43 protein-coding genes, 15 tRNA genes and 6 pseudogenes (2 of these 64 only partly in view) are annotated in these 57,671 nt (G+C 41.8%); 22 read left to right on the plus strand and 42 right to left on the minus strand.

The window, feature by feature from the left end; all coding sequences use genetic code 11:
• The 3 genes from mutL to tsaE all read right to left on the minus strand — a co-directional run.
• Window positions 1–443, minus strand: the beginning of a protein-coding gene (gene mutL, locus K08M4_RS13535; RefSeq protein ID WP_086050187.1) for a DNA mismatch repair endonuclease MutL. 1,783 nt of this gene lie to the left of the window's left edge; 443 of the gene's 2,226 nt are visible here — the first part of the coding sequence; the start codon lies at window positions 441–443; its stop codon lies beyond the left edge, outside the window.
• 89 nt (window positions 444–532) lie between these two features.
• Complete coding sequence (locus K08M4_RS13540) at window positions 533–2,248, minus strand: LysM peptidoglycan-binding domain-containing protein (RefSeq protein ID WP_086050188.1); 1,716 nt, start codon at window positions 2,246–2,248, stop codon at window positions 533–535.
• Entirely contained in the window at window positions 2,242–2,706 is a 465-nt protein-coding gene (gene tsaE / locus K08M4_RS13545; RefSeq protein WP_004735870.1) for a tRNA (adenosine(37)-N6)-threonylcarbamoyltransferase complex ATPase subunit type 1 TsaE, read from the minus strand. The genes K08M4_RS13540 and tsaE overlap by 7 nt, the downstream gene beginning before the upstream one ends.
• A gap of 247 nt (window positions 2,707–2,953) precedes the next feature.
• Between tsaE and queG the strand changes: the two genes are divergently transcribed.
• Window positions 2,954–4,132 (plus strand): tRNA epoxyqueuosine(34) reductase QueG, encoded by a 1,179-nt coding sequence (queG, locus tag K08M4_RS13550; protein WP_086050189.1) that lies wholly within the window; start codon window positions 2,954–2,956, stop codon window positions 4,130–4,132.
• 632 nt (window positions 4,133–4,764) lie between these two features.
• On the opposite strand, the gene K08M4_RS13555 is transcribed toward queG, so the two are convergent.
• From K08M4_RS13555 to orn, 16 genes are all read right to left on the minus strand, one after another.
• Window positions 4,765–4,840, minus strand: a tRNA-Gly gene (locus K08M4_RS13555).
• A 56-nt stretch (window positions 4,841–4,896) separates the two neighbouring features.
• Window positions 4,897–4,973 (minus strand) — tRNA-Met (locus tag K08M4_RS13560).
• A 51-nt stretch (window positions 4,974–5,024) separates the two neighbouring features.
• Window positions 5,025–5,100, minus strand: a tRNA-Gly gene (locus K08M4_RS13565).
• Window positions 5,101–5,159: 59 nt separating this feature from the next.
• Window positions 5,160–5,236, minus strand: a tRNA-Met gene (locus K08M4_RS13570).
• A 103-nt stretch (window positions 5,237–5,339) separates the two neighbouring features.
• Window positions 5,340–5,415 (minus strand) — tRNA-Gly (locus tag K08M4_RS13575).
• Window positions 5,416–5,473: 58 nt separating this feature from the next.
• A tRNA-Met gene (locus K08M4_RS13580) sits at window positions 5,474–5,550 on the minus strand.
• 51 nt (window positions 5,551–5,601) lie between these two features.
• Window positions 5,602–5,677, minus strand: a tRNA-Gly gene (locus tag K08M4_RS13585).
• Between the two features lie 59 nt (window positions 5,678–5,736).
• Window positions 5,737–5,813 (minus strand) — tRNA-Met (locus K08M4_RS13590).
• A 51-nt stretch (window positions 5,814–5,864) separates the two neighbouring features.
• Window positions 5,865–5,940 (minus strand) — tRNA-Gly (locus tag K08M4_RS13595).
• A 58-nt stretch (window positions 5,941–5,998) separates the two neighbouring features.
• Window positions 5,999–6,075: transfer RNA gene (locus K08M4_RS13600), tRNA-Met, on the minus strand.
• A 68-nt stretch (window positions 6,076–6,143) separates the two neighbouring features.
• Window positions 6,144–6,219: transfer RNA gene (locus K08M4_RS13605), tRNA-Gly, on the minus strand.
• 56 nt (window positions 6,220–6,275) lie between these two features.
• A tRNA-Met gene (locus tag K08M4_RS13610) sits at window positions 6,276–6,352 on the minus strand.
• Between the two features lie 85 nt (window positions 6,353–6,437).
• Window positions 6,438–6,513 (minus strand) — tRNA-Gly (locus K08M4_RS13615).
• 56 nt (window positions 6,514–6,569) lie between these two features.
• Window positions 6,570–6,646 (minus strand) — tRNA-Met (locus tag K08M4_RS13620).
• Between the two features lie 68 nt (window positions 6,647–6,714).
• Window positions 6,715–6,790, minus strand: a tRNA-Gly gene (locus tag K08M4_RS13625).
• Between the two features lie 179 nt (window positions 6,791–6,969).
• Window positions 6,970–7,515 (minus strand): oligoribonuclease, encoded by a 546-nt coding sequence (gene orn, locus K08M4_RS13630; protein WP_012603103.1) that lies wholly within the window; start codon window positions 7,513–7,515, stop codon window positions 6,970–6,972.
• Between the two features lie 150 nt (window positions 7,516–7,665).
• On the opposite strand from orn, the gene rsgA reads away from it, so the two are divergent.
• Together rsgA and asd are read left to right on the plus strand one after the other, a co-directional pair.
• On the plus strand, window positions 7,666–8,721 hold the full coding sequence (gene rsgA / locus K08M4_RS13635) for a small ribosomal subunit biogenesis GTPase RsgA (protein WP_017107428.1): 1,056 nt from the start codon (window positions 7,666–7,668) through the stop codon (window positions 8,719–8,721).
• 125 nt (window positions 8,722–8,846) lie between these two features.
• Entirely contained in the window at window positions 8,847–9,764 is a 918-nt protein-coding gene (gene asd, locus K08M4_RS13640) for an archaetidylserine decarboxylase (RefSeq protein ID WP_086050190.1), read from the plus strand.
• Window positions 9,765–9,818: 54 nt separating this feature from the next.
• On the opposite strand, the gene K08M4_RS13645 is transcribed toward asd, so the two are convergent.
• Complete coding sequence (locus tag K08M4_RS13645; protein ID WP_198299333.1) at window positions 9,819–10,148, minus strand: hypothetical protein; 330 nt, start codon at window positions 10,146–10,148, stop codon at window positions 9,819–9,821.
• Here K08M4_RS13645 and K08M4_RS13650 point away from each other — a divergent pair.
• From K08M4_RS13650 to K08M4_RS13660, 3 genes are all read left to right on the plus strand, one after another.
• Window positions 10,075–11,490, plus strand: a complete 1,416-nt coding sequence (locus tag K08M4_RS13650; RefSeq protein ID WP_086050192.1) for an SLC13 family permease — start codon at window positions 10,075–10,077, stop codon at window positions 11,488–11,490. The genes K08M4_RS13645 and K08M4_RS13650 overlap by 74 nt on opposite strands.
• A gap of 291 nt (window positions 11,491–11,781) precedes the next feature.
• A complete protein-coding gene (locus K08M4_RS13655) occupies window positions 11,782–13,662 on the plus strand; it encodes a methyl-accepting chemotaxis protein (RefSeq protein ID WP_009847913.1) in 1,881 nt (626 codons plus the stop codon).
• Between the two features lie 161 nt (window positions 13,663–13,823).
• Window positions 13,824–14,711: a DMT family transporter gene (locus K08M4_RS13660; protein WP_086050193.1), complete on the plus strand. Its 888-nt coding sequence runs from the start codon at window positions 13,824–13,826 to the stop codon at window positions 14,709–14,711.
• A gap of 59 nt (window positions 14,712–14,770) precedes the next feature.
• Here K08M4_RS13660 and epmA read toward each other — a convergent pair whose 3' ends face one another.
• Entirely contained in the window at window positions 14,771–15,742 is a 972-nt protein-coding gene (gene epmA, locus K08M4_RS13665; protein WP_086050194.1) for an elongation factor P--(R)-beta-lysine ligase, read from the minus strand.
• Between the two features lie 501 nt (window positions 15,743–16,243).
• Between epmA and frdA the strand changes: the two genes are divergently transcribed.
• Genes frdA through frdD form a run of 4 tightly spaced genes read left to right on the plus strand, consistent with a single transcriptional unit; the run spans window position 16,244 to window position 19,614 of the window.
• Complete coding sequence (frdA, locus tag K08M4_RS13670; RefSeq protein ID WP_012603097.1) at window positions 16,244–18,067, plus strand: fumarate reductase (quinol) flavoprotein subunit; 1,824 nt, start codon at window positions 16,244–16,246, stop codon at window positions 18,065–18,067.
• Window positions 18,067–18,831, plus strand: a complete 765-nt coding sequence (locus K08M4_RS13675; protein ID WP_086050195.1) for a succinate dehydrogenase/fumarate reductase iron-sulfur subunit — start codon at window positions 18,067–18,069, stop codon at window positions 18,829–18,831. The genes frdA and K08M4_RS13675 overlap by 1 nt, the downstream gene beginning before the upstream one ends.
• A gap of 1 nt (window position 18,832) precedes the next feature.
• Window positions 18,833–19,216: a fumarate reductase subunit FrdC gene (gene frdC / locus K08M4_RS13680; protein WP_086050196.1), complete on the plus strand. Its 384-nt coding sequence runs from the start codon at window positions 18,833–18,835 to the stop codon at window positions 19,214–19,216.
• Between the two features lie 11 nt (window positions 19,217–19,227).
• A complete protein-coding gene (gene frdD, locus K08M4_RS13685; protein ID WP_029225230.1) occupies window positions 19,228–19,614 on the plus strand; it encodes a fumarate reductase subunit FrdD in 387 nt (128 codons plus the stop codon).
• Between the two features lie 289 nt (window positions 19,615–19,903).
• Here the strand turns inward: frdD and efp are convergent, their stop codons facing one another.
• Window positions 19,904–20,470 carry an elongation factor P gene (gene efp / locus K08M4_RS13690; protein ID WP_009847919.1) on the minus strand — a complete coding sequence of 189 codons (567 nt, stop codon included), beginning with the start codon at window positions 20,468–20,470 and terminating at the stop codon, window positions 19,904–19,906.
• Between the two features lie 32 nt (window positions 20,471–20,502).
• On the opposite strand from efp, the gene epmB reads away from it, so the two are divergent.
• Window positions 20,503–21,525: an EF-P beta-lysylation protein EpmB gene (epmB, locus tag K08M4_RS13695; protein ID WP_086050197.1), complete on the plus strand. Its 1,023-nt coding sequence runs from the start codon at window positions 20,503–20,505 to the stop codon at window positions 21,523–21,525.
• A gap of 202 nt (window positions 21,526–21,727) precedes the next feature.
• Window positions 21,728–22,216, plus strand: coding sequence for an MgtC/SapB family protein (locus K08M4_RS13700; protein ID WP_086050198.1), 489 nt, complete (start codon window positions 21,728–21,730; stop codon window positions 22,214–22,216).
• Window positions 22,217–22,348: 132 nt separating this feature from the next.
• On the opposite strand, the gene K08M4_RS13705 is transcribed toward K08M4_RS13700, so the two are convergent.
• The 5 genes and pseudogenes from K08M4_RS13705 to K08M4_RS13725 form a co-directional block, all read right to left on the minus strand.
• Window positions 22,349–23,782: a sensor domain-containing diguanylate cyclase gene (locus tag K08M4_RS13705; RefSeq protein ID WP_086050444.1), complete on the minus strand. Its 1,434-nt coding sequence runs from the start codon at window positions 23,780–23,782 to the stop codon at window positions 22,349–22,351.
• A gap of 339 nt (window positions 23,783–24,121) precedes the next feature.
• The gene (locus K08M4_RS13710) at window positions 24,122–24,679 is read right to left on the minus strand and encodes a VC2662 family protein (protein WP_009847923.1); all 558 of its coding nucleotides are present in this window, start codon (window positions 24,677–24,679) and stop codon (window positions 24,122–24,124) included.
• A 340-nt stretch (window positions 24,680–25,019) separates the two neighbouring features.
• The gene (gene groL / locus K08M4_RS13715; protein ID WP_086050199.1) at window positions 25,020–26,666 is read right to left on the minus strand and encodes a chaperonin GroEL; all 1,647 of its coding nucleotides are present in this window, start codon (window positions 26,664–26,666) and stop codon (window positions 25,020–25,022) included.
• A gap of 206 nt (window positions 26,667–26,872) precedes the next feature.
• Window positions 26,873–27,163: a co-chaperone GroES gene (locus tag K08M4_RS13720; protein ID WP_010433998.1), complete on the minus strand. Its 291-nt coding sequence runs from the start codon at window positions 27,161–27,163 to the stop codon at window positions 26,873–26,875.
• 185 nt (window positions 27,164–27,348) lie between these two features.
• Window positions 27,349–28,464: pseudogene (locus tag K08M4_RS13725) on the minus strand (LPS O-antigen chain length determinant protein WzzB).
• A 157-nt stretch (window positions 28,465–28,621) separates the two neighbouring features.
• Between K08M4_RS13725 and K08M4_RS13730 the strand changes: the two are divergent.
• Together K08M4_RS13730 and K08M4_RS13735 are read left to right on the plus strand one after the other, a co-directional pair.
• A complete protein-coding gene (locus K08M4_RS13730) occupies window positions 28,622–29,965 on the plus strand; it encodes an MATE family efflux transporter (protein WP_086050200.1) in 1,344 nt (447 codons plus the stop codon).
• 237 nt (window positions 29,966–30,202) lie between these two features.
• Window positions 30,203–30,682 carry a methylated-DNA--[protein]-cysteine S-methyltransferase gene (locus K08M4_RS13735; protein WP_086050201.1) on the plus strand — a complete coding sequence of 160 codons (480 nt, stop codon included), beginning with the start codon at window positions 30,203–30,205 and terminating at the stop codon, window positions 30,680–30,682.
• Between the two features lie 483 nt (window positions 30,683–31,165).
• Here K08M4_RS13735 and gpmM read toward each other — a convergent pair whose 3' ends face one another.
• The 3 genes from gpmM to K08M4_RS13750 all read right to left on the minus strand — a co-directional run bounded on the left by gpmM (window position 31,166) and on the right by K08M4_RS13750 (window position 34,550).
• Window positions 31,166–32,698, minus strand: coding sequence for a 2,3-bisphosphoglycerate-independent phosphoglycerate mutase (gene gpmM, locus K08M4_RS13740; protein WP_086050202.1), 1,533 nt, complete (start codon window positions 32,696–32,698; stop codon window positions 31,166–31,168).
• A gap of 247 nt (window positions 32,699–32,945) precedes the next feature.
• Complete coding sequence (locus K08M4_RS13745; protein ID WP_086050203.1) at window positions 32,946–33,494, minus strand: sugar transferase; 549 nt, start codon at window positions 33,492–33,494, stop codon at window positions 32,946–32,948.
• Window positions 33,495–33,605: 111 nt separating this feature from the next.
• Window positions 33,606–34,550, minus strand: coding sequence for a UDP-glucose 4-epimerase family protein (locus K08M4_RS13750; protein ID WP_086050204.1), 945 nt, complete (start codon window positions 34,548–34,550; stop codon window positions 33,606–33,608).
• Between the two features lie 169 nt (window positions 34,551–34,719).
• Between K08M4_RS13750 and K08M4_RS13755 the strand changes: the two genes are divergently transcribed.
• Window positions 34,720–36,600, plus strand: a complete 1,881-nt coding sequence (locus K08M4_RS13755; protein WP_086050205.1) for a polysaccharide biosynthesis protein — start codon at window positions 34,720–34,722, stop codon at window positions 36,598–36,600.
• Between the two features lie 306 nt (window positions 36,601–36,906).
• Here the strand turns inward: K08M4_RS13755 and K08M4_RS22315 are convergent.
• Window positions 36,907–37,424: pseudogene (locus K08M4_RS22315) on the minus strand (transposase family protein); the annotation flags it as partial.
• 87 nt (window positions 37,425–37,511) lie between these two features.
• On the opposite strand from K08M4_RS22315, the pseudogene K08M4_RS22320 reads away from it, so the two are divergent.
• A pseudogene (locus tag K08M4_RS22320) lies at window positions 37,512–37,699 on the plus strand (IS5/IS1182 family transposase); the annotation flags it as partial.
• Window positions 37,700–37,738: 39 nt separating this feature from the next.
• Here K08M4_RS22320 and K08M4_RS13770 read toward each other — a convergent pair.
• Window positions 37,739–38,746 (minus strand): annotated as a pseudogene (locus K08M4_RS13770) (IS3 family transposase); the annotation flags it as partial.
• Window positions 38,747–38,813: 67 nt separating this feature from the next.
• Between K08M4_RS13770 and K08M4_RS13775 the strand changes: the two are divergent.
• Window positions 38,814–39,730 (plus strand): annotated as a pseudogene (locus tag K08M4_RS13775) (IS5 family transposase).
• A gap of 87 nt (window positions 39,731–39,817) precedes the next feature.
• Here the strand turns inward: K08M4_RS13775 and K08M4_RS13780 are convergent.
• The 10 genes and pseudogenes from K08M4_RS13780 to K08M4_RS13825 form a co-directional block, all read right to left on the minus strand.
• Window positions 39,818–40,000 (minus strand): annotated as a pseudogene (locus K08M4_RS13780) (transposase); the annotation flags it as partial.
• 137 nt (window positions 40,001–40,137) lie between these two features.
• Complete coding sequence (locus tag K08M4_RS13785; protein WP_198299296.1) at window positions 40,138–41,325, minus strand: hypothetical protein; 1,188 nt, start codon at window positions 41,323–41,325, stop codon at window positions 40,138–40,140.
• A gap of 305 nt (window positions 41,326–41,630) precedes the next feature.
• A complete protein-coding gene (locus K08M4_RS13790; RefSeq protein ID WP_086050209.1) occupies window positions 41,631–43,733 on the minus strand; it encodes a hypothetical protein in 2,103 nt (700 codons plus the stop codon).
• Window positions 43,734–43,887: 154 nt separating this feature from the next.
• Complete coding sequence (locus K08M4_RS13795) at window positions 43,888–44,508, minus strand: PI-PLC domain-containing protein (protein ID WP_086050210.1); 621 nt, start codon at window positions 44,506–44,508, stop codon at window positions 43,888–43,890.
• A 1-nt stretch (window position 44,509) separates the two neighbouring features.
• The gene (locus K08M4_RS13800) at window positions 44,510–45,220 is read right to left on the minus strand and encodes a glycosyltransferase family 2 protein (protein ID WP_086050211.1); all 711 of its coding nucleotides are present in this window, start codon (window positions 45,218–45,220) and stop codon (window positions 44,510–44,512) included.
• A complete protein-coding gene (locus K08M4_RS13805; RefSeq protein ID WP_157665748.1) occupies window positions 45,213–45,602 on the minus strand; it encodes a GtrA family protein in 390 nt (129 codons plus the stop codon). The genes K08M4_RS13800 and K08M4_RS13805 overlap by 8 nt, the downstream gene beginning before the upstream one ends.
• Window positions 45,583–47,226 carry an NTP transferase domain-containing protein gene (locus K08M4_RS13810; RefSeq protein WP_198299297.1) on the minus strand — a complete coding sequence of 548 codons (1,644 nt, stop codon included), beginning with the start codon at window positions 47,224–47,226 and terminating at the stop codon, window positions 45,583–45,585. The genes K08M4_RS13805 and K08M4_RS13810 overlap by 20 nt, the downstream gene beginning before the upstream one ends.
• A gap of 26 nt (window positions 47,227–47,252) precedes the next feature.
• Entirely contained in the window at window positions 47,253–48,305 is a 1,053-nt protein-coding gene (locus K08M4_RS13815) for a class II aldolase/adducin family protein (RefSeq protein ID WP_086050213.1), read from the minus strand.
• Window positions 48,302–48,982 (minus strand): HAD family hydrolase, encoded by a 681-nt coding sequence (locus tag K08M4_RS13820; protein ID WP_086050214.1) that lies wholly within the window; start codon window positions 48,980–48,982, stop codon window positions 48,302–48,304. The genes K08M4_RS13815 and K08M4_RS13820 overlap by 4 nt, the downstream gene beginning before the upstream one ends.
• Entirely contained in the window at window positions 48,979–51,036 is a 2,058-nt protein-coding gene (locus tag K08M4_RS13825; protein WP_086050215.1) for a hypothetical protein, read from the minus strand. The genes K08M4_RS13820 and K08M4_RS13825 overlap by 4 nt, the downstream gene beginning before the upstream one ends.
• 1,043 nt (window positions 51,037–52,079) lie before the next feature.
• On the opposite strand from K08M4_RS13825, the gene K08M4_RS13835 reads away from it, so the two are divergent.
• The 5 genes in view from K08M4_RS13835 to K08M4_RS13855 are tightly spaced (at most 6 nt apart) and all read left to right on the plus strand, a layout consistent with a single transcriptional unit that may run on beyond the window.
• Window positions 52,080–52,859 carry an ABC transporter permease gene (locus K08M4_RS13835; RefSeq protein ID WP_086050217.1) on the plus strand — a complete coding sequence of 260 codons (780 nt, stop codon included), beginning with the start codon at window positions 52,080–52,082 and terminating at the stop codon, window positions 52,857–52,859.
• On the plus strand, window positions 52,849–54,051 hold the full coding sequence (locus tag K08M4_RS13840; RefSeq protein ID WP_086050218.1) for an ABC transporter ATP-binding protein: 1,203 nt from the start codon (window positions 52,849–52,851) through the stop codon (window positions 54,049–54,051). The genes K08M4_RS13835 and K08M4_RS13840 overlap by 11 nt, the downstream gene beginning before the upstream one ends.
• Complete coding sequence (locus tag K08M4_RS13845; RefSeq protein ID WP_086050219.1) at window positions 54,051–54,953, plus strand: class I SAM-dependent methyltransferase; 903 nt, start codon at window positions 54,051–54,053, stop codon at window positions 54,951–54,953. The genes K08M4_RS13840 and K08M4_RS13845 overlap by 1 nt, the downstream gene beginning before the upstream one ends.
• 6 nt (window positions 54,954–54,959) lie before the next feature.
• Window positions 54,960–56,909, plus strand: a complete 1,950-nt coding sequence (locus K08M4_RS13850) for an HAD hydrolase-like protein (protein ID WP_086050220.1) — start codon at window positions 54,960–54,962, stop codon at window positions 56,907–56,909.
• Window positions 56,906–57,671: the 5' portion of a glycosyltransferase gene (locus K08M4_RS13855; protein WP_086050221.1), read on the plus strand. Its footprint extends 449 nt past the window's final position; 766 of the gene's 1,215 nt are visible here — the first part of the coding sequence; it begins with the start codon at window positions 56,906–56,908; its stop codon lies beyond the right edge, outside the window. The genes K08M4_RS13850 and K08M4_RS13855 overlap by 4 nt, the downstream gene beginning before the upstream one ends.

Consider the following 57,671-nt stretch of genomic DNA (forward strand, 5'->3'; position numbering starts at 1 on the left):
AATACCTCAACCGAGGTGCCAATGGGATGCGCTGCTGGCTGCAGTTTTACCTGCATATCACGACCTTCACTGTGCGCTGCCCAAGCTTGATCCTGAGTCGTAGGCCGTGAAGTCATAGTTAGACGCGCAACAGAGCTAATACTCGCCAGTGCTTCACCTCGGAAACCTAGGCTGACGATCGCTTCAAGGTCATCAAGAGTATGAATTTTAGAGGTAGCATGACGGCTTAATGCCAAGGCTAGCTCATCTTTAACAATGCCCTTGCCGTTGTCACGAACGCGGATCATCTTAGCGCCACCTTTCTCGATATCAATATCGATACGTGTCGCACCAGAATCCAAACTGTTCTCAACCAACTCTTTCACAACCGAAGCAGGTCTTTCTACCACTTCGCCCGCTGCAATTTGGTTAGCTAACCGAGCTGGCAGTATTTTGATCGTCATATGTATAGCTACCTTACTGCCATTTATAGAAGCACTTCTCGCGTTTGAGATTGCTTCTATGTTCTAAACATTACTTCAACACTAGCCAACTATTTGTGCGGAATAATCAGCACTTGGCCAATGGCCAACTCATCGGAACGTAGTTTGTTTGCTTGACGAATACTGTTGACGCTCACGCCATATTTCGAAGCAATCTTGCCAAGATAATCGCCTCTTGCAACTTTATGTTTACGTAGAGGTATATCTTTTACTTCAACCGTAATACGTAACTTTTGACCTACTCTCACGGTTTCTGATTTCAAGTGGTTCTCACGTTTAATGCTTGCTACCGACACTTTGTAACGGCTAGCGATTTTGCCTAAGTACTCTCCAGACTTAACCGTGTGTGTCACCGTTTTACGGCTTGTTGTGGTCGCCGCTTGTGAACCCGAGCTTGGGATTTTTAGAGTTTGCCCTACCGCTAAGCTCGTCGACTTCAAACCATTCAACTTCACTATTGCTTGTGTAGACGTGCCGTACTTCTTCGCAATCACAGACAATGATTCACCACGCTGTACTTTGTGCTGACTGGTAGAGTTAGAAGCTGCCGCCGCGTTAGAAATAATAATCCCTTCTGGTGGATTCGCTTTCAAATATTTAACGACCGCTTTGGTCACAGCTCGCGCAAGTTTGTCTTGATGCGAACGTTGGAAAAGAAGCTTCTCTTCGGTCGGGTTCGAAATAAAGCCTGTTTCTACAAGTACCGATGGAATTTGTGGTGAACGTAACACTGCCAAACTGGTGTTAATCGGCTTACTGTTATGCAGTTTTGCGACCTTACCCATTTCAGAGAGAATGGTCGTTGCCAGTTTATAGCCCTCTTTTTGAGAGTGGCTAAACTGCAAATCAAGCAAGGTTTGGTTGACGTTTTTATCGGCGATATTGCCAGTAAACGCAGCACCACTGCCGCCCAGCAATTCTGACTGTTTCTCTTTGTTCTCAATCCAACGGGAAATCTCAGTATTTGCTCGTCGAGTATTCAACACGAACACCGAACCACCTCTTGGTTGAGGCGTCGTAAAGGCATCGGCGTGAATGGAGATCAAGAGGTGTGCTTCGTTCTCACGAGCAATTGCAACACGTCTGTTCAGGTTTACAAAGTAATCAGCATTACGTGTTAAACGCGTTTTGATTCCCGGAACTGCATTCAACTGCGCGGCGATCTTTTTCGAAATACTAAGAGTCGCATTCTTCTCATATTTACGAGATGGGCCAATGGAACCAGGATCTTCACCACCGTGACCAGGGTCAATCACAATCAGAACATCGCGCTGACGCTTAACTTGATTGAGGTTCTTACTCACTGTTGGCTTACTCGGCGTTGATGTTGCTTTGCCTTTACTTGCCGCACCGTGAGGTAAGTCGATCACCAAGCGATGTCCGTACTGACCACCAGGAGTTGGACTGAGTTTAAACAACTCTGCTTTAGAGGACTTCTTTAACTCAAAAACCAAGCGATAGGTGTTTTTGTCTGGCGGTGAGCTCTTACGAATCTTAGATAGAACAGGGCTGTCTTTCACCACGACCGGTAACTTGGTTGCAAGGTTGGTCTTTTTTAAATCAACAACCAAGCGACTCGGGCTACTCAGGGTGAAATAGCTGAAATCCGCTTCTGATTTTAAATCGATTACCACACGAGTTTCTTCTGGAGAAGGCCAGACCCTTAAACTCTTTAGTGAGTTTGCAGAAACAAGTGAAGAAAACAGTATAGAAAAAACAGCAGCCATCATGGCTACTGCTGAAATAAGGCGTCTAGAAATCAACATAACTCCAACTGACTAAGTAAGCGCTGTCCGTATTCACTGTTAGCGGTTAAAGAAACAATGCGGTGATCGTCTTGGTAACGGATATCAATGTCCAAATCTGCTTCTGGTAGCATTCCATAACCTTTCTCAGGCCATTCAACCAAACAGATAGCATCTGGTGTGAAGTAGTCACGAATCCCCATAAACTCTAATTCTTCAGGATCGGCTAGGCGATAAAGATCAAAATGGTACACCTGCCAATCGGCAAGTTGATAAGGTTCAACTAGAGTATACGTTGGGCTCTTTACATTTCCTTGATGGCCAAGTGCTTTTACAAAACCACGACTGAAGGTCGTTTTACCTGCGCCAAGATCACCATGCAGATAAATCGTTGTCTGCTGTGAGCAAAGATTAGAAAGCTCCGTTCCTAATTGAATCGTTGCTTGTTCATCTTTCAAAGTAAATTGTTTAGTGCTCATGAATACGTTCTCTAAAAATCGATCGTTGACTATATAAAAATCAAAAGAACAAGAATAGTAAACCGTGATGCTTTTGGGAGACAAGCACTCAAGTGTAAGTTCTATGAAAAATACTGATCAAAACACGTCTGTTCTGGTCAATACCACTGAGATCCGTTAAGATCCGCCCCCATTTTTGCCGAACCTAATTTTAATTAGCCTTATCTCTAATTGTAAAACAGAGAAAATAAGAATTAAGAATCAAGCCATGAATCTAGACCATCTTGCTGAAAAAATTAAAATCTGGGGAAAAGAGCTAGGCTTTCAAAAAGTTGGCATCTGCGATGTTGACTTAAGTGAACACGAAGCCCCTCTTCAAGCATGGCTAGATGCTGGCAACCACGGCGAAATGGATTGGATGGCTCGACATGGGATGATGCGTGCACGTCCTGATGAACTTCACCCAGGCACCATTCGAGTGATCAGCGCTCGAATGAATTACCTACCACCAGAAGCTCAGTTCGCCTCTAACCTAAGCGATACCACTCAAGGCTACATCAGCCGTTATTCTTTAGGCCGCGACTATCACAAATTGTTCCGTAACCAGTTGAAAAAGCTGGGACAAAGAATTGAAAAAGAAGTCGAAGGTTTAGATTCACGCCCTTTCGTCGATTCAGCGCCGATTTTGGAACGACCGCTCGCTCAAAAAGCAGGGTTGGGCTGGACAGGTAAACACTCATTAATTCTTGATAAAGACGCTGGCTCTTGGTTCTTCCTAGGAGAATTGTTAGTTAACATTCCTCTTCCAACAGATGAACCCAGTGTCGATGAGTGCGGCAAATGCACCGCATGTATCACCTCTTGTCCAACTGGCGCCATTATTGCTGATGGCGTAGTGGATGCTCGAAAATGTATCTCGTACTTAACCATTGAATATGATGGTGTGATCCCGGAAGAGTTTAGAGACGCAATTGGTAATCGTATTTACGGTTGCGATGACTGTCAGTTAGTTTGCCCGTGGAACCGCCATGCCGAAATCACTGAGCAAACAGACTTCCACCGCAGAGAAGACTTCCGAGAGGCAGACCTAGTTTCACTTTCAAGTTGGGATGAAGCTACCTTCCTAAAGAAGATGGAAGGCTCAGCGATAAGACGTATCGGACACACCCAGTGGTTACGCAATATATTTGTTGCTATGGGCAACGCGCCATTTCAACAACGCATTGTTGAAACACTGGAATCTCATCGTGGCAACAACGAAATGCTGGATGTGCATATTGAGTGGGCTTTAAATAAACAACTACAACAGTTACCCAATGCTAGCAGCATGCAAGAAGATAGCTCTACGCAGAAAAATAGCTGTGTGCAAAAAAATAGCAGCAAAATCCTCACCAAAAAGCACAGGCTAATACGCATCGTTGAGAAAGGGCTACCAAGAGACGCCTAGCCCCTTATCCATCAACGATTGGTAGGCTAATCCACACCAACAACCCACCATACAACACAACTCGTTGCACATAATTCTCGAACAATGTTTGACCTTGTTCTCAATTCTGACAATGTGGAAAAAATTCAGAACTCTCGTAAACTTCCGACACCCTCGCAAAGTTAAACACAGTACCGATAAATGATTAAGATCAAAAAACAACAAGTTAACGATCTTTTATCAAATTCAGGATAATCATTCAACTTGATAAAAAACAACAAGTTACGATCGCCACAATTCAGCTAATATATTGAAAACAAGAAAGATCTTTTAGGGATATGTAAAGAATTGAGACTGAAATAACTTTATCAACCAAGTTGTCCACATCTAGTATTTTGTGGATAAGTCTGTTTATAGATATGAAAAACCTCAAGTATCTGCTTCAGAGACCTGATGTTTACTAGCATTCCAGTTGCTAAGAAATATTTAAGACAAAAAAATATCCACCATGATGGAGGATTATTTGCTTTTTGGGGGAATTATGCTTCGCAGCATTAAAGAAAGAGCGTGACCCTTAAGGTCGTCTTTAAACTCTGTGATCTAAAGAAAAACACGGTGGTTTAAAGAGTCTTAATAGCTTTTTAGAAGAAAGCTGGAGCGATACATCGGGTTCGAACCGATGACCTCAACCTTGGCAAGGTTGCGCTCTACCAACTGAGCTAGTATCGCATTAGTTAATCGCTGCTCTTACTACCTTGGGCAACAGATAGCGCTTAACTGTAATGTGGTTGCGGGAGCCGGATTTGAACCGACGACCTTCGGGTTATGAGCCCGACGAGCTACCAAACTGCTCCATCCCGCGTCCGGATGCATTATTTGAGTTAATGACTCTGTTCTCTAAAAAGAGAGAATTTGGAGCGATACATCGGGTTCGAACCGATGACCTCAACCTTGGCAAGGTTGCGCTCTACCAACTGAGCTAGTATCGCATAAGCTAACCGTTCATCTTTTCTGCTACAAAGCATCAAATCAACGTTCAACTGTAATGTGGTTGCGGGAGCCGGATTTGAACCGACGACCTTCGGGTTATGAGCCCGACGAGCTACCAAACTGCTCCATCCCGCGTCCGGATGTTTCTCTTTTCGCATCATTACCGTTTAAGACAATGAGACTAAACCATTTTCAATCTGAGTACTTTCTCTAGGAGATGACTTCTAAGAACTGAATTTGGAGCGATACATCGGGTTCGAACCGATGACCTCAACCTTGGCAAGGTTGCGCTCTACCAACTGAGCTAGTATCGCATAAGCTAACCGTTCATTTTTCTACTAAGAAGCATCAAATCAACGTTCAGCTGTAATGTGGTTGCGGGAGCCGGATTTGAACCGACGACCTTCGGGTTATGAGCCCGACGAGCTACCAAACTGCTCCATCCCGCGTCCGGATGCATTATTTAAGTTAATGACTCTGTTCTCTAAAAAGAGAGAATTTGGAGCGATACATCGGGTTCGAACCGATGACCTCAACCTTGGCAAGGTTGCGCTCTACCAACTGAGCTAGTATCGCATAAGCTAACCGTTTATCTTTTCTGCTACAAAGCATCAAATCAACGTTCAACTGTAATGTGGTTGCGGGAGCCGGATTTGAACCGACGACCTTCGGGTTATGAGCCCGACGAGCTACCAAACTGCTCCATCCCGCGTCCGGATGCATTATTTGAGTTAATGACTCTGTTCTCTAAAAAGAGAGAATTTGGAGCGATACATCGGGTTCGAACCGATGACCTCAACCTTGGCAAGGTTGCGCTCTACCAACTGAGCTAGTATCGCATAAGCTAACCGTTCATCTTTTCTGCTACAAAGCAGTGATCAACGTGTAACTGTAATGTGGTTGCGGGAGCCGGATTTGAACCGACGACCTTCGGGTTATGAGCCCGACGAGCTACCAAACTGCTCCATCCCGCGTCCGGATGCATTGTTTAAGTACAATGAAACTTGACCATATTCTTCAGTGCAAAGCACGAGAGAGAATTTGGAGCGATACATCGGGTTCGAACCGATGACCTCAACCTTGGCAAGGTTGCGCTCTACCAACTGAGCTAGTATCGCATTAGTTAATCGCTTCTCTTACTGCCTTGGGCAATAAATGGCGCCTAACTGTAATGTGGTTGCGGGAGCCGGATTTGAACCGACGACCTTCGGGTTATGAGCCCGACGAGCTACCAAACTGCTCCATCCCGCGTCCGGATGCATTGTTTAAGACAATGAGACTAAACCATTTTCATTCTGAGCACTTTCTCAAAGAGACAGCTTCTAAGAATAGAATTTGGAGCGATACATCGGGTTCGAACCGATGACCTCAACCTTGGCAAGGTTGCGCTCTACCAACTGAGCTAGTATCGCATTAGTTAATCGCTGCTCTTACTGCCTTGGGCAATAAATGGCGCCTAACTGTAATGTGGTTGCGGGAGCCGGATTTGAACCGACGACCTTCGGGTTATGAGCCCGACGAGCTACCAAACTGCTCCATCCCGCGTCCGGATGCATTGTTTAAGTACAATGAAACTTGACCATATTCTTCAGTGCAAAGCACGAGAGAGAATTTGGAGCGATACATCGGGTTCGAACCGATGACCTCAACCTTGGCAAGGTTGCGCTCTACCAACTGAGCTAGTATCGCAAACTGAAACGTCTTTCGCCGTTCAGGGCTGCGAATTATAAGAGCATTTTTTTGTGATGCAAGTCCTTAATGCAAAAATCAGCAAGTTTTTACTCAACTGCTGTAAAAGCACACAGATTTGCAAAAAAAATAACTCTTATGTCCCTGAAAAGTTAGATAAACGTGAACATTTGATCCGATTAGATGTTAATAATCGTTTTTCGATAGTACTGCAGCTCAGCAATCGACTCTCGAATATCGTCTAATGCAAGGTGGCTTCCCGACTTAGAAAAACCATCTAACACTTCAGGTTTCCAACGGCGAGTCAGCTCTTTCAGGGTGCTAACATCAACATAGCGGTAGTGGAAGTACTCTTCCAGCTCTGGCATGTGCTTGTATAAAAAGCGGCGATCTTGGCCAATGCTGTTGCCACAAATGGGTGACTTACCTTTTGGTACCCATTTTTCAAGAAACTCAATCGTTTGTTGAATGGCATCTTGCTCTGAAACGGTACTGTCTTGAATTCGTTTCACTAGGCCACTACCGGTGTGAGTCGTTGTGCACCACTCGTCCATCTTGTCCAATTCACTCTGAGGTTGGTGAATAGCCAAAACAGGTCCTTCAGCCAGGATATTAAGCTCACTATCAGTAACGATAGTCGCAATTTCAATGATTTTATGAGTTTCAGGATCAAGTCCTGTCATCTCGAGATCAACCCAAATAAGGTTCTGATCGCTAAAGGACATAAGGCGTCGCCTATTTGTTTATGTATAAAAGAGGTACTATACCCAAATAACTATACTCAAACTAGCTTTAGAGCCATCGAAATCATATGGCAGTAGCAACATCCAGTTTGAGTTCCCAATCATCAAGTTAGATGTGTTAAGTGAAAAATTGTGGCTAAAAAAAAGAAGTTAACCAAAGGTCAGGTACGTCGCGTACGTAGCAACCAGAACAAGCGACTCAAGAAAGAAGATTCTATCCAGTGGGATGAGAACATGCTTGGCGGAACAAAAAGCGGACTCGTGATTACGCGCTTTGGTCAACATGCCGATATCGAAGATCTTGAAACCAACGAAGTTCACCGTTGTAACTTACGTCGTAGTATCGAAACGCTAGTTTCCGGAGACAAAGTAACTTGGCGCGCAGGGCTTGAGTCAATGGCTGGTATCTCAGGTGTTGTCGAAGCCGTTGAGCCAAGAACGTCAATGCTAACTCGCCCTGACTACTATGATGGCCTAAAACCGGTTGCGGCAAACGTAGACCAAATGGTTATCGTTTCAGCAGTACTACCAGAGCTATCACTTAATATCATCGACCGCTACTTGATCGCCTCTGAAACGGTGAATATTGCCCCTTTAGTTGTGCTCAATAAAGTCGACTTGCTGACAGAACAACAAATTAGCGAATACCGCGAAACACTGAAGATATACGAGAAAATCGGCTATAAAGTCATGTTCGTCAGTAAAGAGTCGGGGTACGGTATCAAAGAGTTGGAAGCTGAACTGAAAGATCGTATCAACATTTTCGTTGGTCAATCTGGCGTAGGTAAATCCAGCGTAGTGAATGCACTGATGCCAACATTGGACATTGAAGAAGGTGCAGTTTCTGAAAACTCAGGACTGGGTCAACACACCACCACAGCAGCGCGTTTGTATCACTTCCCTTCTGGTGGTGATCTTATCGACTCCCCAGGGGTACGTGAATTCGGCCTATGGCATTTAGAACCCGATGAAGTCACAGATGCTTTCATTGAATTCAAGCCATACCTAGGTGGTTGTAAGTTCCGCGACTGTAAACACAATGACGACCCAGGATGTCTTCTGCGTGAAGCTGTAGAGGACGGGAAAATTAGCCGCTTACGTTTTGCTAGCTACCACCGCATTATTGAAACAATGGCTGACAACAAAGATAACCGTCAGTACTCACGCAGCAAGAAAGCCGATCTCTAATCGCGTTTTTGTGAACAAATGTGTGCATTTACTGACAATTGGCGCGAATTTAAGTAACATCTCGCGCCCTAAACCGTCATCGACAGATTTAATTGAAAAACAATTAGCATTGGAAAATTAATACAATGGATAAGATTAAAGTTGGATTGCAGTACTGGATCCCACAGCATGGGCTAACTCGCCTAGTCGGTAAACTGGCATCTGCTAAAGCGGGTGGCTTAACGACAGCGATCATCAACTGGTTCATCAAGCAATACAAAGTAAACATGGATGAAGCTCTGCATAGCGATCCAAAACACTTTAAGACATTCAATGAATTCTTCGTGCGTGAATTAAAAGAAGGCATGCGTCCTATCGCAGAAGGTGAGTCTGTGATTGTTCACCCCGCTGATGCTCGCGTAAGCCAATTTGGCCCAATTACTGACGGTCAACTGATTCAAGCTAAAAACCATAACTACTCAGCTCGTGAGCTATTAGGTGGTGATGCTGCTCTAGCGGATGAATTTAAAGACGGCGAATTCGCAACGCTTTACTTGTCGCCAAGTGATTACCATCGCGTGCACATGCCATGTGACGGCACACTGCGTCAGATGATCTACGTTCCGGGTGACCTTTTCTCAGTTAACCCGTTAACAGCAGAGAACGTTCCAAACCTATTCGCACGTAATGAACGTGTCGTTTGTATCTTTGATACTGAGTTTGGCCCAATGGCACAAGTGCTGGTTGGTGCAACTATCGTTGGCAGCATCGAGCAAGTATGGGCTGGCACCATTACTCCACCTCGAGGTAACTCAGTTTACAAGTGGGATTACCCTGCACAAGGTGATACAGCCGTCGTCTTGAAGAAAGGCGAAGAGATGGGCCGCTTTAAGCTTGGTTCAACGGTTATCAACCTGTTCGCTAAAGACGCAATCAAGTTTGACGAAACGATGCAAAATGGTGAAAAAACCGTTCTAGGCACCCCTTTCGCGCATATTGCGGGCAAAGACGCTGAAGTAAATGAAGAGACTGCTGAAACTGTTGAGAACACAGACCAAGCATAACTTCCTGAGTAAACTTGTCGATACAAGTTCACTCATAGACATATTAAAGGCGCGTTATTTCGAGTAAATAACGCGCCTTTCTCGTCTCTGCCCATAATGTTCGTAGCCCTTCGTAACAATTTCATCGACACTTATAACAAGCTCATCGCCATTCGTAATAAATTCAGAACACCCCATAAAAAGATTGACTAAAAACAAAACAACTGTCGAAACCTTAAACAACTTTTCGATTTTACAACCCGCCTCCAAGTACCAAAGATCCAGATAACTTACTCTATTTGAAGATGTTTTATTCATAGGGTCTTTGTACATGCCTAAACTCAATATTGGCGTTCTGGTCAAGCTGTTGATTTGTTTTGCGATTCCCTTAGGCGTGTTATTCATGCCAATAGATTCCATACCTATCGATGACCTCACGCTGATTCAACACCGCTTGTTGGCGATATTCTTACTGGCAGCTCTACTGTGGGTGCTTGAACCCGTTCCGGTATTCGCTACTTCCATTTTGATCATTGCGCTTGAACTGGTGATGATTTCCGACAAGGGTTTACATCTATTTAGAAACCCACCAGCAGGACACGAACTCGGTGAATTAATCAAATATACCGACATCTTCGGTGCATTTTCGTCACCAATCATCATCCTTTTCATGGGTGGCTTTGCTCTTGCGATATCCGCATCCAAATACGAACTCGACAACAATTTAGCTCGCGTGCTGCTCAAACCATTTGGCACAGAGCCGCGCTTTATTATGCTGGGTTTAATGCTTATCACCGCCGTGTTCTCAATGTTCATGTCAAATACCGCAACAACGGTAATGATGCTTGCGCTGCTTGGTCCGATCGTAGCTTCTGCACCAAAAGGCGACATGGGGATTAAGGCGCTCGTATTGTGTATTCCAATTGCTGCCAACACCGGTGGTATCGCGACACCCATAGGTACACCACCCAACGCGATCGCTCTGCAATACCTAGCTGGCGAGAACAGTATCGACTTCCTTAGCTGGATGATGATGGGCTTACCCTTTGTGATCATCCAACTCACCATCGCTTGGTTTCTCCTACAAAAACTCTTCCCTTCGAAAGAAAGAAATATGGTCCTCAAGCTTGATGGACAATTTAAAAAGAGCTGGCGAGCGATTGTGGTTTACATCACTTTCGCTGCGACAATCTTATTGTGGATGACCACCAAACTGCATGGCATGAACACTTATGTGGTCTCTATCATTCCACTGGCTGTCTTTACTCTCACTGGCATCATGGGTAAAGAAGAACTCAAGCTGATTAACTGGGATGTGTTGTGGCTGGTTGCGGGTGGTATTGCGATTGGGATTGGCTTGGATAAAACAGGCTTAGCCGCTGCACTCGCACACGCGATTGATTATGAATCGCTCTCGCCGACTGCAGTGGTACTAACGCTGTCTATCGTGTGTTGGCTAATGGCTAATTTCATGTCGAACACCGCTACCGCAAACTTGCTGATGCCGATAGCAGCTGCGATTGGCGCTTCTATGGAAAGCCTAGTAGCAATTGGAGGCTTACAAGGCTTGCTGGTTGTGGTCGCCTTCTCGGCATCGCTCGGGATGATTCTTCCAGTATCGACGCCACCAAACTCGCTGGCTTACTCAACTGGGCTTATCGAAAGCAAAGATATGGCGAAGATGGGTATCATCTTAGGGATTGTCGGCTTACTCATGGTCTACCTCGCGCTGTTTATTATCACCTAGCACTTCAATTCCTCCCCTCCGTCCAGCTAGTAATCGTGACCTCGCTAGCTGGCGGGCTACCAGATTTTAACCAATAAGATAAATCCTGATAACAATTAACACCTTAGCAGCAACCAATTGTGATTCCACTTCACTGTTTATTAAAAATAATCATATATATATTTAAATTATGATTTTCAACACGTTTCGAACTTTAAATATAACGACACTAGACACCTAGCAGAGACACATCCGTTCGCAATCCAACGCGTCGCTGTCATTAGCCTTTTATCCAAGAAGGAGGGATAAACCTTGAGACATACTATTAAGTTCAAAATTCAGATCGCTATCGCGGTTATTATTGCCGTCGTAAGTGGCGCTCAAGCTTGGATATCTGTTAATCAGCTTACTCAAGAAACTGAAGTCGCGATCAACCAACAGGTGAAAAACGTGAGTGTTGGTACGACGAACTACATTGCCGATTGGTTATCGATCCGCAGTGATATGATGCTTGCCAATGAATCGACCATTTCAAGCAATAGCAACTCTGATCGCGAGTTATTGATCACCAAGCAAGCCGGGCAATTCTTGTCTGTTTATGCAGGATTCAGTGATGGCAGTATAGCTTATGGCGACAAGGCTGAGGATTGGCCAGCAGACTACGACCCACGATCCCGCCCTTGGTATAAAGATGCAAACGCGACATCTGAACTCATCATTACCGAACCTTATCAAGATTTTGACGGCAGCATTGTCATCAGTTTCGCTAAAGCATTTAATGGTGAAAGACAGGGTGTTATCGCGGCAGACTTAACCGTAACCAGCATTATTGATACCGTACTCAATGTAAAACTCGATAATGACGGTTTTGCTTTTTTAGTCGACGGTAATAACAACATCGTCGCCTACAGTGATGAAGAGTTGAGTCAGAAACCACTGACGAATTTGAACCCAGAGCTAACGGTCGACAAAGTATCACAACTGCTCCAAAACCAAATGATCACGACGTTAACTTGGCCTGGTCAAGGCGATAAAATGGTCTACATCGCTAACGTTCCGAATACCGATTGGTCATTGGGTATTGTGATCGATAAAGAAATGGCATTTTCTGCGGTATCCGATGCCATTCAATTTATCACGCTTACCTCTTTGATTTTATACATCGTCATTTCGATTGCGAGCACAATGGTGATTAACCGCTTGCTGCACCCACTGCAAACATTGTCTGAAGCACTGACTCAGCTTGCTCAAGGCAGAGGCGACCTGACTCAGCGTATTGATATCAAGCGCATGGATGAAATTGGCAAACTTGCCGAGCTCGTGAACCAGTTCTTGAGCCAGATGCAAAGCATGCTTAAGGGCGTAATCGAGCACAGTCACGACTTAAACAACCATGCGGAAAAAGCCAATCAACTGGCTACGCAATCTTCGATTCGAGTCGAGAACCAACAAAACGACATCAACCAAATTGCGACTGCGATTCATGAAATGTCCGCCACCGCAGCTGAAGTGGCCAGCCATGCCGAATTAACCGCCTCCGCATCTCAGGCATCCGCTACCGCTTGTAACGAAGGCCAAGAGGTTATCCAACAAAACCGCGATGCGATTACAGGCCTTGCGACTCAAGTTGAAGATGCAGCCAATGTTATTCGTGAATTAGAGAGTAATGCTCAAAGCATCAACCAGATCCTATCCACCATTCAAGGCATTGCCGAACAGACCAACCTGTTGGCATTGAACGCTGCGATTGAAGCCGCTCGAGCGGGTGAACAAGGTCGTGGGTTTGCCGTTGTGGCCGATGAAGTGCGAGTGCTCAGCCAAAGAACGCATGGCTCAACCGAAGAAATCCGCGTGATGATTGATACGCTGCAGAAAAATACCGAACATGCCGTTGAAAGCATGACCACTAGCACTCAGTTAGCAGAGAACAGTGTTGGCTTCGCAGAACAAGCTCATGGCAGCCTGACTAAGATCACTCAGGCAATCACTGAAATCAACGATATGGCGCTGCAAATAGCGAGTGCTGCGGAAGAGCAACGCGCGGTCAGCGAAGACATCAGCCGTAATACGCAAGGAATCAAAGACGCCTCCGACGATTTGGCCCAGCAAGCGGAAAGCAGTCGCAATAGCTCAAATGAAATGAGCAGCGCTGCAGAGTCGATGCGCCAAGACGTGGAGCGCTTTAAGGTATAGCGCACCTCAAGCAAAGTAAGTTGAACAACGCCAACAAGCGACAGCTGACATAAACAAATAACTGAAACAAAGTAGTTCTTTCATAAGAATCACTTTGTTCTCAGTTCGGTTTGATGCATATTGATGAGCTAATTTATCCCAGACACAAGGATGTTATTCAGATGGGATTTGAATGGTTAGCTCTAGCTGCCGCTTTTCTTTGGGCCATTGCGAGCCTAATGTCAGTAAAGCCTGCCCAACACTTAGGTTCTTTCGCCTATAGCCGTTGGAGAATGGGTTGTACCGCGATCATCTTATCGAGCATGGCTTGGGTTACCGGAGGTTGGTCAACTGTCGAAGCCAATCTAATCACGCCGATGATGCTATCTGGCCTGATTGGTATATTCATTGGTGATACCGCCCTATTTGCCTGTTTGAACCGAATGGGACCGCGCCAAGCGGGTTTGCTGTTCTCTTGTCACGCCGTGTTCTCGGCGATTCTTGGTTACTTCCTGTTTAGTGAAAGCATGACTTCGGTAGAGCTGATTGGCTCAGCTTTGGTGTTTAGTGGTGTATTAACTGCGATATTCTTTGGTCGTCGAGGACAAGCCAACAACCAGCTTGAAACCATCAAAGGCACAGTGTGGATTGGTGTTGCTCTGGGAATTACAGCGGCGATTTGCCAAGCATTGGGCGGCATCATAGCCAAACCCGTGATGCAAACCAGTATTGACCCTATCGCCGCTTCAGCCATTCGAATGATCACCGCCTTTGTGGCTCACTCACTGTTTCGCTTAACGGGCGCTAAACTTTCACGCGCACTTAACCCAATGAATAAGCAGATATTCGCGATTACCGCAGTTAACGGTTTTCTAGCGATGGCGGTGGGAATGACGCTGATCTTGTATGCGTTGCAGGAAGGCAATGTCGGCATGGTCGCTCTGTTATCTTCAACCACGCCAATCATGTTGTTACCGATACTCTGGCTTTACACCAAGCAAAGACCGAACGCTTACGCTTGGATCGGTGCCATTGTTGCTGTAGTGGGTACCGGTATTCTAGTCAGCTAGTGAAGCGGATAGTTAATGACGATTAATTATCCGCTAAAAACAAAAACAAAAACAAAAAGCTAAGAGCGCGGGAACGGAAAAGCCGTCACATCATCGATATGGTCATAACCTAACGCCAGCATGATCAGGCGGTCGATACCCAAAGCAACACCGGCACAGTCTGGTAAGCCCGCTTTTAATGCCTCAATCAAGTGATGATCAATCGGTTGAGGTGATAAGCCCATCTCAATACGTTTGGCATTATCATCTTCAAAGCGCTTAAGTTGTTCTTGCGGTTTATCTAACTCGTGGAAGCCGTTTGCTAACTCAATTCCTTTGAAATACACCTCAAAGCGATCTGCGACTCTTGAATCATCAGGATTGATCTTGGCTAGTGCAGCTTGTGAAGCCGGGAAGTCATACACAAACGCAGGCACCTGCTGGCCTATTTTCGCCTCTACCCCAATACTGAAAAGAAGCTGCAATAACGTATCGCGATCTTGCTCGGGGTCAGCTATGTCGCTGAGCCCTAGTTTCGCAGCTGCTTGCTTTAGCGTATCCATCGAATCTTCCAGTGGACACACGCCTAACACATCAATAAAGGCTTGTTGGTAAGTCATTCGCTGTGCTGAGCCTGATTTAAGTACCTGCTGTAACAGCAGATCCATCTCATCCATCAGATTATGATGATCAAAACCAACACGATACCACTCCAACATAGTGAACTCAGGGTTGTGATAACGGCCATTTTCTTCATTACGAAACGACTTACAAATTTGGTAAATACAGCCACTGCCCGCCGCTAATAGACGTTTCATATGAAACTCAGGGCTAGTCATAAAGAACAGTGGTTGGCCGTGCGCATAACCCGGCCCTACGAATTCAGTTTTGAAAGTATGCAAATGCACGTCCGTCACCGTGGCGTGACTCATGGCTGGCGTATCCACTTCCATCACATTTCGCTCAGCAAAAAACTGACGGATTTGAGTAAGGATATCAGCACGTTGCTTTAACTGCTTAATGGTTGCGGCGGGTTGCCATGTTAAGTGCATTATTAAGTTCCATATTACTGAATTCTAGGCGACGGAAATTACCACCTTTCGCCACTTTTGTAAGCATCTATCTTTCTATAAATGAAAGCAAAATGTTGCTTTAATGAAGCCAGAAAATTACGTTCTACAATACAATTATCAATACTACTTTCACATCCACATTGATAACAAAAATCATACTCAACAAGCCGTTAACACGAGCCCTGTGGGCTAATCGTTATCAACAATTGATTGCCGTGATTGCAGTCACATAACCTATAAATTCTATGCCTCCATATGCACTACCGACCTAAAAACCCAAATGCATCAACTTTTCGAATACCTTCCTCTCTTACACTGAACCTACCACTTAAGGCTTAGGGGTGATAAACGGTTGATGCCGTTTACGTACTATTAGTTAGTAAGTGCTATCGATTAGTAAGTGCTCTCAATAAGTAAGTACTGCCAATAAGCTTTTTATAATAACAAGCGGAATACTCCGCATCACACTGGAGAATAACTGTGAAGACAATTACCACAGATATCGCAGTCATCGGCGCAGGCGGCGCTGGTCTTCGTACAGCAATAGCAGCAGCTGAAGCTAATCCTGAATTGGAAGTAGCACTGATTTCTAAAGTTTACCCAATGCGTTCGCATACGGTAGCAGCAGAAGGCGGTTCGGCAGCAGTAATTAAAGACGAAGATAGCCTAGATAACCACTTCAACGATACTGTTGGCGGTGGCGACTGGCTATGTGAACAGGATGTTGTTGAATACTTTGTTGAAAACTCGACTCGCGAAATGATCCAAATGGAACAATGGGGCTGCCCATGGAGTCGTAAAGAAAACGGTGAAGTAAACGTACGCCGATTCGGCGGTATGAAGGTAGAGAGAACGTGGTTCGCAGCGGATAAAACCGGCTTCCACATGCTTCATACTCTGTTCCAGACTTCGATGAAGTACGACACAATCAAACGATTTGATGAATACTTCGTGGTGGATTTGATCGTTGAAGATGGCGAAGTACAAGGCCTAATCGCGATTCATATGTCTGAAGGTGAGCTTGTTACGATTAAAGCGAAATCTGTTGTGTTAGCAACCGGTGGCGCAGGTCGTGTTTACCACTGTAATACCAACGGCGGCATCGTAACTGGTGACGGTATGGCAATGGCTTATCGTCACGGTGTACCACTGCGTGATATGGAGTTCGTTCAATACCACCCAACAGGCCTACCGGGCACTGGCATCTTGATGACCGAAGGTTGTCGTGGTGAAGGCGGTATCATCGTCAACAAGAATGGCTACCGTTACCTACAAGATTACGGCATGGGTCCTGAAACTCCAGTGGGCGAGCCGAAAAACAAATACATGGAACTGGGTCCTCGTGACAAAGTTTCTCAAGCATTCTGGCACGAGCAGCAGAAAGGCAACACCATCAAGCACCCGCTTGGTGATGTCGTACACCTTGACCTTCGCCACCTTGGTGAAGAGTACCTGCAAGAGCGTCTTCCGTTTATCTGTGAGCTTGCAAAAGCGTACGTAAACGTAGACCCAGCAAAAGAGCCTATCCCAATTCGCCCGACCGTTCACTACACCATGGGTGGTATTGAAACTAACGGTACCTGTGAAACTCGCATCAAAGGCCTATTCGCTGTTGGTGAGTGTGCTTCAGTTGGCCTACACGGCGCAAACCGCCTAGGTTCTAACTCTCTGGCTGAATTCGTAGTATTCGGCCGCGTAGCCGGTGAACAAGCCGTGAAACGTGCCGCTGAATTCAAAGGCTGGAACGAAGAGTCTATCGCTAAGCAAGTTAAAGCAGTTGAAGATCGCATCGCAGGCATCTTGGCTCAAGAAGGCGATGAGAACTGGGCTGACATCCGCACTGAAATGGGTCACACCATGGAAGCGGGTTGTGGTATCTACCGTCAAGAAGACTTGATGCAAGAAACCATCGACAAAATCACTGAACTGAAAGCTCGCTACAAGAAGATCAGCATTAAAGACAAAGGCAAAGTGTTCAACACTGACCTACTTTACGCTATCGAAGTGGGTTACGGCCTTGAAGTTGCCGAAGCAATGGTTCACTCAGCGATTCTTCGTAAAGAGTCTCGCGGTGCACACCAACGTCTAGACGACAACTGCACAGAACGTGATGACGTGAACTTCCTGAAACACTCTCTATCTTTCTACAACGAAGATGCAGCACCAACCATCGACTACAGCGGCGTTAAGATTACTAAATCTCAACCTAAAGCTCGTCTATACGGTGAAGCAGCCGAGAAAGCCGCTGCCGCTGAAAAAGCAGCAGAAGAGAATGCGAAGAAGAGCGAAGAGGAGCAAGCATAATGTCAGCGAATCGAATCCAAAAAATTGAAATCCTGCGTTATGACCCTGAGCACGATGCAGAACCTCACTTTCAAACCTTTGAAGTTCCGTTTGATGAAACCATGTCAGTACTTGATGCGATTGGTTACATCAAAGATAACCTAGATAAAGACCTGTCTTACCGTTGGTCTTGTCGTATGGCGATTTGTGGTTCTTGCGGCATCATGGTTGATGGCGTGCCAAAACTGGCATGTAAAAGCTTCTTACGTGACTACCCGAATGGCTTCAAGATTGAGCCTTTGGCTAACTTCCCAATCGAGAAAGATTTGATTGTCGACATGACGCCGTTCATCGAGCGCCTTGAAGCAATCAAGCCTTACATCATTGGTAACGACCGCAAGCCAGAAGACGGCACTAACATCCAAACTCCAGAGCAAATGGCGAGGTACAAACAATTCGCTGGCTGCATCAACTGTGGTTTGTGTTACGCAGCGTGTCCTCAGTTTGGTCTAAACCCTGAGTTCATCGGCCCTGCAGCACTTGCTCTTGCTCACCGCTACAACCTAGATAGCCGTGACAACGGTAAAGCTGAACGTATGAAGCTTATCAATGGTGACAATGGCGCTTGGGGCTGTACGTTTGTAGGTTACTGTTCTGACGTTTGTCCGAAGAAAGTAGACCCAGCAGCGGCAGTAAACCAAGGTAAAGTTGAGTCTTCAATGGACTTCGTTATCTCGATGTTCAAACCTGATGGCGAACCGGTTAAAGCGACGGAGGAAGCGTAATATGAGCAATCGTAAACCTTATGTTCGTGAAATGAAGAGAACGTGGTGGAGCAACCATCCGTTCTACCGTTTCTACATGCTACGTGAAGCGACTGTACTGCCTTTGATTCTATTCACTCTGTTCCTAACCTTCGGTTTGGGTTCGCTAGTGAAAGGCCCTGAAGCGTGGGCAGGTTGGTTGAGCTTTATGGCTAACCCTATCGTTGTTGGTATCAACATCGTGGCACTGCTTGGCAGCTTACTGCACGCTCAGACCTTCTTCAGCATGATGCCTCAAGTAATGCCAATCCGTCTTAAAGGCAAATTGGTAGATAAAAGAATCATCGTACTGACCCAGTGGGCAGCGGTGGCATTTATTTCTTTAATCGTTCTTATGGTGGTGTAAGGAGCTTCGTTATGAACACAAATTACAAAATGAAACCTGTTAACCACAACCCTAAGCGCTCTGATGAACCAATCTGGTGGGGCCTATTCGGCGCTGGCGGTACTTGGTTCGCGATGATCACGCCTATCACGATTCTAGTGCTGGGTATCTTAGTGCCAATGGGCATTATCGATGCGGATGCAATGAGCTACGAACGTGTGTCTGAGTTCGCCACCAGCATTATCGGTGCGCTATTCATCATCGGTACACTAGCACTACCAATGTGGCACGCAATGCACCGTCTTCACCACGGCATGCACGACCTTAAGTTCCACGTCGGCGTTGCAGGTAAAGTTGGCTGCTACTTCGTTGCAGGCCTAATCAGCGCGCTATCTGTTATCTTCATCTTCATGATCTAACAGTTAAGAGCAGATTCGGGATTCGAGTAATCGAGATTCGAAAAGCTTAAGAGCGAAAAGACTAAAAGCAGAACAGGAATTTCTTGTTCTGCTTTTTTGTTGCTTGTCGAATCTCACACACCTAGCCCACTCGCTCTTGATCTTCCCGCTCTTCGTATCTCGCATCTCGTATCTCGGTTACTCGTATCTGCTCTTCTGCTTTTCCTGAACGCCAGATACAAAAAAGGCCGCTCATAAGCGACCTTTTCTATTTCACTGAGCCACCTTAAACAAGGTGGACACAATCAAATTATTTTACACGACCAACGTATTCGCCAGTACGAGTATCAACTTTAACAACTTCACCGATAGCGATGAATAGAGGTACGCGAACTACCGCGCCTGTTGCTAGAGTTGCAGGTTTACCACCCGTACCCTGTGTATCGCCTTTCAGGCCAGGATCAGTTTCAGTTACTTCGATCTCAACAAAGTTTGGCGGAGTAACAGTGATAGGGTTATCATTCCACAACGTTAGAGTACAAACGTCATTTTCAACTAACCATTTTGCTGAATCAGCGACTGCTTTTACGTCTGCTGCGATTTGCTCAAATGTTTCGTTGTTCATGAAGTGGTAGAATTCGCCATCGTTGTATAGGTAGCCTAGTTCAACGTCAACAACATCTGCAAGCTCGAAGCTTTCGCCTGACTTGAATGTTTTCTCTAACACTTTGCCTGACAGCAGTTTACGAAGTTTTACACGGTTAAACGCTTGGCCTTTACCTGGCTTAACGTATTCATTGTCGATAATTGCGCAAGGCTCATTATCTAACATGAATTTTAAACCGCCTTTGAATTCATTGGTGCTTACTGACGCCATGATTTTATTTCCACATCTTTGAGTTGATTTCAATGCCGCATATCATAACCCGAAAAGTCGAATCTGTTGAGCAAAACTGGCTCAAACAGCTATCGAATGCGATCTCTGACCCGACAAAACTGCTTCAAGCATTGGAAATAGACCCAACACCGTGGCAAAAAGGATTCGCAGCACGTGAGCTGTTTTCACTTCGAGTTCCTCTTAGCTTTGTTGATCGAATGGAAAAAGGTAACCCACACGACCCTCTATTACGTCAGGTGTTACCACTCAACGAAGAGTTCGAGGTTCACCAAGGCTATTCCGCAGATCCATTGGAAGAGCAAGAGAATGCAATCCCGGGCTTACTGCACAAATACAAAAATCGCGCACTGATGATTGTGAAAGGCGGTTGTGCTGTAAACTGCCGCTACTGCTTCCGCCGTCATTTCCCTTATCAAGATAACAAGGGCTCGAAATCTGTGTGGCAAACTAGCCTCGACTATGTAGCCGCCCATCCAGAGATCAACGAAGTTATCTTATCCGGTGGCGACCCTTTGATGGCCAAGGACAGCGAACTTGAATGGCTTATCCATGCTATCGAACATATCCCGCATGTAAAAACCGTTCGAATTCATAGCCGATTACCGGTTGTGATCCCCGCTCGAGTGACAGATGAACTGTGCCAATTGTTAGCTCAAACTCACCTCAACGTCGTGATGGTCAGCCATATTAATCATGCCAACGAGATTAACTTAGAGCTCAAGCAAGCCTTTCATAAGCTAAAACTCAGTGGGGCCACTCTGCTCAATCAAGGCGTGATGCTAAAAGGTGTTAACAATAGTGCTAACTCATTGAAAGAATTAAGCGAAAAGCTATTCGATGCCGGCGTGTTACCTTACTATATGCATGTACTTGATAAAGTTCAGGGCGCCGCTCATTTCTATATCACCGATGAAGAAGCAAAGATGCACTTTAAGGGGTTGATCTCTGAGGTTTCTGGCTACCTAGTACCTAAGTTAACTCGCGAGATTGGCGGCCGCAGCAGCAAGACACCACTTGACTTACATATTGAATAACCCTATCTGGAATAATCGTCGCTTCTTATCGTCTTAAACATCAAGAAGCGACAAAAGAAAACTCCCCTACCTTCTCGTTGACCACCACCGGCTGTTAAACCTTAAGCAGATAACCCAATCGTTAAGACAAAAAGTTTTTGTTCGATCGTCCGGTCTATTATTAGCATACTCGGCTCTATTCTAAATTTTTATGAGGGGTGATATGCCACAATTTATAGAACAAACTCTCAACCTTGCCCCCTTTAGCTGGGCAGGCCTCGCAGCATGCATGCTGTGTGGGTCGTTAATCGGCATCGAGCGACAAACACGCGGAAAGCCTGTAGGGATCAGGACATCAATTCTTATCATCAGCGGTACTTATTTCTTCCTTACGATGGCAATTAGCCTTTCCCCTAACACGCTCGATCAAGCCCGTGTACTTGGTCAGATCATTACTGGGGTGGGTTTCCTTGGCGCTGGGGTAATGATGACACTGGATGGTAAGATTCATGGCGTCACGTCTGCGGCCATTATTTGGGTGTTGGCTGCTTTGGGGATGATGATCGCACTTGGCCACCTTTCGCAATCTGTCATTATCACGCTAATGGCGCTAGTGATTCTGCTTGGTGTCGATAAAGTGGAAAACAGCTTCCAAAGCCTGCGCCGTGGTGTGCATCAAAAATGGATGAACAAGGGTCGTATCAAGAAATAGCATCGAACCTTAGATGGCACTGCTTAAATTGCATCTTTTAGATAAAAGAGCGCTTAGGTGTTCGATATATAGAATGAAGGCCGAGTCAAACGATTAGGCCTTCATTGGTCACTACAAACTAATCGCTGCGAATTAAAACACGTGAATACACACTTGATTCTTTCCTGCGGCCTTCGCCTTATAAAGCTGTTCATCAGATGAACGAATACTATGGTTTTCCCACAAGTGCCCAATACTGTCGAACTTGTTCAATGAATAAAGCGTTGCTCCCCCTGATACTGAGATATTAATCTTGTCACCGATCGGACATCGATAACTTTGCAAACTAATGTCATTTCTAATGCGTTCAAAGATCGATGAAAGTAATTCGGATGATTCGCCCGCAATCGCGACAACAAACTCTTCACCACCAAATCTCGCCACGATGTCTTGCTGCCTAACGCTGTTCAGCATTAACTGAGCAACATGGCAAATCACCTCATCTCCCACCTTATGCCCATACTGGTCATTCACCACTTTGAAATCATCGATATCAAATACACCAACACCAATAATTGGCTCCTCATTTTGGTTCAGTAACCGAGCTTCAAAACCACGCCGATTATATAAACCAGTCAATGGGTCGAGCATCGCTAAATTCTTCAATCGCTTGTGCTCTTGCTTGATATAAAACCGCCACAACCACAGTGCTGAGATAAAGTACAAAGCTAATAAAATAAATAGCTGAACCCGTTCCAGTTCCAGTATATGTAAGAAGTGCTCAATCTTCCCTTCTTCAATAGTCAGGTACAACTCAGTATTCATTCCATCGACATACAAAGGCCGTGAATAGGTAAAGTCCAACAGCCCATATTTGTTCACTCCTCTTGCACTCGTCACCTGGTATCCATGAACAGGATTCGAGACGAGATTCGAAACGTAGCCATCAACACCGAGCACCCCTTTGAACTCACCATCAACATAGATACCTTTGGTTAAAGTCACTACCTTCTTCCCTGTTAGGTAGTCATCGTACTGGCCGGTATACACCACCTGTTCTTGACTCTGAGCTAAGCCAAAGCGAATCGTATTTACCCAATAAGGGCGGCTATTAACGACTGAGTCAAAGGTGTCACCTTTAATGTAACGGGCAAAATCGGAAGGAGAAGAGATAATGAATTTATCTTTGGAGATAAAGTAAATCGCCGAGATGGTATCAATGGTATTAGCAAAGTAAGCCATAGTGGGTGCGATAAACATGCGCTTACCCGCTTCAGAGTGAAGTTCTGATTTCAAATCGCACATCTCACTAGGACCAGAGAACATAAAATCAAATCGAGTAGCTTGTTGGTCTTCACTAATGAAATAACACGTCTCACCTTCAATCTTTTTCTCATGTGAGAATACGTAGGTATCACTATGCAACGGATAGAGCGCGGTGATGTTGTACTCAAGCGCATTAATGATCTGTGTGAGCTCCGCTAAAGAGCGTGTCACACCTTGGTTTTCGATTCCATACTGTTTATCTGACTCTTCCGCTGAATCAACGAGCAATAAGCTCAAAACAACTAAAAAACTGGCTGTCAGACTTAAGAAAGCCTTCTTAAAATCGACGGTATGGGGATTAATCAAAGCATATAAATCATCGTTAAAATTTATCGAACATTGTACTTATTGATATAGATACTGCAACAGAAAATATAAAACGAAGTGCTTATTAACTAATTTGAGGTATATAGACAAGAAAAAGGGATTGATAGTAGTGACGCCTAAACAGAGAAGTTTAGGCGTTGATAACGCTTAGTCTTTAATAGCTATTACGCTAGCTAAACAGCTAATGTGCTAACTAAAAGCTAATGTGCTAACTAAAAGCTAATTCGCTAACTAAAAGTCGCTAATAGTAAGACCAAAGGCTAAACGACAGCTTTACTTCGCAAAGTTTACAATCGGGAAGCACGGGAAGAAACCGTTATCCGCACAGTTGATCAGACCAATCTGTACGCCTTCGATTTTGTTGGTTTTGTTGAAGATACCAACCTGAACCGTCGACACCTCTGAAAGGTTCGCAGCGCCAACATCCACCATAGTGTTACCTTCGGAGTAGTTTACGAAACTAACGTTCGCGCCTTTTACATCATTAGTAATGTTAACGGCACCTAAGTTAACACCTGTTGTTTTACCTGTGTTCCAGTTAAAGAAACCTAGTGAAGCACCTGTCATTTCTTGGTTTACTTTTGATGCACCAAAAATACCAAGGTTCACACCTGTCGTGGTTTGCGTCTCAGACATACCAACAACCGCAAGGTCAACACCTTTAAGGTCATTCACTTGTCCATGAAGCAAAGCCAAACGTACACCACCAACCGCATCAGAATCCGGAGCGTTGAAACCATTGATCGTTGAAAACATAACAGGCGAAGAAGCAAATGCTGCCGGTGCCATTACTGCTGCAGACACAGCAAGTACTGAAAGTAATTTTTTCATTAGGGAGTCTCCACTGACTGATTGTTGACTTGATTAATCTATATTTGATCAAGTATTTATTGTCCTTCACTCAACAGCTATCCATGTTAAATCAATGTCATAACTGTACCATTGAATATAAGACTCAAAATCATAAAGAGCAATATTGAGCGGAGGATATCATGAGAGGCAAGAGTAACCATCGGCAGTCAGGTTTCTGAAAGTAGACGATAAAGATTCCCTATCACGCTCGTGCCTCGCTGTCGGGAGTGACGATTTCAAAGCATAAAAAAACGGAGACCGAAGTCTCCGTTTTCTAAAGCTTATGTATGACTTTCTCGGTTACGAGAAAGGGGGATGATTACATCATGCCGCCCATGCCACCCATACCGCCCATGCCACCCATATCAGGCATTGCAGGGCCAGAATCTTGTGGCTTGTCTGTGATCATCGCTTCAGTTGTGATCATAAGACCAGCAACTGATGCTGCGAACTGAAGTGCTGAGCGAGTTACCTTAGTTGGATCTAGGATACCCATTGCAATCATGTCGCCGTATTCGCCAGTAGCCGCGTTGTAACCGTAGTTACCTTCGCCAGCACGAACATTGTTAGCAACAACAGACTCTTCATCACCAGCGTTCTTAGTGATTTGACGGATAGGCGCTTCCATTGCACGTAGTGCAACACGGATACCTACGTTTTGCTCTTCGTTGTCGCCTTCAAGGCCAGCAACTTTAGATGCAGCGCGGATAAGTGCAACACCACCACCAGCAACCACACCTTCTTCAACGGCAGCGCGAGTTGCGTGAAGTGCATCTTCAACGCGGTCTTTCTTCTCTTTCATCTCAACTTCAGTTGCAGCGCCCACTTTGATTACTGCAACACCGCCAGCTAGCTTAGCTACGCGCTCTTGAAGTTTCTCTTTGTCGTAGTCAGACGTTGCATCTTCGATTTGTTGACGGATTTGAGAAACACGACCTTGGATCATTGTTTCTTCGCCCGCGCCATCGATGATGGTTGAGTTTTCTTTAGTGATAGTTACACGCTTAGCTTGACCTAGGTCTTCTAGCGTTACTTTCTCGAGGTCTAGGCCGATCTCTTCAGAGATAACCGTGCCGCCCGTTAGGATAGCGATATCTTGTAGCATAGACTTACGACGGTCACCGAAACCAGGCGCTTTAACAGCCGCGACTTTCACGATGCCACGCATGTTGTTCACAACAAGTGTTGCTAGCGCTTCGCCTTCTACATCTTCAGCGATGATAAGAAGTGGACGAGATGCTTTTGCTACTGCTTCTAGAGTCGGAAGAAGCTCACGAATGTTCGAAATTTTCTTGTCGATAAGAAGAATGAATGGGCTTTCTAGATCAACAGAACCCGCTTCTTGGTTGTTGATGAAGTAAGGAGATAGGTAACCACGGTCGAACTGCATACCTTCAACTACGTCTAGCTCGTCTTGTAGAGCCTGACCTTCTTCAACAGTGATAACGCCATCACGGCCTACTTTTTCCATCGCTTCAGCAATGATGTTACCCACTGTAGCGTCAGAGTTTGCAGAGATAGTACCTACTTGCGCGATAGCTTTCGTATCTGCACATGGAACAGAAAGGTTCTTCAGCTCTTCAACAGCCGCGATAACCGCTTTGTCGATACCGCGCTTAAGATCCATTGGGTTCATACCCGCAGCAACCGCTTTTAGGCCTTCAGCGATAATCGACTGAGCCAATACTGTTGCTGTTGTTGTTCCGTCGCCCGCCGCGTCATTCGCTTGCGAAGCCACTTCTTTCACCATTTGTGCGCCCATGTTTTGGAACTTGTCTTCAAGTTCGATTTCACGTGCAACTGAAACACCATCTTTAGTGATAGTCGGTGCGCCAAATGATTTGTCTAGAACAACGTTACGGCCTTTAGGACCTAGTGTTACTTTTACTGCGTCAGCCAGAACGTTTACACCTTCTAGCATTTTAATACGTGCGTCATTACCAAATTTAACGTCTTTAGCAGCCATCTTAATTTCCTTTCAAATTCTTTGTTTCGGGGCGTCTCAGCGTTATCGCGTCATTCTGAACAGTGAGGGACGAACGTGATTCAGAATCTACTCAAATCGCACTCTGTTTAGATTCCAGATAATTCGTTCCTCATTTCTGGAATGACGGTATGAATCATCCAATACTGGCTCTGATAACTTTTACTGAGAGTTAAATGAAAAATAGATTACTCGACGATCGCCATGATGTCGTTTTCAGACATGATCAGAACTTCTTTGCCGTCGATTTTTTCAGTTTTCGTGCCGTAACCTTCAGCAAAGATAACGGTATCGCCAACTTTTACGTCCAACGGTTGCACTGAACCGTTTTCTAGAATGCGGCCTTTGCCAACAGCTAGAATGATACCGCGAGTCGATTTTTCTGCGGCAGAACCAGTTAGAACGATGCCACCAGCAGATTTAGATTCAACTTCTTGGCGCTCAACGATAACTCGGTCATGTAGAGGACGGATATTCATCGGTCTTATCTCCTGATAATTTCCATTTAAATTTTGATAGTTGCCACGATTAGCGTGGGTCAAACAATATGTTGGGGACAATGTGATGAATCCCAAGGGGGGAAAGATACTTTTTGTGAAGAAGTTCAAACAACAAGAAATGTAGAAAGAAAAATGGCTAGTGGATAACACTAGCCATTAGAAATTTAGTCTTCTTTTCTAAACGCAAAACGAATTAGAACAATCGCAACACCCAACATGCCGCCTAACAATGCACCAAGAACAACAATCAAAGCACGCTTAGGTTTATCGCGAGTCATCGGCTGCTCAACATTTTCTAGGTAACGGAACGTTTGAAACTCTACAGAACGGTCAATTTCAAGATTATTAAGCATATCCAGCTTTGCATTAATCTGATGTAAGCGAGGCTCTATCACGCTTAAATTTTTAACAGATTCTAAAGCTCTAACTTTCGCATCTAAACCTTTACCTCCTAAGTCAATGCTAAACAATTCTTTCTCATTGCCTGTTTGAATCGGTTTGTCTACACCAGCTGACCTAGCAATTTGAGCAGCGTACTTAGCTCGTTCAGTTTCTACTAATAACTTATTTCTCGCTTGGATTTCCAGTGCTTTCTTTTGTTGAATCAATTCGTTACGTTTAACACTGACTACTGCATTTAAATTATTGAAGGCATCTTCATAAACTATAGACTCTGTCGCTGAAATATAAGAAACAAGCATATCGAAACTACTAGCCTTCGTTATACTCTGAAAGCTAACGAGATAAGGTGATTTAATTCCCCTGTGATCGACAAGAGAAGCATTGATTTTCTCAAACCACTCAGAATACAACCTACGCATAGAGCCTTCTGCCATAGCAGAATCTTCAGCCAAAATAATATCTTTAAACTCAGCACTTTGTTTCAGAAAAGCTCGTTTGTTATTACTCGAATTAAAAGCGTCTATAAAGCCTTGAAACAGTAATTTGGAATCGATGAGATTATTCAAATCATTATTAACTAAAACGGTCCCATCATCTTGATAAACATTGAAAATTGGTTGAAATTGCTTTACTTACTGTTGATACAGAGTCAAATCTTGAGGCTGAGAGACCGTAATTGTAGCGCTAGAAGTCCACCACTCTTGAGCAAATAGTGAAAAAACAATACTGCAAGTTGAAAATAAGAACGTAACAACAATTATTAATAACTTACCATCCCACACTGCACGAAAAAGCTCTTTAAGATCAATCTCATCATTGGGGTGATACATGGGCGGATTTTCAGGGGAGTACGGTTGTGGTTGGCTCTGTTGCTTCACTATAAGTCTCTCAAAAACATCTAAATTAATAACGTTAGAATCTTATCACACCGTATGCAGCAAGTATTCTGTGATTTGTAAACTTTATGAACGCGATCTTCAGACTACGCACAATTCACTGTATCCTACCCGTATTCTAGTTCAATCGGCGTTTTACATGCAAGATAAGCATGGGCTTCTCACGGCCCCGATAGCACAGACTCTTCGTACTATGACTATACCGACAATATTCGGCATGGTGGCGATCTTGATGTTTAACCTCGTCGATACTTTCTTTATCTCGTTGCTTGGTACTCAAGCCCTTGCTGCTGTTAGCTTTACCTTCCCTGTTACCTTTGCGATTAACTGCATCACCATGGGTATAGGCATTGGCCTTTCCACTTGTATTGGGCGGTTGCTTGGTCAAGGTTGCGCACAAAATGCAGCTCGCTTTACTGGTCACGGTTTATTACTTGCGGTGCTTCTTGTTGGTTTTGCATCAACTCTGGGGCTTGTAACACTTGAACCCATGTTTGCCTTATTAGGGGCAGAACCCAAGTTACTGCCACTGATATCCGAGTACATGTCGGTTTGGTATTTAGCGATACCGCTGCTTGTTATTCCTATGGCAGGCAACAGCGCAATACGAGCCAGTGGCGATACCAAAACACCCGCTAAGATCATGATGCTAGCCGGCCTTATTAACGGCATTCTCGATCCTCTATTAATCTTTGGTTACGGCCCTTTCCCGGAGTTAGGGATTCAAGGCGCCGCCATTGCTAGCGGATTCAGTTGGTTTGGGGCGTTATGTGGCTCACTGTATGTATTAACCCTACGAGAAAAGCTACTTGCTCCGCCCAAACTACAAAACATCATCGATGACTGGAAACAGATCTTAACCATCGGCACTCCCGCCGCCCTTTCCAATGCCCTGAACCCACTCGCTGGCGCCATTATTATGATGATGTTAGCCAAACAAGGAACAGAAGCCGTGGCGGCTTATGGCGCTGCCCAGCGTATTGAATCGATTTTGATCATCGTGTTGATGTCTTTAACTTCTGCCCTTACGCCTTTCATGGCGCAGAACTTTGGCGCAAACAACCCTCAGCGCAGTTTTAAGGCCCTGTTTCTAAGCATGCGCTTTGCCCTACTATTCCAAGGGTTGGTCTTCTTAATGATGGTGCCACTGAGCATTCCTTTGGCCGCCCTGTTCTCTCAAGAAGAGTCGGTGCGAGGCATATTGTGGCATTACCTACTAGTCGTGCCCTTTAGCTATGGGTTCCAAGGCATTGTGATGATGTTGATTAGCGGCATGAACGCCATGCATCAACCACTTAAAGCCTTCCAATGGAGCTTCATGCGCCTATTTGTATTCACACTTCCATTCGCTTGGATAGGCAGCCAAATCAACGGCGTTGAAGGGCTGTTTATTGGTTTGGCTTTAGGGAATATTATCGGCGGTATTTCAGGGTATTGCTTTGCGCTTCGTGTAAGGGCTCAAGCAGATGAGAGATTCGAGTAACCGAGATGCGAAAAGATATAAGAGCGTAAGAGCAGATGTAAGACTCTAGTGGCGTTCTAATTAAACTCCGTCATTCCCTATAGCGAGGTACGAGCACCGTAGGGAATCTATTGTCCATAACTAATGGCTCGTTGTTTGAGATTCCAGACACTTCGTCCCTCAGTTCTGGAATGACGGTTTATGGTATCGACATTCGAAGAGCTTGAGAGCAGAAAAAACTAAAAGAAGGAAGATGACATGGAAGACACTATTTACAAAATGCTTTATGACGCACCGATTGGCAAGATGATCATTGTGAGTAATGGTGTGTCACTTATTGAAATTGACCATATAAATCATGAAGAGCCAATGACTAGCAATCCAGATGACCTTTGCCAACTGGCGACGAAGCAATTAGATGAATACTTTGCAGGCCAACGCACCAGCTTTGACTTACCTTTAGAACCCAAAGGTACCGATTTTCAACGCAAAGCCTGGGTCGCCTTAACCAGTATCCCTTATGGCGAAACCATTAGCTACGGTGAACAAGCAAAAAGAATGGATAACCCGAAAGCCGTAAGAGCGGTCGGTGGTGCGAACGGCAAAAACCCGTTTAGCATCGTTGTCCCCTGCCATCGAGTGATTGGGGCGAATGGAACATTAACTGGCTACACGGGCGGCATGAACCGCAAAGAATGGTTGTTGGATTTTGAACGTTCGGTTTTGAAAGCAAGATAAGAGTAGCGAGTGACGAGATGCGAAAAGAAACAAAGAAGGATTTCTTTCTCTGCTTTTAGTCCTGTCACGACCCGTATCCCGGTTCGATTCCCCGCCTCTGCCCCTTTGGACAACGTCATTCCCTACAGCGAGGTACGAGCGTGATAGGGAATCTCTCTTTATGTAGAACACCGAATATGACAAGTAATACGTGGCATGAGATTCCAGATATTTCGTTCCTCTATTCTGGAATGACAGTCTAGATCAGATGAGAGTAACGAGATTCGAGATGCGAAAATATGTAACGGCTCTCATTCTGTTCGTGACCCGCATACCCGCATCTGCCCTTAAGCTCTTCGAATCCCGTTTACTCGCATCCCGTATCCGCTCTTAAGCTCTTCGAATCCCGTTTACTCGTATCTCGCATCTATTAAAAAAGCCCGCACTTTGAAGTGCGGGCTTTCAAAATCGTTAAAGCTCAACGTGAACCGCTGAGCCAAACCATTACTTAACGATCACATCGCCTGACATCTCAGCCGGAATTGCGATACCAGACAGAGAAAGCATCGTTGGTGCAAGATCAGACAGCTTACCGCCTTCTTTGAACTCAACGTCTTTGCTGCCCACGTAGATAAGTGGAACTGGTAGGTTAGTGTGCGCCGTGTGGATACCGCCCGTTTCTGGGTTTACCATCATTTCCGCGTTACCGTGGTCTGCAGTGATAAGCAGTTGGCCATCGGCTTCTTTGATTGCTTCAACCACTTTGCCAAGACATTCGTCTAGCGACTCTACCGCTTTAACCGCTGCATCGTAAACGCCAGTGTGGCCAACCATGTCACAGTTAGGGAAGTTACACACGATAGCGTCGTATTTGCCACCTTTGATTGCTGCAACTAGCTTTTCAGTAAGCTCTGGTGCGCTCATTTCTGGCTGTAGGTCGTACGTTGCTACTTTTGGAGAAGCAACAAGTTGGCGCTCTTCGCCTTCAAACTCGTCTTCTTTACCGCCGTTGAAGAAGAACGTCACGTGCGCGTATTTCTCTGTTTCAGAGATACGTAGCTGCGTTTTGCCTTCTTTCGATAGCCATTCACCGTAGGTGTTCTCTAGAGAAGCCGGTGGGAATGCACATAGAAGTGGAATGTCTGCTGCGTATTGAGTCAGCATCACGAAATCGATCGCTGGGAATACGTTACGAGCAAAACCGTCGAAGTTAGGCACGAACGCACGTGTGATTTCACGTGCACGGTCAGCACGATAGTTCATGAAGATAACAGCATCGCCATCAACGATAGCTGCAGACTCTTCGCCTTCCGTTTTGATTTCAGTCGCTTTAACGAATTCATCGTTTTCGTCACGAGCGTAAGCCGCTTCTAGGCCAGCTACTGCAGTGTCGAATGTAAACTCTGCTTTTGCTTGAGTAAGCAGGTCGTAAGACTCTTGAACGCGATCCCAGTTGTTATCACGGTCCATTGCGTAGTAACGGCCAATAAGCGAAGCCACACGGCCTTTGCCTAGTTTAGCGAACAACTCTTGGAAACGAGCTAATGTGTTTTCTGCACTACGTGGCGGCGTATCACGACCGTCTAGGAATGCGTGTAGGTAGATTTTCTCTGCGCCACGCGCTGCTGCCATTTCCACAGCTGCGTAGATGTGATCTTCATGAGAGTGAACGCCACCTGGAGACATAAGACCCATGATGTGAACCGCTTTGTCTGCTTTAACCGCTTTATCAACAGCATTCACTAGCGCTTCCGTTTGACCGAATTCGCCATCTGCGATTGATTTAGTAATACGCGTTAAATCTTGGTATACCACGCGACCCGCACCAATGTTGGTGTGACCCACTTCAGAGTTACCCATTTGGCCATCAGGTAGGCCGACATCTAAGCCAGAAGCCGAGATTAGCGTGTTAGGTTGGTTAGCAATAAGACCGTCTAATACAGGTGTATTAGCGTTCGCGATAGCGTTGTCTTGGTTGTCTTCACGGTAACCGTAACCGTCAAGGATCACTAGAGCCATTGGCTTCTTAGCTGACATAGGACTGACCTCGTTCAATTCAAAATAAATCGGTATAAAAACAAATTAGCGTAATTTTACTACAGTTTACAGTCAAAACTGTAGTGGAAGATCAAGAAACGTCGCAGGTAGGATGATCGGATATGAAAAAAAACGTCACTTAGTGAATAAAGTCAGCGACATGATATCGCTGATAACTTACAGGTGCAGTGTAATTAAGGCTCTAATCTTGATTACCAATAGGGTGAAACACACCACAAGCAATACGTCACACCCTATCCCCTGCACCTTTTCCTAATACCGTTTGAAAAATGTATTGGAAATACAATTTAGTATTCAGCGTGTCAAGCATACGCTGATCCCACTCTGCCAAGGTTTTGGGGGTCGACATGTCGATATCATTGATTTGAGCTAATCCAGTAACACCTGGTCTAACTGCTAGTACGCCTCTCGACTCTCTTTCATCGATCAGTTCTTGCTGGTTGAACAAACATGGTCTTGGGCCGACTAAACTCATTTCACCTTTCAGTACATTATACAGCTGAGGAAGTTCATCAAGCTTAGTTTTACGCAGGAATGCTCCGAGCTTAGTCACCGAGCTAGCTCCAACTAAATGAGTGGCAACAGATTTTGTTTCAACTGGCATAGTACGGAACTTCACCAAGGTAAAAGGCTTTTTGTTACGACCTACACGCGTTTGAAAAAAGACAGGCGACCCTGTATCAAAGTAACCAAGGATACAAATAAGGAGAAATACTGGCCACAAGAACAACAGACCAAAGAGAGCAAAAAAGAAATCCAATAAACGAATCAAAATACAAGTCCTATTAAATTTGAATTAAAAACTGGGGCGATATAAGTACTACTAATTAATCAAAAACACCTGAAGAACTTATGGATAAGAAAGTAACAAGCTATCTAAAACACATCAATGCGACTTCAAGTACGCTTCTACTGTTCTTTTGATTCCTTGCTTAAAGGTCACGGGAGGTGTCCACCCCAGAATTTCCTTCGTCAAACAAATATCAACTTGGAGGTTGCCACATACTCTTTGTGCGACTTGTTGTTTTTTTAACACTGAAGCACTCAGCTCTATCCAAGACATAGGAATGGGTATAAGCCTCGGTGTTTTTCCCATAGATAGAGCAATTGTTCGCATTAATTGAGTTGTCGATACATCATGGTCATCAGAAGCCAAAAATGTATGCCCTGGAGCCAAAGGGTGTTCACAGCACACCAGTATCAAACTGGATAGATTATCCAGATACACCAAGCTTCGACGGTTCTTTATGGCACCAAACGGTAATGGAATACCCTTGTCAATCAAACGCATCATGGATAAGAAATTCGCTTTTACACCGGGTCCATAAACCAAGGGAGGCCTAATGATAACCACTTCTAACCCTGTCTCTTTAGAAAGCTTAGCTAACTCAACTTCGGCTTCATACTTGCTCAAACCATAAGAGTCTAGTGGTGTGCAATTTAAAACAGGCTCAAAGGGTGAGTTTAGCTCACTAAACTCACCGTTCACTTTAATAGAGCTAACAAAAACGAACCTTTTAACCCCGGCATCAGCTGCTTGTCTCGCTAAGGTTACAGTACCTAGAGTATTTGTTTCTCGATAAGCCTCTAAAGCGTCCTGTTCACTTTCATTCATTTGATGCACTCGAGCAGCACAATGAACAACGCAATCGACCCCGTCGAATGCACCAGACCAATCAGTTGCAGCATCGATAGAAGAAACAACAAAACGATACTGCTTTTGCTTAACAGCCTTACGCACAACAGAAACCACTTCCCACTCGACCTTATCTGCCAGTTCAACAACCCGAGAACCAACAAAGCCACTGCTACCGGTAACCAAAATTTTCATAATGAAAAAGCCTAAAGATCGAACAAATAACAAACAGAATTAACAGTAAAACTAGTGAGTGACGCAGAACCATCAATTACATCTAGCTTACAGCACTTAAGAACATTAAAATACAACCTAAAAACTATAACTATCAAACCAAACGCCCAGTGGCACGCTAAGGAACATAATGATCAGACCAATACATACATTGCTAAATGCCAAACGCAAGAACAAGCGTTTCATCAGTATTGGCTACGATATTTTTGCTATCGTTATATCACTCTATTTAGCTATCGCATTGAGACTTGACAGTGTCATGTTTTCAGTAGAATTAGATGAAATAGCAACATTCTTAATTACGGTCTCAGTCACAATTTATAGTTTTGTTAAACTAGGAATGTATCGCGCTGTACTGCGATATATGATGCTACCTGCCGTTGGTAATATTTTCCTTGGTGTCCTAATTTCAACCTTGACTTTAATTCTAAGTGGTTTTTTTTTCCACTCTTTCATACCAAGAAGTGTACCTTTTATATACGCGGGTCTGGCGATACTCACACTAGGCGGGCCGAGAATATTAGTCCGTTCAATTTATTACCATTGGTTTAAGCGCCAAAAGCCCAACGTATTCATTTATGGCGCAGGAGCGACAGGTCGTGACTTAACTTATGCTCTAATTCAAGGCAACGAGTACAACCCGGTGGTTTTACTTGATGATGACCTAACTAAATCAGGTCAAATTTTATTTGGGTTAAAAGTTCACCATCCAAGTGAATTCGAGCATCTGCAATCACTCTACCAGCCAGTGAAACTACTGTTAGCCATAAACGGAATTAACAAAGGTGAACGCTTACGCTTAGTTGAAAAACTGTCACACTGGCCAATCGCAGTGCAATCTGTACCATCCGTTGAAGATATAGCAGCGGGAAAAGCGACAGCAACGGACGTGAAAGATCTTGATGTCGCAGATCTACTTGGACGATCTACGGTCGATCCTGATAGAGAACTGTTGGCACAAAACATTTTTAATAAGAATGTGATGGTTACCGGCGCAGGGGGCTCTATTGGCTCAGAGTTATGTCGCCAAATCATGTCAAATAAGCCTAAAACATTGGTGTTATTTGAGCTCAACGAGTACAACCTTTATAAAATCAACCAAGAGCTTAATTCAACAAAGATAAACTTAAAAAGCGAAACTCAAATCGTCGCTGCTCTTGGATCCGTTCAGAGACAAAACCGATTAGAAAAGCTGATGCTAGCACACAAAGTTGAAGCTGTTTACCATGCCGCAGCATATAAGCATGTACCTCTAGTCGAAGATAATATCGTTGAAGGTGTGCGTAACAATGTGTTTGGTACACTCGCTTGCGCGGAAGCCGCAATCAAAACAGGCGTGAAGAACTTTACTTTAATATCAACAGATAAAGCCGTAAGACCAACGAATGTGATGGGGGCGAGTAAAAGGATGGCTGAACTCGTCCTTCAAGCGCTGGCTGATAAACAAAGTACAACAACGTTTACCATGGTACGTTTTGGTAATGTATTAGGCTCTTCCGGCTCTGTTGTCCCGCTATTTAAGAAGCAAATAAACGCTGGTGGACCTGTCACTGTCACTCACCCAGATATCATTCGTTATTTTATGTTGATCCCAGAAGCAGCTCAACTCGTTATCCAAGCCGGAGCCATGGGCCACAATGGCCAAGTGTTCGTACTGGATATGGGAGAACCTGTAAAGATTCTAGATTTAGCCAAAAGAATGATTCACCTCATGGGTATGCAGGAACATATTGAAGGAGAGCAACAAGAAGGCGACATTACAATAACATTCACAGGACTACGCCCAGGAGAAAAGCTCTATGAAGAACTTTTGATCGGAGATAATGTGGAAGGTAGTGATCACCCAAAAATAATGACAGCCAAAGAACAAATGCTAAGCTGGAATGAGATGCAACCTCTCTTAAATCAATTAGATATTTGTTGTCATGATTTTGATGAAAACTGCATAATGAAAATTCTATTGGATGCTCCTACTGGCTATAAACCTAAAGAAGTGGAACCAAATAGTTAGATACATAAGGTAATTTCTTAAGTGGCTGATCCAGACTATGTGGCGTATATTGATCAAGATTAAGAGCATTGAGCCCTTAATGGTTACGCTCTTCTGAACCACATCTACACCTTGGGACACTAAATTAAGTAAGCACAATCACTAACGAGGTTGCCCATGATGTACTGATCCAGTCAGACTGGCACACCGTATTAAGCGACATATTGGAGCCTGTAATTTAAATTGTTTTTCAACGAAAACTGGGCTTAGATACCCAAGAGCACCGAGCCTTCTTGTTCGACTATAATCAACTTCGATGTATTCAAAAAGTGCTTGGCTCTTCATGCTCGCGGCAATCATTTTGACGTCGAGCTTATTGGCATTTTTCTTCAAGTTCTTTTTTGAATACACCTTGTACCATCATGTTCCTTCTTATCAGCAAAAATTTCTCGGACTTTGCTATCATGCTGTTTATGTTGAAAGACTTTATGGCGATTATCAAGCCAATAATAAAACCCATTTAGATAAACCCCAAACACCTTAGCCATACGGACAATCCTATATTGCATCTGGTGTTCGAGCATAAACTTATACCAATCTACTATAGATTCTTCTCTAAGTAGATGCAGCCCTTTTACGATATCTAGCTCTACAGCTTGCTCAGCCAATAATCATTTGAGGTTGGTATTTTCAGTAGCGATTTCTCTGTCGCTGATTTTCGCGTCTTTTGACAGCTTTCGCCATCCATAGATTTGAGGCTTGTATAACAATAGTTGGCGTGCGGCGACACCGACTTTGTCTGCGAACTTAAGTGCTTCGGATTTAAATTTGGGAATATGGTTGATTCATGTTTTCTCAGTAGCTATTGTTCAGCTGGTTAGTGATTGTACTCACTTAACTCAGTGCCCAAACTTCTGGGGCGAATTATATTAGAAGAACGGTATAGCTACCATAAACGCTCACTTTCAGAAACAAGTTAAACAGTTAAACAGTTAAACAGTTAATGATGGGACGGTTGAACTTAAAAAATCACATGCATAGGGAAAGAACTTACGCCACGACAAAAGCGTTGAACAAGCTTGTTGCGCTAGGTATACCTCAAACTTGTCGTATTGATTAAGAGCCTGTTCTGTCCTGAGATGGGTTGACACTTGATTGACTAAAACGCTCGATGTACTTCATCGGGCGTTTTGTATTTTAGGGCTGTGTGGGGCCTATATTCATTATAGATTTTTACTGATTCTGCGACCATGTTCTTTGCTTCACCGAAATCATTAGGCTTATTCAACAGATACTCCATCTTCAGTATTCCGTTGATCCTCTCTGCCTGTACATTCTGATAACAATCATAGCCATCAGTCATTGAGCAGGATATACCATGCTGTCGATGTAACTCTTGGCATTCAACAGAGCAGTACTGAATGCCTCGATCTGGGTGATGACAAGCTCACCTGTATTCTTTCGCCCTTTCAATGCGTTTAAGAAGGCCAGCTTGACCGTGCAAGCTTTCATATTATCACTGAGGTGACAACCAACGATTTTTCGTGAGTGAGCATCAGTTACTAAACTGAGATAAGTACAACCACGACGCGTTGCTAGGTAATTAATATCGGCAACCCATAATTGCTCTGGTCTTTCAGGTATTAAGCCTTCTTTGACTCGATTCAGATGGCAGTAAAAGCGATGATTACTGTTTGTGGTTCGATGATAAGCTCTTCGATTCTGCACTAATAATCGATTCACTTTTAACAGAGTGAATAAGCGATCTCGCCCAATTTTAATATCGTTCTGAGCAAGTAAGTGCTTGATCTTACGAGTCCCTATACGAGGGGGCTCATCCTTAGTTCCTTAACAAAACCTAGTACTGATTCATCTCTCTTTGTCTGATAAATTTCTGCAACACATCGCTTGTACAAAGCTTGTCCTGTAATACCTATGAAGTGACAAGCTTTAGTGACGGTCAGCTTTCTGACCGTTTTTTCCTTAATAATTCGGCCTTGCGCTTCTTTGAGATTCGGGCTCCGAAATATCTATCCATGACTTTTACAACCGCTTCAAAGAATTCAGCTTTAAACTGAGTCTCTTCTAATTACTGCTCGAGTCCTTTGATTCGTTGTTCTGGGGTTTGAGTTGAGGAAAAATTTGACATAGTCGCGGCTTTGTTCCGTAATTCAGTGGTACTAAATCCAGAGCTTACGATCTGATCAGCTACGTCCACAATCTCTCGTAGCCCCATGCCTAAACCTCGTTACAAAACAACCACTGGAAGCAATACAACCAATCACTCATTAACCTCGGTTCTCTAACCTTTTGGATCAATGAAGAGGCGATAAGCAGGTGAACGCAAAGCAAGCAGAATAAGCGCGGGAGGCCACGTCGATTCAGTGATTTGGCTATCACGACAGCGCTCATGGTGAAACGAGTTTTTCTATGCCGCTGAGATCGCAGCAAGGATTTATCGACTCCATATTTAGACTTGATCATGTTCCATTGAGTTGTCCACATTACACTTGTATCAGTCGTAGAGCTAAGCAAGTTGAGGTCTCATTTAAGACTAGAACGAGAGGGGAAATACAGCATCTAGCCATTGACCCGACTGGCCTTAAGGTTTATGGCGAAGGTGAATGGAAAGTCAAAAGGCACGGGACAGATGGCAAGCGGAGAGTTTGGCGAAAACTGCATATTGCCGTTGATACAAGCACTCATGAAATTATTGCAGCCGAGCTAAGTTTATCAACGGTTACCGATGGAGAAGTGCTCTCGAACTTACTAAAACAAACACGTCGAAGCATCCTTGAGGGTCAGGTGATAACGCTTACGACACGAGAGCGTGCCACGATGCTATTAAGATTAAGCGAGCTGTTGCGCTTATTCCTCCAAGAGAAGGGGGTGCCTTCTGGGAGCGTGGGCCCCCTAGAAATCTCGCAGTAGGCTGTCAGAAATTATACGGCTCAAATAAGTATTGGAAAGAGCGGTATGGATACCATAGACGCTCACTGTCAGAAACAGCGATGTATCGAGTTAAACAGTTGCTAAGAGGACGATTGAGCTTAAGAAATTACAATGGACAGGTAGGGAAACTTACGCGATGATAAAAGCGTTGAACAAGCTCACCGGGTTAGGTATGCATAAAACTTGTCGCATTGACTAAAAAACATGCGAAACGGGGTGGCTCTATCTCTAAGTTTAATTACGCAACAAAGCCAGTACTCACTCCTAGCGCTCTCGATTATTCTATTCCTTTAGACCAATCTAGTTGACCATGTTTGCGAAGCCAAACTAAAACGGTAGAGCGACCTTGGATCCCATAATGCTTTTGAGCTTACTTATAAGTCATTTCGCCTTTTTCAATTTGGCTTACGACTGCCAATTTAAAGGCAAGAGAATAATCTCGTTGAGTACGTCTACGTGTTGTTTTCATGACACTCTCCAATTCAATGTTGGAAATGTGTCAACCATATTTTGGAAGGTAAAAACACACGAAAAAGGGCGACTCTGTCGCTAAGCTGAATTACGCAACAAAGCCGCTTTAAGTGACTAATTTCAATTAAGTCAAAGTTAGTTAATGACCTTTAGTAAATTCTTCGAAATAGGAGTCGTGCAGTTTGTTAAGCTTGGATGCATATTGTCTTTTATTCTTATATAGTCAACCTTGTAAGTACCAAGCAGATCACATGCGTTATTTACATTGTCAAGTGATTTTATAGCAGTCTCTATTCTAGTATCTTTATTTTTAGGGTCATAATGAAAGCCGTGGTGAAAAATCCAATGGAATACCGGTAATAATCCATCCCAATCAAAATGATATATTCTAGAATCGGACCAATTAAAAACTTTTGACGCAATGGCAAACCTAGTTAACAGTTCCTCATCACTTGCTGCGCTTACAATGCTGTATGCGAGGTATGAGTAATTATTTCCAATGGCACTAATGTAAGGGATTTCGTGTTGGATGTCAGTCATAATCACAGACCCTTCAGGAAGTTTTTTTAACTCTTCATAAACTGTTTTTTCGTTAAAGTCGTTGTATTTATCCTTATTGTCCCATCCCGAGTAAGCATATGTTAAGACGATCAATATGGTCAAAATAATATTTAAAAGAGCGGGTATTCGCTTCCAAATTTCCCCCATCGCAGCCACAAGAGCGACGGGGGCGAGGTAAGCAAATACTCTTAGTTCGACTAGGTGAACCTGAGGAAATGATAAAAAGTTATCTAAAACGTAAATAAACAGCGCAGAAATAAAGCACGCAATATTAAAGGCCAAAGAAGTTTGCCTAACATCTTTTCTTGAAAAGAAAAAAGAAAGTAAAGTTACAATTGCAAAAAATAGCAAAAAGTACCACATTGCTGAATTGGAGTTTGTAGTTCCAACTCGAGCATAAAAATCTGAATATAACCCGGTCTCATATACTAGAAAGTTTATTATTACAAATGGGATAGATACCCATACAGCCAAAATAAAATATTTGTAGTCTGGTGTTTTTTTATTTTTCACCCAAAAACAAAGCTCTAATATGCCTAATAATATTAAGTGATGAGGATAAACATATAGGTTTAAAGCAATTGCACCACCTCTTATAACTTTCCCTCGCCCTTCAAGAAGCATCCAGATTGGAAGCAACAAAAATGGTAAAGTTAAGCCTGGTGAAAAAAACCGAGTAAATTGATTTGGTGCATTCATAGCGCCAAATTCTTTGATATGGCCAACTACTTGTTGTAGTAAATAAAAATCAGCGCCATACAAACTAAAGTTGTTATATCCCAAAAATATATTAAGTAGACACAATACATAAACTACGTTCAGATCAACTACGTTTACTACCTCCCATAGCCTTATGCCTTGCTACAAGGCAACCAACGGGAAGTAATATAACCAATCAAACCATCGCTTTGACATTTGAGGGTTAAAAGCTGCATATTGTAGTTAACTGTTTACTATAAAAAGAACAATGAGGAAGCAAATTTGCCTCCTCTATTTTAAATACAGGATCCAAAAGGCTCATCGTAATATTATGAGCATTGACTGAGAAATAGTAGTATCACAACTAATTAGTATAGCAACTCAATGTTTTCAACATCCAACTTCCACCCGGCTGCATTACCACCCAATAACATTCCGGTTGTATATCCCCAACTAACTTTTCCTACAGACGGGGAAAATTTGCCTAGCTCAAGCGTAATTTCATTTCTCCCTGGAACCAGCTTATTTGAAAGTTCGTAATGCCATATGTTAGAGTTATCACTGTTGATATCAATTAAACCTCCCAAAAATCCAATCCTAATAGAAGAAATTTGGCTTAAATCCCCCCCTTGATTAACTAAAGATAAGTCAAATTTAACAGCAACAACATCCTTCCAATCTTGAGGTCCATCAAAAGATAACAAGCCACCTTGCCAAGTTGGCTTGTCCCAAGCTAAGCTTAACTGACTAGCTAAAGCGGATTGGTTATCTCCGTACCAGTTATTTTCGACTTTGTTCTTTGGTTTAGAAGGCGGTGAGTTGCGCGACAACACTAAGAAAGATTGATTCTCGTATAGTCTTTTCATCCCTTGTTCTATAAGCGAGTCTACATAGCTATAATTTCCTCTTAGCTTAGAAACTATCAGCATATCTTGGAGGGGTGCAATTGAATAGCTATAAGGTTCCGAAGAAAAATCACCAGTCAAAGTAACCTTCCAAGTATTGCTTACAGGCTTAGCTTCCTGGAAATTTTCTGTTCCTAAAAAAGGAGGGATCATTTCACCATGTGGATCAAATCCCCATTTATTTGAATCAAAAGGGACATTTGCCTCGAGGTCAAACATAACACTCCCTTTAGGTAGGCTAGAATTTTCAACAAATTCAATCAACGCCTTAGACGACTCATGTTCGTCAACTGAATCGAAATACTTCCTCAAGAGAGAGCTATTGTTAAAATGGTTTATGATGTTGACATTACATTGAATTTGATAAGCAACTAAAGTCAATAAAACCGTCACAAAAACACTACCAAGCAAAGAGCTAAAGTTATAATACCTAATTACGGTATAAAAACTTACAAGCCAAAATAGAAAGGTTGGTAAGAGGTAGAATGTTGAGATTCGAGTTGAAACCGACATCAAAAATATCACATTAATGACATGACACACTAGAGAAAATGAAAGCTTACTCTTTATAATCGTCGGTACACATGTTTTTTTCAACGTGTAAAGAGTAAAAAAAGCCAATACCAGTGATAGGGGGATACCTATAAAGCCAAAGCCATGAGGATGTAGCACCCATTCTATTATAACGGATAATCTATCATCTAAGGGCCAGTAATAATCCCAGTCAGCAATAGCCATTACATCTAAACTTGCAGAGTACATACCAATATCGTTGACAAAAACATTGAATGTACCTATAGGATCAATAATAAAAAGAGGGTGTAATGAAAAGGCACATATCATGAGAAAAAATACGGAGCTAATAAATATAAACTTAGCTTTCTCTAAATAACTAGACTTATCAAAAACCAACATAACAGCAAAAGGAAGACACAATGGTAATAAACTGATTTTAAAGCCTACAGACAAACCTAAAAGTGACGCTGAAATAATTAGTTTTCTAATATCTCTTGTCTCAAAAAATCTAAACAGATAATTTCCTGAGATAATAAAGAATAACGACTGCCATAGCTCCGGATGAAGATTAACCATCAAAAAGTTAACACCAGGCAGAAGAAGAGATAAAACAAGAATAAAAAAGCAAACTAATGAGTATTGAAGAGTATTTATATTGCTTGAACGCTCATCTTTCTTTCTAATTGTAGGGAACAGTAATTCTTTAGCCATTATTAAAATAATTATAATAAATGGGAAAAGATTGCTTAAAATTAAGGACACTGACATAAGCTGATCATTCTTAACTAGATAGCCAAACGATGCAAAGAAAGACAGCAGCAAAAAATAACCGAAACCGTAACCATAACTAGTACCAGAGAATGCAGAATGAGCATTCCCATCGCTCCACCCATTCAATATTCGTAATATTGTGTCACTATAAACAACATTGTCTCGAGCTCGGAATATAAAATCGCCAAGAGTATCGGTATTAATACTGGCTAATGAAGCCCAAAAGGTAATATACAGAGTTAGGATAACAAAAAAACTAATGAAGGTTTTAGTCCTCATCGAATTAGCCTCTAATTTTTATTGAACGTGAAAAAAAATCTGATCATATCTTTATTAAGATAAACCTAGGAAACACTGAAGCATTTTCAATTTTTTCTTGTCTAATCATGCTCTTTAGTGTAATTCACTAGGTCTATTATCAATAGATATGCCTTTACTTTTTATCGACGAATTGAAAGTAAGAAGACCAACGCTCAAAGTTTTTCAATTTTGAGCATATAGCATCCGGCGTAATATTATTGTCTTTCATATACTTTGCATATAGCTCGATTTTTTCGTCTTGATTTTGAAGCTCTGGAGATACGATACAGATCTTATAGCCAAGTTCATGAATTTTGTCATAAGCTTGCTTATCCATTGGAAATTTAGTAAAGCAATCTACCCAAACCCAATCAACTTTTCCAGCCATAGAAACAAGAGTATCTAAGCCCTCAAATTCAGAGAATCTCAAAGCAATATTCTTCTCTCCATGAGCAGAAAGTAACTTTATCATGGGGAATGTACTATCAAGAAAAAAGTATTTTAATTTCTTACCTTTAATCGAATCCAGTATCCTATGCTCTATTCGCTCACTTTTTACATTGATAATCATTGTTCCGTGAGTATAGTTTTTTAAATACTCTTCAAAGCTATCACCCTCGGAAAATGGATCATGTGCAATGTGTAGACCTTCATTAGAGTCTCGTAAATCAACTTCTACCCCAAAAGAGTCGTCAACCCCTTTTAATTCAGACGCTGAATTAATACGGTGAGCAATAAATTCAACAGTTCTCATATTAAGCTCGCTTTAAACGTTTCTTTAGCTCAAAAGAAAAATCTACGGTTCTCCGAATGAACTTGTATTTTGACTTCAAACCAATATTCCAGCTAGATGTACCATGTATACGCTCAGGAAACAGAACATCAAACCGCTTTACATTAAGGCCAGCAACTTTAGCACTATAATATACAAACAAATCTAGAGAAAAATCTAATGGCGGCTCTTCCCAGCTCTCATAAAAATTACGATGAAAAATGTTTGGTTGAGCATTGATATCCCAAAGCCACTCCCTAAGCAGAAATAACTCGTAAAACGACATGCCCATAGTGAAAAAGTTGTCTGAGAATGGGCGCCCTTTTCTCAGACCTTTAGCAAAAACAGTCTCCTGAGAACTACTTCGTTCAACAAGCTCCAGTCCTTTCACGATATCTTTAGGGTCTGTCTGCATATCTGCATGCGTCCATCCTAAAAATTCACCTTTAGCAACCTCTAGCCCTTTTAAGATTCCGTTGCCATACCCCTCATTAAGAGCCACTATATGACATCGAGCAAAAGGATAATTACCGATAAGCTCATCCATAATGCTTTGTGAATTATCAGTAGAACCATTATTTACCAAAATCACTTCAATATCGTCTCTTTTAATCACTTCGGAAAAACGTTCCAGAATAAGAGGAATATTCTTACCTTCGTTGTAGCAAGGTATAACAATAGAAAGCTTAATCATTAGCAAACACCCAAAACTTTTGACCTAAATAGTTTATAATTGTGCTTGTACCTGTGGCCAAAATAAAAGCCAGGTAGTACATTTGAAATTGCTCATTAACAATTCCATTGACAGATACATTTAACCCTAGAGAGGTAAAGTATAAAGCAGTAAACTTAGAAATATTGCCACCAGTCACCTTTCCTACTTCAAAGGTCCAATAGTTATTCATTAAATACGCAAAAATACTCCCCAAAAGGAAAGATACACCTTTAGCTATACTGTAATCAATTAAACCAGACAAAAATAAGTAACTGATAGTATCAATTGCAACAGCACCGACACCTACGAATACAAACTTCCGTAAATCAACTGGTAAATTTTTATATGTAGTCTTGTTCAAAGCTAAAACACTTATTAATCAGTTGTATTTTGTTATTTTCGGCAACAGACTTATCATTATCTATTTTATATGGATGGCTATCAGATTTATGGAAGAAACTTTGCCAATAATTATACGTGTTGTAATCATTTGGAGTCCCCCAACAGATAAAGTGCTCTACAGGGATAATTTTCACTTGATATATATTCTTATCAAGAAAATTCGCCAAAGAATCGGCATAGTACTCACCATTCACACTACAATCAGCCTCCACCATACGGTTGTATGCATCTTCAAACACTTTCCTGTTTTTAAAATAAAATGCACCTACAATACCCCAGTCATCTTTCGGTATATCTGAGATTGGCTTCTTAACACTAACGTTAACAACGTCATCTCCCTCAACCTCGATCCAGCCATATTGCTCAGGATTTTCTACCGCGTGCGGATGTCCCTTAAACGCCCACAGCAATACATCAACATCTTCATCAATTAGTTTTTTGAAATGGTCTTCATCCCACACCATACCATTGTCGCACGCTCCTATAACAAAACTCTGGTTATTCGGAAGCATCTTAATAATTTCAGCACATGTGGTTGCCTGGCCACTAGTAAGAGTTGGGATTATCACACTTTCAACATTAGTATTTTCAATGACAATACTATCTTTTACCGCGAACTTATTTTCATGCTCTGCAAGCACACCGATAGAGATGTTGTTTGAATTTGGAAGCGCATAGATAGCATTGGCAACCATAGGCTTCCCATTTACAGAGATGAGAGGCTTGGGAATTTTGTAGCCCTCTTTAACAAATCGACTGCCGGCCCCTGCCATAGGAAGCACAACATTATCTACAAGCGGTGTATCTCTTTTCCGCGCCAGAAAGTCTTGATTTGTTTTGAAGTAATTGGACCAACCAAGATATTCATCAACATCTTGTGGTGTGCCCCATTGGAGCATGTGTTGAATCTCGTAGATAGAGACTTTGAGCCCAGCTTCGACTAGCTTATTGTATACAACTGAAACATAGTACTCACCATTAAGGTCATCACCAGATTTTAAAATCGCATCAAAATACGTCTTAAGAAGTTCACCCGTTCTGAAATAATACGTGCCATTCGAAGCAAACTCTTCCATTCGGTTGTCAGTGAAAGGTTTTTTCTCTTGAATTTCCAACATCCACTGGTTATCATCTCTCATAAATGCGTAATTTGTACTACCCAACATATGGGGATGAAATCCCTTATACGCAGGTACGGCACCATCTGCTTTTCGATTTCGAGTATGCTTAAGGAAGCCTTGATAATCCCAATATGTCCCGAAATCACAATAATTTACTATAACTTCTTCTTGATCATTTATCAGGTCATAAACCTGTTGAACGGCATATACAGGACCAAGCTTGTGTTTAGGTATTGTAACTATCTTACCCGTTGGAGCAATCTTCTCCAAAATTGATTTCATATTTGTATTTTGAATATGATCTTCGTTACAGATAAACACAAAATTGCTTTCACCAGGGAACAGCTCAACAACGTGTTGAATGATAGGCTTACCATCAATCACAATTAGCGGCTTGGGGATATCATATCCTGCATCAATAAATCGCTTGCCAATTCCTGACATCGGGATCACAACTTGCATTTATTTTCTCCTATTAAAAATATTTATTAGTTTTTCTTTCTGTATTTTTCTGCTTCCCAATCAGAAAGATAGCGCAACTCTTCAAGCTCTAATTTTTTGACATTACTTTCAGCAGAAACATTCATAATTTTAACGTAGCACAAAAGTACATCTTCAATTTCTTTTAGCTTTTTATAACTTGGACCTTGGACGAAAACACTGCCATCTTTGGTAAAAACGCTAGGATAGGCTTGATACTTGGCTTCATAGTCACTAAATACAGATTTCATTGTTTCTGATAAATCAGGGATCTCCCAGCCAAGGTAGATAAAAATATCAGGACAGAAGCTATTTATCTTACGTGACTCCAGACCTTGCACATATTCGATAATCTCTTGGTTATGAACAAGTGATACAATCGGTAGGTCTTCACTTATTTCACTAAGCTCTGTAAAAATAGAACCTGATTTTTTGTATGTTGAAATATCAAAACCGATGTTATCAGAAACAGTATCACACACTTTATTAGTATACTCCAAAGCCTCCTCAGCTGTATCGGCAGAAACAACCAAACCATGATTCTTTAAAAAGATAACGACTGGACCTTGAATATTTTCAGCTTTAGTTAGGTACTCTTCAACACCTAATAAAAGCTCAATCCCTGGAGTTCTATACTCACTAACATAAGCTTCAGGGAAAGATTCTTTGACCTTTCCCACCAAATCCGTTGACATACAGTATGTAACAGCAATTGGATGTGTATGAAGCACATATTTTTTAAATGATGCATGAAGAAAAGTTTCTATCGATGCCTTTTTTCCCTCAAGAAAAGCACCTTCGAGTATCTTAGCACCTCTATTCTCAAGCGTTTTTTTATCCAATTCGTTAACATCTTCAGATAGAAGCAGGGCTACTTCTCGTTTAAGAATATTAAGATCAAGCTTTGTAATTCCCTCGTGTAATGTCATGTCACCTAAATATGTACCTGAGGATTTCACATAGAGAAAATCCCCCTCTTTTACAGAAGTATTACCACCACCACTTTGAACCAAGTCAAATCTAGAACCTATATAACGCGATGCCTTTATTAGCTCTTTCATTTAAAGTTCACCTGTGCTAATGATTTAACTTCAGTACAACAATTAGAAATGCCAGAAGAACCCTTACCATTGCGGTTGATCCAGAAGCTTTTTATACCAAGAAGATTAGCTCCGACAATATCTTTTTTGTAATTATCTCCGATCATAATTACTTCATCAGTTGATAATTTTAACTTAGTTAGTGCTCGTTTAAACATGAATGGATGTGGTTTTTCAACTCCGGCCTCTTCACTAGTCACAATGAAATCTATCGATTTGGTAAGACCAAGTTTTTCAATTTTTCTGTATTGAATTTCAGCCGTAAGATCTGTCAATAGACAAATAGGAATATCCTTGTATTTATCCAGAAATTGGGTCGCATCTTCGGTTAGAATCATGTTGTTAAGAAACACATCCCAATAAACATGGCTAACATCATAGGCATGTGGAATTGGTTTAATTTGTAAATGTTCTAACATTAACTGGAAATAAAGGATTCTACTATGATTCGCAGCTACATTCGGTAGAATTGATTTTAGTTTCTGCTTTGCAAAATTAAATGCTTCCACCACGGATTGCATATCTATAGCATGCTTATTATGTATAAGCTCTAGAGCTGTATTCAAAGCAACCTGGTGCGTTTCCTCATATTTGTATAGAGTATCATCTAAATCTAACAGTATACCTTTCACGCTCATATTTGGTTTTCTCCTTTCATTCTCTGGCTAATACTGAGTAGTGTAACTAACTGAATAAAACCATTGTAACCAGTGTCAAACTCAGGTTCATTAACGAGTTCGTCGATATTTGGGATAAACTTGTTCGATAACTGGCTAAAGTCAGCCATTTCTGGCGGTTCATAAAGTTCTATTATTTGTGAGTTCAAATCCTCAGCATAATCCCAAGAACTTTGAACATTTAAACCTCTAAGGATCTCTTCTAGCTGTATACTCGCTTCGCACGTAATTCGCAAACCAATTTCGACATCACCAGTTTGGCTATAATCTGAAATCTCTGATACCGGAAAAAATGAAATGATCAAATCAGAAAACTGTTTCTGTGGATATATATACTTCTCAGCATCATTCACTCTTGATTCAATCTGGCACATTATTTTTTCAAGTGTATAACCACGATGAGCCATATCCCTCTGAACTTTCCAATAACGTCTCAAATCTTCGTTTGGCTCCATATAAACCTTTAAATCCACAACCTTTCTTGAAATGGGTAAGTAGAAAGGGTGTAAACCGGACATGAGAATAAACTCCTTAGGCTTGATTGAGTACTGCTCTGTAAAGGTTCCTGTTTTGTGATCATAGTCAACCCGTTTGGCATTTTTCCAACTTTTCAGCTCAACCAGATTTTCAGACTGCCTGTGTAACCAGTTTGCCTTTGGATTTAGGTGAGTATGATTGTTCCAGTTTTCATGTCCCCTCTCCCAACGATGGTCACCATCGCCTTCAATCTGTAACAAGTTATCTTTAAACAGATCCCCAATTAATACTTTAAGCGTAGACTTTCCTGTTCCACTATCCCCACCAACACCGATGATAAAAGGGGTTTTTCGCCTATACAGGTTATTACTTTTCACCGAAAACTTGTAAACATACAAAGCTGTACAAACTAAAGCAGATTCTAGACATGTGAAAATTACGTTGGAAACAATATCTTGGTCAACTTTATATAGTGGAACAACTTCTCCCAAAAACAGAATTGGTGTTTGATCGTATTTATGTGCAAATATAAAATATGTTAAATATAGTATATTTAGCACCCCTAATGCGAAATACCCTTCTAACAGCTTACTACTATTTTTAGCAATACTGAGGGTAACAAAAGGTAATAACCAAACATACCAACCGGGGGAAGGAATGAAAAAGAAAATGTTCGCAATGAATAACAAACTTATAAACGCAATTAGTAAATCTTTATTTACTTTTTTAAAAGATAAAAAGTAAGCATAAAGAACTAAAGACACGAGTATTGGTAGATAAAGATCAATGGTTCCTATTGCATATTTACTATCGAACAATAATTTCTGCTTTGAGCTAAGAAGAACCAATTCCATATAAGAATCAGAGGCTATAAATGGTAAAGCAGATATAAAAAATGTGGTAAATGAAATTGCAGGAAAAAGAAAAATCCACCCCAAATCCCTATGCTTATACATATATATCATCAATAATGGCAGTGCTAACAATACATTTAACTTTGCTCCTAGTGACAAACCAAATATGATTGATGCTCGCAAATACTTGCCTTTAACAAAGAAGACAAGAGACAACAAAAGTATCGATATTGGTATTACATCTAGCTGATTGTGGATATAAGTTGAAAATAAAACTATCGGAGACAAAACGTACAAAAGAGCAACACGCGATTTCTTATATTGAGTTAGTTCCACCAGACAGTAAGCTATAAGCAGATCGGACAAAATAAGAGGAGTGCTGTATATTAAGTTGTTAATAAAATAAATATCTATATTTATTTTATCCATTAAGTAATTAAAAATAGAAAGTACGTAAAGCATTGTTGTGGAGTATGGGAAGTCAGCCAACAATGTTCCATTGTAAACCGCACTCCATGGGTTGTCGATGTTAACAACAAACCAATTAGTAAAAGGATAAAATAGATCTTGTTGATAACCTGAAGAAAATAAACCTAAAATAAGCCATTTAACAAAAAAAATAAGTGCTAGGTAATTTACCTTATAATAATTAAAGCTCACCCTAAAATAATCCAAATTTTTCATTTAAGTTAATTCCAACCTATATACAACAGAGCTAATGATAAACATAAAATAAGCTCAAACCACATTAAAACGACAATAAATAAAAGTGCCATCTTGTTGATTATATTTTTGAGAAATCATACAACAAAGGCTCAATGTTGTCGACGGCTTTATTGCGCAAATCAGTACAGCATCAGTGTCGCTCCATTTCATGTATTTCTTATCTAAACAGCAAATTTCTGGTATTCCTGACCCCGTAAGTTTATTCAACGCCTTTGTGATTTACATAAGCTTCCCTCCATTTATACATATTTTCTAGTTCACTCTCCCCCCCTCTAGCATTGTTTAACTCGATACATCGCTGTTTCTTAGATGTGGTATCCATACCTCTCTTTACAATACATTTTTGAACTGTAAAATTCTGGCAACCCACAGCGAAACTTAGAGAGTGTCCGAGCTCCCAGAAATATAGGCTTTTCATGGATGAAAAATGCAACATCGCGTCGTGGAGTCCATCGTCAGACCTTCAATGAGGCTTCGCCATAAACTTGAATACCGTCGAACCAATGGTTGGGAGCAGTACCCTCCTCCCAAAATGAGCCATCAATTTACTTGGCTCTTTGGCTAGTACAAATGGAGTTAGGACAACTTAAAGGAGCATGGGCTAACCCTAATATCGAGTCGATGAATCTTTGAGATACCCTTAATTTCATATATAGCACTCACTTCACCAGAGCGTAGTTTCAAAGCTAAGCTACTCATTTGACTAGATTTAAAGCGAACTCTCTGTTTACTTTGCACTCTACCAATCACTGCTTATTGAACAACCAAAAGGTTATAGACCACCGCTAACGAGTATTGGTTATTTTATAACGGGGCTTAGATATAAACCACATGAAGTGGTGGGTGTAACTGACCAAATTGTAGGAAATGAGCTTAGTGTCATTTAATTACGCAACAAAGTCGATATAGCACCACAATCCCTGTATTTTGTTTTTCACATAGGATAGAATGCGCGGCCTATATCTATACCGATTTGATGTTACGCAAGAGGGCTCCACTAGATGAAAGTTCTTAAAAACAACCTAAGACTCATCGCTTCACTAACCAAAAGAGACATTGAAAATAGATACAAAAATTCAACATTAGGACTGGTTTGGGTTATCGTTTTTCCAATATTCATGCTTCTTATCTACACTTTTGTTTTTGGTTTTGTATTTAAAGCTAAATGGGGAGGTGAAGTTCAGGCAAACTATAGTTTAGTCATGTTCCTTGGATTAATTATACACGCATATATGGCTGAATGTATCGGAAGAGCTACATCACTAATTCAAAGCAATGCTAACTATGTAAAAAAAGTAGTATTCCCGTTGGAGTCTCTATGTTGGGTAGCCTTATTATCTTCCCTATTTCAATTCACTATGGGGCTAATCGTATTTTTTATATTCTTGCTTTTGTCTAGCACGCCGCTCCAAGCAACAACTGTTTTGGCACCAATAGTATTCTTGCCATTCGCAATCCTTTCATACGCACTCATTCTATTCCTATCATCTCTATCTGTTTACATAAGAGATGTGGCACACATGATGTCGATAGTCATATCTGTAATGCTGTTTATGTCCCCTGTCTTTTATTCAATAGATGCAGTGCCAGAAAGCTATCAATGGGTGATGTACTTGAACCCAATAACTTATGTTATAGAGAACCTCAGAAATGTAATCCTTCATGGAACGCTTTTTGATATGAAAGGTTACCTTTTATATTCAACTATAAGCATTATTTTATACATTGCATCTAGTAAATGGTTCAAGCTAACGAAAAAGGGGTTCTCTGATGTCTTATAGAACAGTAATTAAAACTCAAGGGTTGAATAAAAGTTTCCTTATGTTTAGCAATCCTCTCGAGCGCCTAAAACAACTGCTAGGAATCAGGAAAAATTACGAGCAACATACTGCCATTGAAAACGTAAATATCGAGATTCATAAGGGAGAGACGGTTGGTATTATAGGTGTAAATGGTTCAGGCAAATCTACGTTATTACAACTAATTTGCGGAACTTTAACCCCCTCCAAAGGGACGGCTGTTGTTGACGGTCGAGTCTCAGCCTTATTAGAACTCGGCGCCGGATTTAATCCTGAATTCACAGGGCTGGAGAACATTTATCTCAATGCCACCTTAATGGGTCTGTCTAGGAAAGAAACTGATAATGTTTTACAGGATATTGTTGACTTTGCTGATATTGGCGAGTTCATAAACCAGCCAGTAAAAACGTATTCTAGCGGGATGTTCGCCAGACTAGCATTCTCAACGGCCATTCATGTGGAGCCAGAAATATTAATTGTGGATGAAATTTTGGCAGTCGGTGATTCACGTTTTCAACGAAAATGTTTGGATAAGTTCAAAGAAATTCGTAATACAGGGTGTACAATCTTGTTTGTATCCCATGATGATTATCAAGTTAGAAATATATGCGACAAAGTTCTCTACTTAAAACAAGGAAAGCAAGTGTTTTTTGGGGAGGCTGATGAAGGTGTAGCATACTACCTTCAGGACTTACAAAATATGGATAGTCAAAATCTGAAGCCTGCTGATGTTGAATCCAATGCAAACAAATTGGTAGATATAACAAATCCTCTACTGCTTAACAAAGACAATGAGTCAGTTGATGAAATTGAAACCGGCAACTCTGTCACATTACAATTCGACTATACCTGTTCTGATATCAACCTCATCGGTGAGCTTTGCTTTGTATTTAACCTATATCGAAAAGATAACGTTTACGTTTGCGGGACAACTACTGAAATGCAAAACGCAGATATAAAGAAAAACATAGCAACGGGTAGAGTGCGAGTAACATTCCCTAACCTTGAACTGCTAGCAGGGGTATACAACTGGAGAGTTGCGGTAAATGATAGCGATGGGATACAAATAATATCAGAACTAATACCTGTATGTGAGTTCAGCGTTAAAGATACATTTAAGACTGTTGGTTTGTATGACATAAAGCACACTTGGAGTCTGGAGGAGATTAAATAATGGAACGAATGAGCTCAGAACTTATCCAAAAGAACTTTCTCTTTGATGAGCATGTTGCAAGATATAATCACTTTTCTTCATTTATTTCAGGAAGAGTATTAGACTGCGCATGTGGCATAGGCTACGCATCAAGATTGGTAGCATCAAATAGCAATGTTGTAAGTTACATTGGCGTGGATATATCTCAAGAAGCTATAAAAGTAGCCAAATCGAATTTTTCCACCACAGATAATAAGGTTAAATTCAAGTTAGGCAGTATTTTTGAGTTACCTGAGCCGGACAATAGCATTGATACATTTATATCGATGGAAACTCTAGAGCACCTAGAAGAACCCAACTTAGCGCTGAGTGAAATAAAGAGAGTTCTAAAAGATGATGGTTTTTTCATTGGTAGCGTCCCTACTGCTGAATATGATCAAAAGTGTCACTCTGTTTATGGCGAAAACCCATACCATATTACACGCTTCGACTTTGAAAGGTTAAACAGTCTTCTAAAGATAAATTTTAAATATGTTTACATTGGAAAAATGACGCGTGAACTGGTTTCATATTTCAGGCCAATCACAGAAGAAAATCCAAGTAACACAGATAATGAAGTGTTAAATGATAATTACTCAACCAGTCATGGTTCGTTTTTATTCATCTGCTCTAATCATAGGTTTGAATTAGCATCTGAAAATAAAATTTATTTATCCCAATCTCTAGTGGAATACGATGAAGAACAACTAATACCATTTATCAACTCAATGAAACATGCTGAAAACATTGCATTAGAAAGGGAAGTTATAATCAATGAAATGGAATCCGCATATTCAAAGAGAGTAATCGAACTTCAAAGCAAAGTTAATGAGCTTGAGCTTGAGCTTTTTAAGATAAAATCCATAAACGCAGAAAAAAAGTGATTTACGATGAACATTGATAAAACAACTCTATCAGATAGTATTGAATATTTACTATCTGACTTTTTCGACACGGTAGTTTCGCGAAACTGCCACCCGGAAGAAGTAAAGATGCGCTGGTGTTCAAAAATTATTGACATCTTTAATTTAGATATTGACACACAGCAGTTGTATGATATTAGAATAAAATGTGAAGCTGCTATTTGTCAGTCTAACCTTGATAAATCAGGTGAGCTTGAATTCAAGTACAATGAATTATTAGCGCTCATGCTCAATATATTACGTACTAATCTATCTCTTAACTTATCTAAAGAGCTATTCTTAAGTCTCTCAAAGAAAATTGAGCTTGATATCGAGAAAAACGTGCAACATCTGAATAAGGATGTTGTGCGCTTTTTTGAAAAAAACAAAAAAAACAACACAAAAATATATATAATATCTGACTTTTATATGGATGCGGACTTTATCCAAGAGCTAGCTAAGCATCACTGTATCAGTCATTTAATCGACGAGTATTTCACATCTGCAGATTTTCTAAAAACTAAAAGAAGTGGAAACCTTTACGATGCAATTCTGAAAGAAAGAAATATAAAGCCAACATCGGCATATATGATTGGTGACAATATTCATAGCGATGTAGACATGTCAAGAATGCGCGATATACACGCATTACACATCCCAAGAGATTTCTCTCACTATGAAAAATCGTTGAAAATTGCCAAGCATAATCCGAAGGTTAAAAAAAATCTTCTCAAGACTCTAAGGGCTAAAGAGTTTGATTTCTACTGGATGGCAATTCCATTATTTATATTCATTGCCAAATTACATAATCGTTTAATTCAAGACCAAGCTAAGAATGTGATTTTTTTAGCCAGAGAAGGCGAGTTTTTAAAAGAAATTTTTGATATTTATAATGAAAGCTATCCTATTGCAGGAATTAAAACTCATTACATGTATGCATCTCGCAGGGGAACATACCTCCCATCATTGCGCCCTTTGAAAGACGAAGACTTTAGTAAGCTTCTAAACCAATACTCTGACATGTCATTAAACGTTTTTATTGATAGTTTAGGGCTCGCTGACTTTCTACCTGAACTGGAAAGTGATCTAAAACATATTAATTTTACGATTCCACAGACAGACTTCAAAAATAGCGCAGCATTGCTTCAATTGCTTGAAAGTAAGAGTTTTAAAAAAGTTTACGAAGAAGAAAGAAAAAATCGTAGACAATACCTAGAGTCTTACGTTGACAAGCTTGTCGGAAAGGAGGATTTGTATCTGGTTGATGTCGGTTGGAAAGGGAGCATTCAAGATAATATTCACTCCGCCTTAAATAGACCAGTAACGGGTTATTATTGCGGTATATTAAGAGGTGCTCATAGCACAAGTGAAAACAATAAGCATGGCTTATTGTTTCATGAAATGGCAAATGAAGAAAACTTAGATTCAGTATACAATGAATTCAGAGCTTCTTACGAGGTATTTTGCTCGGCGTCGCACGGAAGTTTAATCGAATACACCTCCGCGCCTAAATTTGGCATATTAGAAGAAAACGAAGCTGAACTAAAAATATTCTCTAAACATATTAGACCTTTACAGCTTAATTTAAGAAAATTACTAGAGGAGTTGATTTATATGAAAAACAATAATGCACTCAGTATTTCTGAAATTGAAGCAATTTTGAAGCCCGTTTATGAGAAATCTGTATTTCTACCAAAGACCTCCGAAATGAACAGCTTTGCTAAATTAGAGCACTATGAAAACTTTGGAGTCTTTGAGTTTTCGTCTTTTGATGCGGGTTCATCAAACCGATTAACTTATATAAAATCTTTAGTATCCAACCCTAAGCATACTGTAGGCCGAGAATGGTGGAAACCATTAGGTTTTAAGAATAACCGCTGTGGATTCTTAAAATACCCTTACTTTATGTTTAAAAAATCAATAATGAGTAAAAAATGAAAATTTGTTTCTTAGTATGGAGTCCAGATATAAGCGGTGGCACAAATGTTATTTTAGAACATGCGACTCGCTTAAGTAAATTTGGCAATGAAATAACGATTGTTACTGAATTACCAGTGTCAGATAAAGATATAGCTTGGTTTGAGGGTGCTAATTCACTCAACTGGAAAACGTATGACGAGGTGACTAATGAGCATTTTGAGTTAACTTTTGCTACGTGGTGGCGTACAGTCTTTTACTTAAAGAGAATAACTTCATCTCGATATGCCTATTTTGTTCAGTCTATTGAGTCTAAATTTTATCCAGAAGAAGATGTGGTTCTACGCAACCTAATAGAACAAACATACTCTTTAGAACTAGACATAATAACTGAAGCGACGTGGATTGCTAATTATTTATCAGACCAATATAAGCGCGATGTACAACTTGTAAAAAATGGGATAAGAAAAGAGTTCTTTAATACTCAAATTAACCCCGTAGAAAAACGAGACGAGAATAAGTTTAAAGTCCTTGTTGAGGGACCATTAAATGTATCGTTTAAAAATACAGAGCTAGCAATTACTTTAGCAAATCAGTCAAATGCAGATGAAGTATGGCTTCTCACATCGTCCCCCATAGGCGCTTACGAAGGAGTTGATCGACTATTCAGCAAGATCCCGATGTCAAAAGTAGGTGAAATATATTCTTCTTGTGATGCCATAGTCAAGTTATCAACAGTGGAAGGGATGTTTGGCCCTCCACTTGAGTGCTACCATTGCGGAG

The sequence above is a fragment of the Vibrio syngnathi genome (assembly GCF_002119525.1).
GTDB lineage: Bacteria > Pseudomonadota > Gammaproteobacteria > Enterobacterales > Vibrionaceae > Vibrio > Vibrio syngnathi.

Excerpts from the sequence above, each read along its gene's own strand:
- K08M4_RS13540 (WP_086050188.1), bottom strand. The coding sequence starts at position 2,248 with ATGTTGATTTCTAGACGCCTTATTTCAGCAGTAGCCATGATGGCTGCT.
- tsaE (WP_004735870.1), bottom strand. The coding sequence starts at position 2,706 with ATGAGCACTAAACAATTTACTTTGAAAGATGAACAAGCAACGATTCAA.
- queG (WP_086050189.1), top strand. The coding sequence starts at position 2,954 with ATGAATCTAGACCATCTTGCTGAAAAAATTAAAATCTGGGGAAAAGAG.
- orn (WP_012603103.1), bottom strand. The coding sequence starts at position 7,515 with ATGTCCTTTAGCGATCAGAACCTTATTTGGGTTGATCTCGAGATGACA.
- asd (WP_086050190.1), top strand. The coding sequence starts at position 8,847 with ATGGATAAGATTAAAGTTGGATTGCAGTACTGGATCCCACAGCATGGG.
- K08M4_RS13650 (WP_086050192.1), top strand. The coding sequence starts at position 10,075 with ATGCCTAAACTCAATATTGGCGTTCTGGTCAAGCTGTTGATTTGTTTT.
- K08M4_RS13645 (WP_198299333.1), bottom strand. The coding sequence starts at position 10,148 with ATGAATAACACGCCTAAGGGAATCGCAAAACAAATCAACAGCTTGACC.
- K08M4_RS13660 (WP_086050193.1), top strand. The coding sequence starts at position 13,824 with ATGGGATTTGAATGGTTAGCTCTAGCTGCCGCTTTTCTTTGGGCCATT.
- epmA (WP_086050194.1), bottom strand. The coding sequence starts at position 15,742 with ATGCACTTAACATGGCAACCCGCCGCAACCATTAAGCAGTTAAAGCAA.
- K08M4_RS13675 (WP_086050195.1), top strand. The coding sequence starts at position 18,067 with ATGTCAGCGAATCGAATCCAAAAAATTGAAATCCTGCGTTATGACCCT.
- frdC (WP_086050196.1), top strand. The coding sequence starts at position 18,833 with ATGAGCAATCGTAAACCTTATGTTCGTGAAATGAAGAGAACGTGGTGG.
- frdD (WP_029225230.1), top strand. The coding sequence starts at position 19,228 with ATGAACACAAATTACAAAATGAAACCTGTTAACCACAACCCTAAGCGC.
- efp (WP_009847919.1), bottom strand. The coding sequence starts at position 20,470 with ATGGCGTCAGTAAGCACCAATGAATTCAAAGGCGGTTTAAAATTCATG.
- epmB (WP_086050197.1), top strand. The coding sequence starts at position 20,503 with ATGCCGCATATCATAACCCGAAAAGTCGAATCTGTTGAGCAAAACTGG.
- K08M4_RS13700 (WP_086050198.1), top strand. The coding sequence starts at position 21,728 with ATGCCACAATTTATAGAACAAACTCTCAACCTTGCCCCCTTTAGCTGG.
- K08M4_RS13710 (WP_009847923.1), bottom strand. The coding sequence starts at position 24,679 with ATGAAAAAATTACTTTCAGTACTTGCTGTGTCTGCAGCAGTAATGGCA.
- groL (WP_086050199.1), bottom strand. The coding sequence starts at position 26,666 with ATGGCTGCTAAAGACGTTAAATTTGGTAATGACGCACGTATTAAAATG.
- K08M4_RS13720 (WP_010433998.1), bottom strand. The coding sequence starts at position 27,163 with ATGAATATCCGTCCTCTACATGACCGAGTTATCGTTGAGCGCCAAGAA.
- K08M4_RS13730 (WP_086050200.1), top strand. The coding sequence starts at position 28,622 with ATGCAAGATAAGCATGGGCTTCTCACGGCCCCGATAGCACAGACTCTT.
- K08M4_RS13735 (WP_086050201.1), top strand. The coding sequence starts at position 30,203 with ATGGAAGACACTATTTACAAAATGCTTTATGACGCACCGATTGGCAAG.
- gpmM (WP_086050202.1), bottom strand. The coding sequence starts at position 32,698 with ATGTCAGCTAAGAAGCCAATGGCTCTAGTGATCCTTGACGGTTACGGT.
- K08M4_RS13750 (WP_086050204.1), bottom strand. The coding sequence starts at position 34,550 with ATGAAAATTTTGGTTACCGGTAGCAGTGGCTTTGTTGGTTCTCGGGTT.
- K08M4_RS13755 (WP_086050205.1), top strand. The coding sequence starts at position 34,720 with ATGATCAGACCAATACATACATTGCTAAATGCCAAACGCAAGAACAAG.
- K08M4_RS13790 (WP_086050209.1), bottom strand. The coding sequence starts at position 43,733 with ATGAGGACTAAAACCTTCATTAGTTTTTTTGTTATCCTAACTCTGTAT.
- K08M4_RS13795 (WP_086050210.1), bottom strand. The coding sequence starts at position 44,508 with ATGAGAACTGTTGAATTTATTGCTCACCGTATTAATTCAGCGTCTGAA.
- K08M4_RS13800 (WP_086050211.1), bottom strand. The coding sequence starts at position 45,220 with ATGATTAAGCTTTCTATTGTTATACCTTGCTACAACGAAGGTAAGAAT.
- K08M4_RS13810 (WP_198299297.1), bottom strand. The coding sequence starts at position 47,226 with ATGCAAGTTGTGATCCCGATGTCAGGAATTGGCAAGCGATTTATTGAT.
- K08M4_RS13815 (WP_086050213.1), bottom strand. The coding sequence starts at position 48,305 with ATGAAAGAGCTAATAAAGGCATCGCGTTATATAGGTTCTAGATTTGAC.
- K08M4_RS13820 (WP_086050214.1), bottom strand. The coding sequence starts at position 48,982 with ATGAGCGTGAAAGGTATACTGTTAGATTTAGATGATACTCTATACAAA.
- K08M4_RS13825 (WP_086050215.1), bottom strand. The coding sequence starts at position 51,036 with ATGAAAAATTTGGATTATTTTAGGGTGAGCTTTAATTATTATAAGGTA.
- K08M4_RS13835 (WP_086050217.1), top strand. The coding sequence starts at position 52,080 with ATGAAAGTTCTTAAAAACAACCTAAGACTCATCGCTTCACTAACCAAA.
- K08M4_RS13840 (WP_086050218.1), top strand. The coding sequence starts at position 52,849 with ATGTCTTATAGAACAGTAATTAAAACTCAAGGGTTGAATAAAAGTTTC.
- K08M4_RS13845 (WP_086050219.1), top strand. The coding sequence starts at position 54,051 with ATGGAACGAATGAGCTCAGAACTTATCCAAAAGAACTTTCTCTTTGAT.
- K08M4_RS13850 (WP_086050220.1), top strand. The coding sequence starts at position 54,960 with ATGAACATTGATAAAACAACTCTATCAGATAGTATTGAATATTTACTA.